This window comes from Arthrobacter sp. ov118 (genome assembly GCF_900116495.1).
In the GTDB taxonomy this organism is placed as follows: domain Bacteria; phylum Actinomycetota; class Actinomycetes; order Actinomycetales; family Micrococcaceae; genus Arthrobacter.
The window spans coordinates 229,220-285,421 of the sequence record NZ_FPAY01000001.1; the positions used below are offsets into that span (position 1 = coordinate 229,220).

A 56,202-nucleotide genomic window follows, 5' to 3' on the forward strand; every position below is an offset into this window, starting at 1 on the left:
CGTTTGCTAGGCATTGATCAGCACCGCTTCCCATCCGTCCGGTTCTTCAAGGACTCTGAAACCAAGGTCTGGAAACGCTTCGAGCCATGGATGACCACCATCGTTGACCTGGACAGGTCCTCGGCGTGGTCGACAGCCGCGACCACAAGGGCGTCGGAGAGTGGCTCTTCAAGCGCCCGTTGGAGTGGCGCCTCGGCGTGCGGGTCGTGGCGATGGACCCGCCGGCCGCGTTCCGGAAAGCGCTTCGGATGTGGCTGCCGCGCACGGCCGTCTCCGTGAACGCCTTCCACCTGGTCTTGCTCGGCAACAGTGCAAGCTCCCGGCTGATCGTTGATGCAGATATCCCAAGGTCACGGGCGACGAATCGCAGACTAGCCGTGCCGACAAACGGTCGGCGATGAACACGCGCCCGTCCTCCGACAGACACCGGTTCGATTCAGTCGGTTTAGGCGCTGGCACCGCGAAGTGGATGTATGCCGTCCGCCCGTAACCCGCCGCCTCTGTTATGTCCGTTCAGCCAGCGGTTGGCGGGTTCCGCTGGATTCCGAGGACACTGCATGCCTCGAAATTTGAATACCCTGGTTCGTCAGCTGAACATGTCCGGACGCTTCTCGACCAGACCCGCAGGCCTCATTTTCCGTAACCGGCGCACCGAACGTCCCATAAACGCGGCACCACTTTCAGCCAGTGTTGCGACGTTCGGTGGAAACCGACCTGCTACCTCCTAAGACACTGCTGTGGCGCGGACTGCAACGACCCATCTGGGCCAAATGCTCTCGCGCTTGGGTTTGCCCCGGTTCGGACGTCGCGGTGCTTTAGTGAGGCTCAGCTCGCTGGCACGGCTGCGCGGTAGCGTTGGAGCACGTCCGGTGTGGGGTCTGCCTTTATCAACCCTGTTGTTCCGGTCTTCCACGCAGGGAATGCACCGAGGAGCGCCCCGGCTGCCTGCCGCGCGGCGCCGTCAGCAACGTACTCCCCGGGTTCCGGCACGCGCACCGGTAGTCCGAAGACCGCTGCGACAATGTGTTGCACGGCCTCCGAGCGTGCGCCGCCGCCCACCAGAATGACGTTTCGAGCAGCGACGCCGACGTCGGTGAGGGCCTTGAGCCCGTCGGCCAGCGAGCAGGCCAGCCCCTCCACGGCGGCGCGGGCGAGGTTCACGGGCGTGAAGTTTGCCAGCGTCATGCCGTGCAGTGATCCGGTAGCATCCGGAAGATTGGGGGTGCGTTCGCCCTCGAAGTAGGGCACGAGCACCAGCCCTGAGGCTCCGGCGGCCGCCGAAAGGGCCAGGCGGGACAGTTCGGAATGGTCTATCCCGAGGACGCTAGCGGTGGCGTCGAGGACGCGGGAGGCGTTCAGTGTGCAGACCAGCGGCAGGAAGTGACCCGTCGCGTCGGCGAAGCCGCTGACCAACCCGGAAGGGTCGGCGACGGGCACATCGGAGGCGGCGAACACGGTGCCGGACGTGCCTATGGAAACGACGACGTCACCCAGACTGGCGTTCACGCCGAGAGCGGCGGCGGCATTGTCGCCGGCGCCTGCCCCAATCAGGACGTCGGAGGGCGTTGTGTGTTTCGAGTCCAGGGGTCCCAGGACCGTGGGCAGCGCCGGGACATGTCCCAGCGTCGCTTCGAGAACGTCGGGCAAGAACTCGCCGGTTGCGGGTGACCAGTATCCTGTGCCTGAGGCGTCGGAACGGTCGGTGCAGAGGGCTTCGATCCCCGGCGCGTCGCTGTCTGGCCCGTATCCGGCCAGCCGCCAGCTGAGCCAGTCGTGTGGAAGGCAGACCGCGGCCGTTCGGCCGGCATTTTCCGGTTCATTTTCGGCCAGCCAGCGCAGCTTGGTCGCTGTGAGCGAGGCGACCGGGACGGTGCCCGTCGTGTCTGCCCAATGGCGTTGACCGTCTGGACCGGCGTCACGGATCATGCCCTGCGCCGCGGCGGCGGACCGGGTGTCGTTCCACAGCAGCGCCGGCCGGACCACTCCCCCGGCCGCGTCCAGGCAGACCATCCCGTGTTGTTGCGCTCCGACGGAAATCGCCGCCACGTCATCGATCCCGCCCGCCTGTTCGATGGCTTCCTGGAGGGCGGACCACCATGCCTCGGGATCCACCTCGGTTCCTTCCGGGTGGGGTGCCGATCCGTGGCGCAGCAGGGCGCCGGTATCGGCGTCGCGGATGACGATCTTGCAGGACTGGGTGGAGCTGTCCACGCCGGCTACCAGGGGCATCGTTGCCTTCTTTCAGGTCAAGGGGTTCGTGCTGCCTATGAACCGGATTTCAGGGATTCCAGGGCGGCCCGGGCTCCGCGGCTATGAAGGTCATTCAGGACCCGGGTATAGGCCGTAACGAAGGATTCGTTGTCGATCAGGTCACCGAAGATTTCCCGGTTGGCGATGAACGCGAGCGGTTCCTCTCGTTGCCGGGCCGCGGCGGCCATCAGAGGCTCTTTCAGCCGGTCAACCACGTCGATGGTGTTTCCCTGTTCGTCAACGCCCTCGTCATAGCGGGCCCAGCTCGCCACAATGGCTGCGGAGCGGTGGATCTCCCCATCCTGTTTCAGGTTGATGCGGATGACCGGCAGCAGCCACTTGGGGATCCGGTCCGAGCTTTCGGCACACAGCCGGGCCAGGGTGTCCCGGATGTGCTCGTTGGAGAACCGTTCGATAAGGGTGCGCTTGTACTCGTGGAGGTCGATGCCGGGGACAGGCTGGAGGGTGGGCGTGGCTTCCTTGTCCATGTAGTCGAGCAGAAACTGGGTGAAGAGAGGGTCCTGGCAGACTTCGTGGGCGTATCGGTAGCCGGCGAGGTAGCCGAAGTAGCACATGCCCTGGTGGCTGGCGTTCAGCAGGCGCAGCTTCATCAGTTCGTAGGGTTCGACGTCGTCCACGAGCTGGACTCCGGCGTCTTCGAAGGGCGGGCGCCCGAGGCTGAAATGGTCTTCAAGGACCCACTGCTCGAACGGTTCGCACACCACCGGCCACCCGTCCTCGAGCCCGAATTCCGCGGCGACGGCCTCACGGTCCGCGTCCGTGGTGACCGGGGTGATCCGGTCCACCATGCTGTTGGGGAACGGAACATGGTCCGCGACCCAGGCGCCCAGCTCCCTGTCCTTGAGCGTTGCAAAGGCGGTGAACATTTTGCGGGCGACGTCTCCGTTGCCTTGGATGTTGTCGCAGGACATCACCGTGAACGGCTGCTGCCCCCGTTCCCGCCGCCGGGAGAGCGCTTCCGTGACGAGTCCGAAGGTGGTCCGCGGAGCCGCTCCCGGCTGCAGGTCATGGAGCACGTCGGGGTTCTCGGCGTTGAAGTCGCCTGTGACGTGGTGGAAGTTGTAGCCGCCCTCGGTGACGGTGAGTGAGACGATCCGAGTGGCCTCGGATGCCATTTTCTCGATGACGGCATCGGGGTCGTCGGGCGCGAAAAGATACTCGATGATCGAACCGACGACCCGTCCCTCGCGGGTTCCGTCGGGGTTTTTCACGACCAGGGTGTAGAGGCAGTCCTGGCGGTCCATCACCTCCTTCATGCGGGCGTCCCCGGGGAGGACCCCGACGCCGCAAATAGCCCAGTCGTGGGCTTGGCCGGTGTTCATCAGCCGGTCCAGGTACATGGCCTGATGGGCGCGGTGAAAGCCGCCGACGCCGAAGTGGACGATGCCGGCGGTCAGCGCAGAGCGGTCGTAGCCCGGTGCGGCCACGGATGCGGGAAAGGTGGCAACGCTGGTGTTGTTGAGGGTTTGCCGCATTTTATCGCTCCTGGGCCGGTGAGGGAACGGGCAGCGGACCGAGTTCTCCCGACCGTGGCGGATTTGCGCCCTTCCGGGAACAGGTGATCGCTGCTGCGCGGTTGGCGTAGGCGCCGAGGGCGTGCAGCTGATCCAGGGTCAGGGCCTTCAGCCGGTGCCTTCCGTTCGCCCCCAGCGCCTCAAGCTGGGCAAGTCCGGAGAGAAGCCCGGCCATGAAGGAGTCCCCGGCGCCCACAGTGTCTGCCACGATGATGGGTTCGGCTGCCATCTCCACGCGCCCCGTGGCGGAAATCATGACCGGGCCGGAGGCGCCGCGTGTCAGGGCCACGACTGCCGGCCCCAGTTCCAGCCAGGCCTGCAGGGTTTCCACCGGTGTCCGGTCTGGGTAGAGCCAGCTCAGGTCTTCGTCGCTGGCTTTGACGATGTCGCTGGCAGCCACGAACACTTCCGCATGCTGCCGCGCTGCGGCGGCATCGGGGCTGATTGCGGGCCGGCAGTTGGGGTCGTAGCTGATGGTGGCGTGCTCACGGGCCGCCTCCACGAGGGCTAGAGTGGCCAGGTTCCCCGGCGGGAGCACGGTCGCGATTGATCCGGTGTGGACATGGGTGGAAACGTCGACGGCGGCCAAGGCAGGCAATGATGCGCCGCTGATTTCCCAGGTGATGGAGAAAGTGTATTCGGCGGCGCCGTCGGGACCAAGCGTGGCGAGGGCAGTCGACGTCGGGGTGGCTCCGCCGTTGATGACGTGGACGCCGTTCGACTGAAGATGTTCGTCGATCACGAGCCCGTACCGGTCGGTAGCGTAGTGGGTCACCAGGCTGGTCTGAAGGCCTAGACGGGCAGCCCCCACGGCCACGTTGAGGGGGCTTCCGCCCGGGTGTGTCTCGGGCACGGTGTTTCCCCGGCGCGGGTCATCGATGAGGTCAACGAGCGACTCGCCGACGACTGTCAGGACGGTGCCCGTGGCTGCGGGGCGGGGTTCGGAGGCGGGGTAGTTTGCTGACATGGCTGCTTCCTTGCAGTAGTCGGTGATCGGTGGCGTGGGTCAGCGACCCGGGTAGACGACGGCTTTGAGCTGTCCGGCCTGCTTGCCCGCTTTGAGGGCCGCTTCGGAGTCGGCCAAGGCGAACTTTCCGGTGACCAGGACGTCCAGGTCCACCTTTCCATCCGCGATGAGCTGGATGGCCAGCGGCCAGGTGTTGGTGTAGCGGAAGACGCCGGAGAGCCAGATCTCCCGGTTCTGGATGTAGGAGACGGGGAGTTCGACGTCGTCGGCCCCGAGCCCCACCAGGATGACCCGGCCAGCCGGTCCCACGGCTTTGATGCCGGAGCGGACGGCCTGCGGGGCGCCGGAGGCGTCGATGAACGCGTCGACGTCGAGGCCTTCGACGCTGTCGGTCCTGGCGTTCAACGCATGGGTTGCGCCGTGTTCCAGGGCGAAGGCCAGGCGGTCTTCGGCGATGTCGCTGATGTAGATTTCGGTGGCGCCGTAGGCGCGGGCGGCCTGGGCGGCGATGACGCCGATGGGGCCGGCCCCGGCGATGAGCACGCGGCTGCCGGGGCGGACTTCTGCCCGTTCGCAGGCCCAGAGGCCGACGGAGAGCGGCTCGATCAGGGCTGCGGCCTCGTCGCTGACGCTGTCCGGAATGTCGTAGGCGAAGTCAGCCTGGATCGTCACGTATTCGGCGAAGGCCCCGTCGATCGGCGGGGTGGCGTAGAACTCGATGTGGGGGCATAGGTTGTACCGGCCGGCTTTGCACTGCTTGCACTTGCGGCACGGCCGCTGCGGCTCGACGGCGACCCGCCGGCCGATGCGGCCCGGGTCCACGGCGCTTCCGACGGCGGCGATCCGGCCGGACAGCTCATGGCCGAGGATCAGCGGGTGGTCCACCACGTAGTCACCGATCCGGCCGTGCTCGTAGTAGTGGACGTCGCTGCCGCAGACGCCGACGGCCGCGACCCGGACCAGGACCTGATCGGAATCGAGTTGCGGGACGGGCAGGGTTTCCATGGCCATGTCGCCCTGGCGTTTGAGGACGGCGGCGCGCATGGTGGCCGGTACTTCTGGCTGGCCGTCGGTCCGGGACTGTGCGGTTGAAGTTGTCATCGAAGTATTCCTTTGAGAATCGAGGGGGCGATGGCCGGCTATTTGACGGCGCTATCTGACGGCGTTATTTGACGGCGCCCAGGGAGAGGCCCTGGACGAGTTTGTCCTGGGCGGCGAAGCCAGCGAAGAGTACCGGCAGGGAGATCACGACGGCGGCTGCGCAGACCTTTGCGAGGAACAGGCCCTGGCCGGAGACGAAGCCGGTGAGGAAGACCGGGGCGGTGCCGGCCACCACCCCGGTGAGGACCCGGGCGAGGAGCAGTTCGTTCCAGCTGAAGATGAAGCAGATCAGGGCGGTGGCGGCGATGCCGGGCATCGCCACGGGGGCGACGACCTTCCGGAGCGTCAGCAACAGGCCCGCGCCGTCGATCTGGGAGGCCTCGAGCATTTCAACGGGCACTTCGTCGAGGAAGGAGCGCATCATCCACACGGCGATGGGCAGGTTCATCGAGGTGTACATCAGGCCCAGGAACCAGATGTTGTCCAGCGCCCCGGCGGTTTTGGCAAACAGGTACAGCGGCAGAACGGCCGCGACCACGGGCATCATCTTCGTGGAAAGGAAGAAGAACATGACGTCGGTCCACTTCTTCACCGGCCGGATCGACAGCGCGTAGGCGGCCGGGATGGCCAGCAGCAGGACCAGGACGGTGGAAAAGACTGAGGCGGTGGCGGAGTTAATCAGGGACGGCCACGGGCTGACACCGGAAGTTGCCCCGAAGAACTCCTTGTAGGCGTCCAGTGTCAGGCCGGCGGCGACGGAGGGCGGGTTCGTCGCTGCGTCGACTTCGGAGTGGAACGAGGTCAGGATCATCCACAGGACCGGTACCGCGAACAGCAGGGCCAGGAGCCAGGCGGCGACGCCGGCGGCCGTGTTGTTGCGCGTGGGGTCCATGCGCGACTTGCCGCGGCGCCGTGAACCGTTGGTGCGGGCATGCGGGGCGGGGACTGATGACCTGGGCTCGGCCGGGGTGAGCGTGCTCATCGTGCTGCCTCCTTCTTAAAGAGCGAGAATACGGTGCGGAGTGCGAAGGTCGCCACGATGATGGTGCCGATGACCACCACGACGCCGGCTGCAGAGGCCAGGCCGTATTCGTTGGCGTAGTAGAACGTCTCGTAGATGGCGTAGGGCAGGTTGGCCGTGCCCAGGCCGCCGGAGGTGATGACGAAGGTGGCGTCGAAATTCTGCACGATGTAGATGGCTCCGAGCAGTCCGCCGAGTTCCAGGTACTGGCGCAGGTGCGGCAGGGTGAGGTGGCGGAAGATTGCCCAGGGGGTGGCGCCGTCCATCTGGGCCGCTTCCACGGTGTCCATCGGGCGGGACTGCAGGCCGGCGAGCAGGATCAGCATCATGAACGGCGTCCACTGCCAGACCAGGGAGATGATGATGGCCATCAGGGGCGCCGATGACAGCAGGTCCGGCTGGGGCGGGGTGTCGGAGCCGAAGAGCGACCAGACCCAGGTGAGGGTGCCGTTGATGAGGCCGTAGACGGGGTTGAGGATTGCATGCTTCCAGATGAGCGCCGCGGCAACCGGCACTATGAGGAACGGTGCGATCAGCAGGGTCCGGGCCAGTCCGCGGCCGATGAACTTCTTGTCCAGGAGCAGGGCCAGGCCGAGGCCGAGGAGCAGGCTGATCAGGACCACTGAGACCGTTTCAACAATCGTGGTGATGATCGCCTGCAGCATGTAAGGGTCGGTGAGGACCTGGATGTAGTTCTCAAAGCCGGCGAATCCGGTCTTGTCCGGGCTCAGGCTGTTCCAGTTCAGAAACGAAATGATCAGGGTCACCACGAATGGAAGCTGGGTGACGATGATGAGGAAGATCAGGGCCGGCAGCAGCGGTGCGCGCCGTGCCCAGGCCACGGCGCGTTCGCGCGCCCTGACGTTCTTGGAAGGTTTGGCTGTGCTGCTCCCGTGCCGGGAGACGCGCGCCGTTGCGGTAGTCATGATGTTCTCCTGCGGTTCGGTGGTGATTACTTGTACTTGTCGCCGACTTTTTGGGCGGCTTCCTGGCCCTTGGCCACGGCATCCGCCACGGAGCCCTGGCCGGCGATGGCTGAGCTCACACCCTGGGAAACCCTGGTGCCGAGGGCCGCGAATTCGGGAATCCCGACAAACTGGATACCGACAGCCGGCCGCATCTGGACTCCGGGGTTTTTCGGATCGGCGTTCTCAATGGCGAAACGTTCGGCCTTGAAGAACGGCGCGGCCTGCTGGAAGTCGGCGTTCTCGTAGGTGGAGATCCGCTTGCCGGACGGGACCTTGGACCAGCCGAACTTGGATGCAACCAGTTCCTCATACTTCTTCGAACTGGCCCAGGCGATGAACTTCCCGGCGGCGTCCTGTTTCTTGGAGGCCGCCTGCATGGCCCAGGACCAGGTCCACAGCCAGCCCGAGGACTTGGTCTCCTTCACCGGAGCCTGGGCATAACCGACCTTTCCCTTCACCGGGGAGTCATTCGCTTCCAAAGCCCCGGCCGCGGAGGTGGCGTCGTACCACATGGCGACCTTGCCCTGGCTAATGTTGTTCAGGCACTCGGTGAACCCGGCCTGGGCGGCCCCCGCTTCACCGTGGTCGCGCACCAGCTTGGTGTAGAAATCAACAGCCGCGGTGAATTCCGGTGCGTTGACCTTCGCGTTCCAGTCCTTGTCGAACCAGGTCCCGCCAAACGTGTTCACCACGGTCGTCAGGGGTGCGAAGACCTGGCCCCAGCCGGGCTGGCCGCGCAGGCAGATGCCCTTCATGCCGGGAGCTGCACCGTCAACCTTGGCAGCAAGATCAGCGACCTGGTCCCAGGTGGGCTTCTCCGGCATGGTCAGGCCCTTGGCCTCGAGAATGTCTTTCCGGTACATCAGGAAGGAGGATTCTCCGTAGAACGGTTCGCCGTAGAGCTTGCCGTCCTTGCCCGTCAGCGATGCTGTGTAGGCAGGAAGGATGTCCGCCTGGTTGAACTCGGGGTCCTTGGCCACGCTGTCCAGCGACGCCAGCCAGCCGTTGGCGGAGTAGAACGGGATCTCGTAGTTGGACAGTGACGCAACATCGTACTGTCCGGCCTGGCTCGAGAACTCCTGGCTGATCTTGGCGCGGACGTCGTTTTCCGGCAGGACTGTGTAGTTGACCCTGATGCCGGTTTCCTTGGTGAAGTTATCCGCGGTGAGCCGCTGCAGGTCCTCCATCTGGGGGTTGTTCACCATCAGGACATTGATGGCGTTCGGGTCGCCTGCGGAATTGCCGCCACCGGCGCCTGCGCAAGCCGTGGCGCTGAGCGCCACGCACAGGGCGCCTGCGGCCAGTGCGGCGACGCGTATTTTTGCGCGCATTAAGGACTCCTTTGTTCTTCGGGGGGTGCGATGCTGGCCCATTCCGACTGCTGCGTCGGAGTGCGGGGCCGAAACGGGGCGAGGGGCTCGATGCCAGTTACCTTGCTGCTGTTCCTCAAGATTAGGCCTGTGGAATGGGACACAACTAGCGCCGTGGTTGCCAATTTCTGATACTAATTTTCCCCAGCCTCCCCCGGCCCAGCGCTACCCTAGGAGAAGGCAACCACCTGGCTGTCCACATTTCATGACCTGAACGCCTGGAGAACCACAATGAGCATGGCGGGCCCCAGCGACAGCGCTGACCTCATTGACAGCCCTGATCCGATTGACAGCGCGGCAGCCAGGCTTGCCGAAAGGCTGCTGGGAATGCGGGCCAACCGGGAGGTCATCCCGGAAGACCCGAACCATTCCGTCCGGTGGCACGAGCACGACTACCCAAGCCCGGTGGCACGCTGGAATTACCATCCCGAATATGAACTTCACCTGATTCGGAAGGGCACGGGAAAATTCATCGTAGGAGACCACATCGGCACGTTCGAGGCCGGGCACCTGGCTCTGGTGGGTTCGGGGCTGCCGCACGACTGGGTCAGCGACCTCGAGCCCGGAGAAATCCTCCAGGGCAGGGACGCCCTCATCCAGTTCGACGGAAAATGGGTTGACCAGGCCGCTTCAATCGTGCCGGAAATGGCCGACGTCAAACCCCTGCTGGAACAGTCCTCGCGCGGAATCGAGTTCCTCGGACGGACAGCCAAAGCCGCCGCCGATTCCCTCGAGGCCATGGGCAAGGCCACCGGATTGCAGAGGCTTCATCATCTCATTGAGGTATTTGCGATCCTGACGCGGGCACCGCAGGAGGAACGGCGCTACCTCGCCGACGAATGGTTCAGGCCACAACTGGACAGCCAGGCCGCTGCGGTAGTGGACATCGTCCTGGAGTACGTCTTCAGCAACCACGCCGGCAGCGTCAGGATGTCCGACGCTGCCGCCCTGGTCGGCATGTCAGAGCCAACATTCTCGAAGTACTTCAAGCGCGCCACCGGCCAGAACTTCAGCGACCTGGTGCGCAAGCTCCGACTGGCCCACGCCCGGCGGCTGCTGGAGCACAGCGACAAAGCCATCTCCGCCATCTGCTACGAAGTGGGATTCACCAACCTGTCCAACTTCAACCGGCACTTCCGCAACGACGTAGGATCCACCCCTCGGGCCTATCGGAGTGCTCGCCATGAACCGTGACGCGGCCGCGCGGCTGTATGCGCGCACGGATTTTTAGCCGACCAGGTCCGGCATCCCGGCACTGGTTTGAGCAATCTTCGCCTCAGCAATCACTTCGTGTTCGTGAATCCGACCATCACCGCGGCGAGTATGAGTACGAAGGTGACCCACGCCAGCGACGTCGTGCCCAGGGCGTCGAGGAGTGCCCCGCCCGGTAATGCCGCCGCCGGCGATGCCGACATTCCAAGCCGTCACCATGACAGACTGTGCGGCATCGACGGCCGGCCCGGTGCTGGGCATCATCGCCGCAGCCTGGCGAAGCTGCAACGAACCCTAGTCGACTCTGGGAAGGATACGGGTGTCCAAGAAAGACAATGCGTCAATCTTTCGGGACGGGCGGCTCGAGCACCTCAGGATTCCATACTCGGGTACCGATACACGCTGACTCGGCTCGCCCCGACGATCTTCCCCAATGTCCGTTTCCAGCAATCGGGGCCATGTTCTGTCACTCGAACATTGGCCAGTCATTCCTTGCGAGTCAAAGTGCGGGCAGCATCATTTTGATTCGGCAACCGGCGGCAAAAAGCGCATGGCCGCCAAGAACACGTGTTCTTAGCGGCCATCGCAAAAGGTCTCAGGAGGTCAGGAACTACACATTGAAGCGGAACTCCACGACGTCGCCGTCGGCCATGATGTATTCCTTGCCTTCGATCCGGACCTTGCCGCGGGCCTTCGCCTCGGCCATGGAGCCGGCCTCGACGAGGTCATCGAAAGAGACGACCTCGGCCTTGATGAAGCCGCGCTGGAAGTCGGAGTGGATCACGCCGGCCGCCTGCGGGGCGGTGTAGCCCTGGCGGATGGTCCACGCGCGGGTTTCCTTGGGGCCGGCCGTGAGGTAGGTCTGGAGTCCGAGGGTGTGGAAGCCGACGCGGGCCAACTGGTCCAGGCCGGATTCATCCTGGCCGTTCATTTCCAGCATTTCGCGCGCTTCTGCCTCATCGAGTTCCACGAGGTCGGACTCGAGCTTTGCGTCCAGGAAGATGGCGTCGGCCGGGGCCACGAGGGCGCGCAGTTCAGCCTGCTTTTCCGGGCTGCCCAGGATCCCCTCGTCGGCGTTGAAGACGTAGATGAAGGGCTTGGCCGTCAGCAGGCCAAGCTCCTTGAGGTGCTCCATCTCGAGCTTGTCGCTCTTGATCGAGGAGAAGATGGTGTCGCCGCGTTCCAGCACAGTCTGGGCAGCGAGGATGGCTGCCAGCTCGGCGGCCTCCCGCTTCTTGATCTTGACTTCTTTTTCGATCCTGGGGACGGCCTTTTCGATGGTCTGCAGATCGGCCAGGATCAGTTCGGTGTTGATCGTCTCCATGTCGGAGCGGGGATCGACCTTGCCGTCGACGTGAATGACGTCCGGGTCGTCGAACACGCGGACAACCTGCGCGATGGCCTCGGCCTCGCGGATGTTGGCGAGGAACTGGTTGCCCAGGCCTTCACCCTCGGACGCGCCTTTGACGATGCCGGCGATGTCCACGAAGGACACGGCGGCGGGCAGGAGGCGCTGGGAGCCGAAGATGCCCGCCAGCTTTTCAAGCCGGGCATCCGGCAGGCTCACGACGCCGACGTTGGGCTCGATCGTCGCGAAGGGGTAGTTCGCTGCGAGCACCTGGTTGCGGGTCAGTGCGTTGAAAAGGGTTGATTTGCCGACGTTGGGCAGTCCGACGATGCCAATAGTTAGAGCCACGAGCATATATTCTACCCGCACAGGCCCGCAGTTCCCCGCGGCGGCCGGTTCGGCCCGTGATGGGGGTTGCTGTGGGGCTGTTCCGTGCCTCTTCCATGCGCCTTCCATGCGCCTTCCGGGCGTCGAAGCCAAAACTGTCACAGGGGCATGCCAAAGTGAAGCCATGGATGCTTTCGCTGTGATTCTTGCCCTGCTCATGCTGCTCATTGGCGCCGTTGCGGGCGCCGCCGTCGTCTATGTCCTGCTCCGCCGGCGGTACGTCGCCGTGGAACAGGACTTCGACGGCGTATCGGCCCGGCTCTCCGAAGTCAGCGCCCAGTTCGCCGCCGCCGACGCCGAAAGACGCCTGCTGGCCGCCCAGAACAGGGAGCTCGGCGAGTCCCGAAACCAGGATGGCAGTGTGCTGCGGGCGTTGGCCCCGGTGGCGGAAAAGCTCGCGGCCGTGCAGCAGCAGGTGTCCCTGCTCGAACGCGACCGGCTGGAGCAGTACGGCCAGCTCGCCCAGCAGCTGCAGGAGGCCCGGCTGTCCGACGAGCAGCTGCTGCGCTCCACGCATGCCCTCGAATCGGCCCTGCGCTCCAACAGCGCCCGCGGCCAGTGGGGTGAGGTCCAGCTCCGCCGGGTGGTCGAGGCAGCAGGCATGCTTCGCCACGTCGATTTCCACGAGCAGGTCCACAGCGGGCAGGGCCACGGGGCAGGCACGGACGGCAGCCTGCGGCCCGACCTCGTGGTGCAGCTGCCCGGCGCCAAGCAGCTCGTCGTTGATGCGAAGGTGCCCCTGGCGTCGTATCTCGCCGCCCAGGAACTCGGCACGTCCCAGGCGGGCCAGCAGCCCGCCCAACTGTCCGGAAACCAGCAGCTGCACCTCGCCGCCCACGCCAAGGCCCTCAAGGCGCACGTGGACGCCCTCGGCAACAAGAAGTACTGGGACATCCCCGGCAACTCACCGGAGCTCGTCATCTGCTTCCTTCCGGCGGAGTCCATCCTGGCCGCGGCCCTCACGGCCGACCCGGCGCTGCTGGACTATGCGCTGTCCAAGAACGTCGTCCTGGCCTCGCCCGGGAGCTTGCTCGCGGTGCTGAAGGCCGTGGCGTTCACGTGGCGGCAGGACGTGCTGACGGACAGCGCCCGGGAACTCTTCGAGCTCGCCCGGCAGCTCTACGACCGGATGGGCACGCTCGGCGAGAACGTCACCAAGCTGGGGTCCTCGCTGAAGACCTCGGTGGAGCGGTACAACTCCATGGTCGGAACCCTCGAGGCCAGGGTCCTGCCCACCGCGCGGAAGCTGAACGCCCTGGAAGCCGCCGGGCTGGCCACTCCCCCCGCCGTCGAGGTCACTCCCCGGGCGGTCGCCGCCCCGGAACTGCAGCCCCGTAGCACTTCAGAAGTGCCCGACGATGCCGAGGAGTCCGCGGCCTAGGACCGTTAGCAGCCCCGTTCGGGGTTAGGACCGTTCGGTGCGGGTCCCCCGGCCGCCGAGGGCGCGGGAGACATCGCCGGCTTGCTTCAGGGTGGCGCGGAGTTCCTTCGGCAGGGAGAAGAGCAGGTCTTCCTCCGCCGTGACGATCTCCTCGACCGATCCGTAGCCGTAGTCGGCCAGGAGCCTTAGAACGTCCTTGACGAGCACTTCCGGGACGGAGGCCCCCGACGTCACGCCCACCGTGGCGACACCCTCGAACCAGGCCTCGTCCACCTCGTTGGCGAAATCGACCCGGTAGGAGGCCTTGGCACCGTATTCCAGCGCCACCTCCACGAGCCGGACGGAGTTCGACGAGTTGGCCGAACCCACCACGATCACGAGGTCCGCCATCGGCGAGATCTTCTTGATGGCCACCTGCCGGTTGGTGGTGGCGTAGCAGATGTCGTCGCTGGGGGGATCCTGCAAGGTGGGAAACCGCTCCTTGAGGAGGCGGACCGTCTCCATGGTTTCGTCCACGCTCAGGGTGGTCTGCGAGAGCCAGATGACCTTCTCGGGGTCACGGACCGTGACCTTGTCGACCTCATGCGGGCCGTTGATGATCTGGATGTGTTCGGGTGCTTCGCCGGCAGTGCCTTCGACTTCCTCATGGCCGTCGTGGCCGATCAGCAGGATGTCGAAGTCATCCTTGGCGAAGCGGACGGCTTCGCGGTGCACCTTGGTGACCAGCGGGCAAGTAGCATCGATGGTGCGCAGGCCGCGGTCCTCGGCGGACTGGACGACCGCCGGCGAGACGCCGTGGGCGGAAAAGATCAACAGGGCGCCCTCGGGGACCTCGTCGGTTTCGTCGACGAAGATGGCGCCCTTCTCCTCCAGGGAGCTGACCACGTGAACGTTGTGCACGATCTGCTTGCGCACGTAGACGGGCGGGCCGTAGTGCTCCAGGGCTTTTTCCACCGCGATGACCGCGCGGTCAACGCCGGCGCAGTAGCCGCGAGGGGCCGCCAGCAGGACCTTTTTGGGGCCGGAGACGGGGGCCGCCGCCAGCACGTCTTCCGGTGAACGCCGCCGGCGCGGAACGGATGGCATGGGAATGGAGACAGCGGTGGTGGTCATGCTCCCATGCTACCGGTGTTCGATTTGCCCCGGCTGCGGCCCTCGGCAACGCCTACAGCGACCCCCACGACCAGCAGGGCCGCCCCCGCCACGGCGGCGGCTACGATCCACTGGCCAAAGCTGGCCGAGCACGCCGCGACAAACTCGTTCTTGAAGAGCTCGGCCACATCGTTGCCGCTCGACGTTCCGGCGACGGCGGCGCCGGCAATATCGCTGCCCAGTTTCCAGAGCCCGGCGAGCACCAGCAGACCGACGCCGATGCCGGCCAGGACGGTCCCCCGGCGTCGGGCTGCAACCAGCGCGAGCACGAAGGCGATGCCGGCGCCAATCCCGACGGCATAGCCCATCGGGGCATAGGCGGTGACCTGCGCGATGAGCTGGCGCTGGTTGGACTGGCCCATGTGGATCAGCACCTGGCCAGGAGCCTGCAGCGGAAGCTTGGTCGCCTCGGAAACCCGCTTCGCCACCAGTCCAACGAGCGGCGCCACGTCCAGGGTCAGCGACGAGGTCCCGTCGGCCTCTGGCGGCAACGTGTTGGGGTCCGCAAACGTGAGCAGGTGGCTCTTACGCAGCGTCTCCGCCCAGGCATCGGAGTAGCCGGGCAGCCCGGTGAGCGACTGCGCCGCGCTGTCCAGGACCGGCTGGGCAAGTTCGGTGAGCGGTTCGGGGATCTGGGCGGCCGACGCCAAGCTGTCGACGGCGGCCGTAGCCAGCCGCTGCTGGAACGCCGGGTCCTTGCCCAGCGGCGCGGTCAGGACGACGAAGCCCTCTTCCTGGACGATGTTCTGGTCCACCCACATGGCTGGAACGGCGACGGCGGCCATCAGGAGCCCGACAAGAACGGCGGCTGCGGAGACGAAGGTGCGCAAAGGATTCCTAGGGGGTCGTTGGGATCCCATCCTATGGCCGCCCGGCGGGGCCATAAAGTCGGCACCCGGTGGTAGAGCTATGGATAGAGTTGAACGAGAGAACTCCGGCTGCCTGCCGGCCCTCCCCGCCGGGGAGCCAGCGCCGGCAGTCCCCGGCAGGACATGCGGGGTAAGGGACACGCGGTAACGGAAAACAGGCAAAGGACACGCACGCATATGCAGAAGGCACACTCCGGCTGGGAGGCCACCCATGCCTGAGAACGCGGCAGCCACCACGCTTCCGGCGACCGCTGCTGAGACCAGCCCGGACAACCCCTGGCCGTTGCAGTTGCTGTCCCAGAAGCTCAAGATGCATATCGACCGCGCCCCCTCGGCGTGGGTCGAGGGACAGGTGATCGAGCTGAACCGGCGCGGCAGCAACGCCTACCTGACGCTGCGCGATATCGACGCCGAGATCTCGCTGCCCGGGTCGGTCTGGACCACGGTCCTGGACCGCCAGGTCGCCCCGCTGGAACGCGGCTCCCGGGTTGTGGCACTGATCAAGGCCGAATTCTGGCTCAAGACGGGCCGGCTGAACATGTCGGTGAAAGACATCCGGCCAGTCGGGCTCGGCGACCTCCTCGCCAGGATTGAGCGGCTGCGCCAGGCCCTCGCCGCCGAAGGGCTCTTTGCCGACTCCCGCAAGAAACGGCTCCCCCTGCTCCCCCACCGGATTGGCCTGATCACCGGACGTGATTCCGATGCCAAGAAAGATGTGCTGCGCAACGCGGCCCTTCGCTGGCCCGCCGTCGAATTCGAGATCCGCGAGGTAGCGGTCCAGGGCAACACCGCCGTCGCCCAGATGATCGCGGCGTTGCGTCAGCTCGACGCCCGCCCCGACGTCGACGTCATCGTCATCGCCCGCGGCGGAGGGTCCCTCGAGGACCTGCTGCCCTTCAGCAACGAGGAGCTCATCCGGGCCGTCGCGGACGCGTCAACGCCCGTGGTGAGCGCCATCGGGCACGAAGCCGACCGGCCGATCCTGGACGACGTCGCAGACCTCAGGGCCTCAACCCCCACGGACGCCGCGAAGCGGATCGTTCCGGACGTGGCCGAGGAACTCGCCCGGGTCCGGCAGGCGCGCGATCACCTCCGGCGCGGCGTCACCCGGCTCGTGGAACGCGAAGGCGACCGGCTGGCGTCCCTGCGCTCCCGCCCCGTCCTACTCTCCCCCGACGTCATGATCACCCAGCGCCACGACGACGTCGAACGGCTCAAGGTCCGCTCGCACTCGGCGGTCAGCACCGCCGTGGTGCGGGCCGCGGACCAGTTGGTCCACCTCAAGGCCCAGGTGCGGGCGCTCTCGCCGCAGAAAACACTCGACCGCGGCTATGCGGTGGTCCAGCTGGCGGGCTCAGCAGCCGGCCCGGGTGCACACCGGGACGTGGTGCGACACCCCGAGCAGGCACCCGCCGGCACCGACCTCACCGTACGGGTGGCCGGTGGCCGCTTCAGCGCACAGTCCACGGGCGGCCAGGAACTGGCCGAAGAATGACCTAGCCCAGCAGCCGGCACCATTACAACCATCAGCACCGTTACATCCATTAGCACCAGGACCTTCAAGGAGCCCCCCGTGGCAGCAGAACCGATTCCGAACGCCGACATCGAAGCACTGAGCTACGAGGACGCCCGCGAGCAGCTGGTGGGCGTGGTCAGCAAGCTGGAGGCCGGCGGCGCCAGCCTGGAGGAATCACTCGCCCTCTGGGAACGCGGCGAGGCGCTGGCCAAGCGCTGCGAACAGTGGCTGGAGGGCGCCCGCAAGAGGCTGGCCGCGGCCCGGGAGCACGCGGCCGAGGAGAGCTAGGCGCCCGGCCGGCTCAGGAGCGCTGCACGAGTTCGCGTTCCAAGTCGACGTCGAACTCCGGAACCGGCCATTGCAGTTCCATGCTTTCGAGGGCTTCCAGGAGCAGTTGCTGCACAGCGATGCGGGCAAACCACTTCCTGTTGGCCGGCACCACGTGCCACGGCGCGTGGTCGGTGTTGGTCTTGTCGATGGCTTTCTGGTAGGCGTCCATGTAGTCCGCCCAAAAGGCCCGTTCCTTCAGGTCGGTGCCGCTGTACTTCCACTGCTTGGCGGTGTCGTCTAGCCGGGCCAGGAGCCGTTCCTTCTGCTCGTCGCGGCTGATGTGCAGCATCACCTTGACGATCTTGGTCCCCGCCCCGGTCTGGCGGGCCTCAAACTCGTTGATGGCTTGGTACCGGCGCTCCAGTTCCTCGGGGCTGGCCCAGCGGTGGACGCGGTGAATCAGAACGTCCTCGTAGTGTGAGCGGTCGAAGACCCCCACCATCCCGGCGGCCGGCACTTCCTTCTCGATCCGCCACAAAAAGTCGTACGATTTCTCCTCTGGAGTGGGCGCCTTAAAGGACTTCATCTGGACACCGTGCGGATTCATGGCGCCCATGACATGCGTGACTATGCCGCCCTTGCCCGCGGTGTCCATGGCCTGCAGGATCAGCAGGAGCCGTTTGGTCCCGCCAAAACGGGACTCCGCGAAGAGCTTTTCCTGCAGCTGGGCGAGCTTGTCGTCCAGCTCCTCCAGCAGCTGTTCGCCGTCGAGCTTGTCTCCGTCGAAGCCGGGCGTCGATCCTGGGTCCAGCTGCTCCAGGCTGAAGCCCTTCCCGACCCTCAGGAGCTTCGAGGGATGGTCATCGAATGTCGCGGAGCTTGCCATCAATGCCTCTTTCCGGTCGTGCAGCCGTGGTCCGCGAGGCGAGGGCCTCGTTGCGCTGCTGACCGAAGCCTAGTTCCCCTTGTACCGGCTCAGGAAGTCCGCCATCCGGTTGATTGCTTCCTCGAGGTCCTTGACGTTGGGCAGCGTCACCATCCGGAAGTGGTCCGGCCGGACCCAGTTGAACGCCCGGCCGTGGGAGAGGAGGATTTTTTGCTCGCGGAGCAAGTCCAGGACGAATTTTTCGTCGTCACGGATGTGGTAAACCTCGGGATCCAGCCGCGGGAACAGGTACATGGCACCGCGGGCCTGCTGGGTGCTGACGCCCGGGATGGCGTTGAGCATGTCGTAGGCCTTGTTCCGTTGCTCGAGCAGGCGTCCGCCGGGAAGGATCAGATCATTGATGCTTTGATAGCCGCCGAGGGCAGTCTGGATGGCGTGCTGGGCCGGAACATTGGCGCACAGGCGCATGTTGGCGAGCAGGTTGATGCCCTCGAGGTAGTCCGCGGCGTCCTTCTTGGGCCCCGAGATGGCCATCCAGCCGGCCCGGAATCCGCAGACCCGGTAGGCCTTGGAAAGCCCGCTGAAGGTCAGGCACAGGACGTCGTCGCCGGTGAGCGAGGCGAGGTTTACGTGCACCGCGTCTTCGTAAAGGATCTTCTCGTAGATTTCATCGGCGAACAGCACGAGGCCGTGCTTCTCGGCGAGGGCGACGATCTTCTTCAGCGTCGCCTCCGGATACACCGCACCGGTCGGGTTGTTCGGATTGATCACCACGATGCCCTTGGTGCGCGGGGTGATCTTCGCTTCCATGTCCTCAAGGTCCGGCTGCCAGCCGGACTCCTCGTCACAGAGGTAGTGCACGGGTTTGCCGCTGGCCAGGGCAACCGAGGCAGTCCACAGCGGGTAGTCCGGGGTGGGGATCAGGACTTCGTCGCCGTCGTCGAGCAGTGCCATAAGCGACATCGTGATCAGCTCACTGACGCCGTTGCCCAGGTAGATGTCATCGACGTGGATGTTCTGGATTCCGCGGGTCTGGTAGTACTGCGAGACGGCCGTGCGGGCAGAGAAGATACCGCGGGAGTCGCTGTAGCCCTGGGCATGCGGCAGATGGCGGATCATGTCCACCAGGATCGCGTCCGGCGCTTCAAACCCGAAAGGGGCCGGGTTTCCGATGTTCAGTTTGAGGATGCGGTGACCCTCCGCCTCCATCTGCTGGGCGGCCTGAAGAATCGGTCCACGGATGTCGTAAAGGACATTATGAAGCTTGGTGGACTGCTTGAATTCTGCCATTCATCAAATATGCCATATGAAGGATGTTCTTCCGTTGAGACATGGCTCACAGCCTGCTCCTCAGCATCCAGGACGCCGGCGGCCGGGCTGCTGGCCCGGCCGCCGGCCCGCGGCTACTGCTTGAGAAGACCCTTCTCCTTCAGCCACGCGTCAGCTGCATCTTTCGGGTTCTGCTTCTGGCTGCCGCTGACGGCACGGTTGAGGTTGATGAGGTCTTCCGTGGTGAGGACCTTGGACACGGCGTTGAGGGCTTCCTTCGCCTTGTCCGTCATCTTGCCCGTGTTGTAGAGCGGCAGGACCTGCTGGGCGATGAAGTTATTCTTCGGGTCCTCCAGCACCACGAGGTCGTTGTCCGGGATGGACGGGGTGGTGGTGTAGATGTCCGCCACCTGGACCTGGTCCGAGAGCAGCGCCTTGAGCGTGACGGCGCCGCCGCCGTCGCTGAACGGTTCAAGTTTCTTCGGCACACAGTTGTAGTTCTTCTCGAGCCCGGGCAGCCCGTAGGCGCGTTCGGCAAAGGTCGCCGGGGCGCCGATTACCATCTCGCCGCAGACCTTCGCCATGTCTTCGATCGACTTCAGCTGGTACTTTTCGGCCGTGGCCTTGGTGACCACCATGGCGTCCTTGTCCTCGGCCTTGGAAGCGTCCAACACGGCAAGGCCCTGCGGGAGCTTGGTCGGGAGCGCCTTGGCGATATCGTCGGCGGAGACCTCGGTAGCGTCCTTGTTCACGTACAGCAGCAGGTTGCCGCTGTAGTCGGGAACGACGTCCACCGATCCGTCCTGGACTGCCTTGAAGTAGACCTCGCGGGAGCCGATGTTCGGCTTGGTGCTGGCCGTGACTCCCGCACCGTTCAGGGCGCCGGCGTAGACCTCGGCCAGGATCTGGCTCTCGGGGAAGTCGGCGGAGCCGATCACCAGAGAGCCTCCGGAAGCTGCGGCGCCGCTGCTGGCGGGGGCCGAGCTGAGCGGGTTGGATGAGCCCCCGCAGGCGGACAGGGCCATGGCCAGGCCGACGCCGGCGGCCAGGCCACCGAATGCGCGCCGGCCCAGGGCTCGTTGGCGGGATTCCTTCATGACGTACCTCCTTGAACGGCAGTCTCCGTGTAGACGGAGTCTGTGAGATCAACCGCAGCCTGCTGGCGGCGGTTCGACTGGGCAGAGGCGCCCCGTGACAGGAACAGCCTCTGGATAAGGGCAAGCACAAGGTCGACGGCGATGGCCAGAGCCGCGATCAGCAGGGAGCCGCCGAGCATCTGCGGGAAGTCGGACAGCACCAGGCCGTCGAACAGGTAGCGGCCCAGGCCGCCCAGGTTGATGTATGCCACCACCGAGACCGTGGCGATCACCTGCAGTACCCCGGTCCGGAAACCCCCGTACATGACCGGTAACGAGTTGGGGAATTCCGCGCGGAACAGCACCTGCCATTCGGTCATGCCCATGGCGCGGGCGGCGTCCACGACGTTCCTGTCGACGCTGGCGATCCCGGCGTAGGTGCCGGCGAGCAGAGGCGGGACCGTCAGGATCACGAGGGCCCAGATCGGCGGCATCAGGCCGATGCCGGCGATCAGCACGAACAGGGTGAGCAGGCCGAGGGTGGGCAGGGCCCGCAGGGCGCCGGCGAGTGCCACGACGGCCACCCGCCCGCGGCCGGTGTGGCCCACGTATAGTCCGACCGGAATGGCGATCGCCATGGCGATCAGCATGACGAGTCCGGTGTACGCCAGGTGCTCGACGATCCGCACCGGGATGCCGCTGCTGCCGCTCCAGTTTTCGGGATCTGCGAGCCAGGCGAAGGTGTCCGTGACAACGTTGCTCATGCGGCGCCCCCTGCCTTGGCCCCGGAGGGGAACCCGGCGGCGCCCTGCGCACCGGACGCTGCGTCACCGGACACCCCGAGACCGGAGACCTCGTCACCGGCACCGGGCTTCGCGGTCCCGGCCGGTCGGGACGCCCGAGTCCACGGCGTCAGCAGCCGTTCCAGCAGCACCAGGACGGCGTCCATGAAGAGCGCGAGGATCAGGATCGCGATGATGCCCACCACTACTTCAGTGACGAAGTCCCGCTGCAGGCCCGAAGTGAACAGCATCCCGAGGTTCCCGATCCCGAGCAGGGCCGCGACGCTGACCAGCGAGATGTTGCTGACGGAGACCACCCGCAGCCCGGCGAACATCACCGGCAGAGACAGCGGCAGGTCAATCTGGACGAACCTCGCCAACGGTTTGAAGCCCATGGCGACGGCTGCCTGGCGGAGGTCCTCGTCCACCGAATCGAATGCGTCCAGGGCTGCGCGGACCAGCAGCGCCACAGCGTAAATGGTCAGGGCGATCACCACGTTGACGGGATCCAGGATGCGTGTTCCGAGGACGGTCGGCAGGATGATGAAGAGCGCCAGCGAGGGGATCGTATACAGCAGCGAGGACCCGGTGAGCACCACGGAGCGCCGGCCACGGCTCTGCCGGGCAAACTGGGCCAGCGGGATTGCGATCAGCAGGCCCAGGATCATCGGCACGACGGCGAGGACAAGATGCTGGCCGGCGAGCGTGAAGACCTGCTCGCGGTTGGCCAGGAACCATTCCATCAGAGCCCCCCGTGCCGGACGCTGCGGTCCGATTCGATCACGGCGAAGACCTCGGCCGCGGCAATAACACCGGCCGCCCGGCCCTCGTCATCGACGGCGACGCCGAGGCCCGACGGGGAGGACAGGGCCGCGTCCAGGGCCCGGCGGAGTGTGTCCCCCTTGCGGAAGAGGGAGCCACCGGGAACGATCTGCGCACCCGCACCCGGCCCGGCCCAGCCCAGCGGGCGCAGCGCCCCGTCGACCACCAGCTGCCACCCGTCGGTGCTGCCCTCCTGCCGGAGCTGTTCGCGCGTGACCGTGGGGACGGGGTGGATGGTGACGCCGTCGGAGGGGCTGAAGGCCAGATGCCGGAACCCGCGGTCGCGGCCCACGAAGGACGCGACGAAATCGCTCGCCGGGGCCCGCAGAATTTCCTGCGGGGCGGCGTACTGCGCCAGCTTCCCGCCGACGGCGAACACGGCCACTTTGTCGCCCAGGACGGTGGCCTCGTCAATGTCATGGGTGACAAAGACAATCGTCTTGGCCAGGTCATGCTGGAGCCGGAGCAGCTCCTTTTGGAGTTCGTCGCGGACCACGGGGTCCACGGCGCTGAAGGGCTCGTCCATCAGCAGCACGGGCGGATCGGCCGCAAGCGCCCGGGCCACGCCGACGCGCTGCTGCTGTCCGCCGGAAAGCTGGGACGGGTAACGCTTGCCGAGGGAGGATGCCAGCCCGACGACGTCGAGCAGTTCCTGCGCGCGCTTGCGGGCATCCGCCTTGGACGCGCCGTTGAGCCGGGGCACGGTGGCGATGTTGTCCAGCACGGAGCGGTGCGGCATCAAACCGGACGACTGCATGACGTAGCCCATGGACCGCCGCAGCTGCGCCGCCGGCACCGAGGTGACGTCGGCTCCGCCCACGGTGATGGTGCCGGACGTGGGCTCGACCATACGGTTGATCATCCGCAGGGAGGTGGTCTTTCCGCAGCCGGAGGGTCCCACGAAGACTGTGATGGCGCCCTTGTCGATGGACATGGTCAGCCCGTCAACGGCGGCCTGACCGCCTTGGTACTGCTTCGTGACGTTTTGGAACTCGATCATGGCTTCGGCCATTTCCGGGCTTACCTAACTGTTGGCGGCAACATCGGTGGGACCGGCCCACTGTTCATCAGTGTGCTGGCCATAAAGCAGTTAGCACATAGACTAACCAGCGCCTTGGACAATGTCAGCGGCGCCGTGGCTCCCGTAAGGCTTCGGAAACACAACGATTTCGGATGGGCGGGCGCCGGAACGGCTTCCGCCGCCCGCCCGGACAGTTGCGAGCCGCGCCAGCTTCAGCGGGGCCTCCCCCGGCCGTTCCCGCCGCCGCGGTCGCCCTTGCCGCGACGGTTCCCCTTGCCGCGTTCTTGTGCGTTTTCGTGGCTGTCCCGCTCGGCTGAGCGCTGGCTCTTTCCCTCCACCGCGATTTTTTGGTGCCACTCGCGCTGGTAGGCCCGCCGCGCGGCAGCGTCATGGCGGCGGGCCAGGGCGGCGAGTTCGCGCTGCAGCTTCAGGTAGCTGGCCCAGCGGCGCTCCTCGAGGGCGCCGTCGGCGAGCGCGGCTTGGACGGCGCAGCCGGGTTCGCGGTTGTGCGCGCAGTCCGAGAAGCGGCACTTCCCGAAGAGCTCCTCGAGGTCGCCGAACACCTCCTCCATGCCGTCCTCGGCGTCGAAGATCCCGAAGCCCCGCACTCCGGGCGTGTCCATCAGGACGGCGCCGCCGGGCAGCGGCACGAGCTCGCGGGAGGTGGTGGTGTGCCGCCCCTTGCCGTCGCCGGCGCGCACGGCCCCGGTCTCCTGGGCGGCAACGCCGGCCAGGGCGTTGATGAGTGTGGATTTGCCGGCGCCTGACGGACCCAGCAGCACCAGGGTGCCGCCGGTCGGCACGTGCCCCAGCAGTTCGTCGAGGCCGTCGCCATGCTCTGCCGAGGTGGTGACGACGGCGACGCCGGCCGCCTGGCGCACGACCGTCCCCACGACGTCATCCGCGATGTCCGCGAGGTCGGCCTTGGTGATGATCACCAGCGGGGTGGCGCCCGAATCCCACGCTGCGACGAGCGTCCGTTCCAGCCGGTTGTGCGTCAGCGGCCGGTCCACCGGAACGACGACGCCGACCACGTCCACGTTGGCGCCGAGCACCTGCGCCTCGGAGGACGCTTCGAAGGCACGTTTGCGGCTCAGCTCGGACTGGCGCGGCAGGATGCCCGCGATGGCGGGCTCCCCCGCTGCGTTCCGGCCCACCCAGACCCAGTCGCCGGTGGCGGGAAGCTCCCCGCCGCGGGGGTAGGGCAGGTGGGCGGAGCCGTCGGCGTCGGCCACCAGGACCAGGGTGCGGTCCACCCGGATGACGCGCCCCGGGCGGTGGCCTTCCGGCACGGGGCGGGCCGCGAACCGCTCCGCGATCTCTGCGGTGTAGCCGTAGCGGACAGGACCCGCGGCGGTGTCGCCGCAGTTGTCGTTGTTGCGCGCGGGACCGGATCCGCGGGACGGGGCGGGACCGGATGAAGGGGTGTTAGGTGAAGTGGTAACAGGTGAAGTGGTATCAAAGGCGCCGTGGGCGCCCGAGGATGCAGCATGAATGGTCAACGGAAACCCTTTGATGGGGCCCCGCGGTGCGGCGCGTGCGTGTGTGCTGGCTTGCGCTGGGAGGCTAGGCCGCGCTGCGGGACGGGGCAGGAGTAATGACATGGCTGGTATCGGTGCGCTGCGCGCTTAGAAATATCGCATTCATTGCTTCCACCTCCCGTCATTTTCCGGCTGAGTTTTCCGGCTCTGCTGGGCCTGCTCTGTTTAGCCCTGCTCTGTTTGGCCACGCTCTGTTTGGCCACGCTCTGTTTGCCCCGGTCAGGGGTTGGACTGCGGGCTGGACCCCGCAGTTTCTACAGGATAGCCAAGGGGCTGGCGTCTGGCTAGGGAATTATCCGGACAGCTTTCCGTTCAGCGGCCTCTCGCGGTACAGGCGCAGTCCGGCGTCCACCAAGGAGACCCGGTTCAGGTCCGCGACCTCCTCCAGCGGGATCCAGGCCGCGTGTGTGGTGCTCCCGTTGATCTCATGGCGCAGGTCCCCGCCGGTGATGGTCGCCTCGTAGACCAGCCGCAGCGACTGGAAGTCCCGCTCGCCGCCGTCGAGCCGGACCTCGGCGGGCCAGTGCCCGACGTCGATCCCCAACATGGGGCCGATCTCGGCGTCGTAGCCGGTTTCCTCGTGGATCTCCCGGCGGCACCCGTCCACCGGGTGTTCGGCCAGGTCCAGGCCGCCGCCGGGCAGCGTCCAGCCTTCACGTCCGTCCTGCTTCCAGTAAGCCAGGAGGATCTCGGCGCCGCGGATGATGACGGCGTAGGCGGCGGGCCGGGTGTCGAATCGCATGTTCATCCCTTCAGCGTAGTAGCCGGATTCCCGGGCTACTCCTGATCGGCCACCAGCTGGAGCACACCGAACACGGGTTCCTGCTGCAGGACCCGGACGTCGGTGATACCGGCCGCGGCCAGTGCCGCGCGGAAAGACTCCTGCAGCCGCACCACGTTCATGCCGAGGCCGCTCCCCAGGATAACCGGGCCCTGGATGCCGAGCTGGCGCACGGCCTGCTCGGCCAGGGCAGCAAGGTCTCGCCCGGCCTGGTCCACGAGGGCCCGGCTCGGTGCGTGGCCGGCGTCCGCGGCCTCCACCACGAGCCGCGCCTGCTGGGCCCAGAAGCGGCGTCCCGTCCCGGGTGAGTGGAACAGCGCGATCAGTTTGTTGGGGTGGTCCACGCCGCAGGATGCCAGGAGGGCGGTGGTGAGGTGGTCCGGCTCGAGTCCCTGGTTCATCCGCCGCAGGCTGTGCCGGACGGCTTCCCGGCCCAGCCAGTAGCCACTGCCTTCGTCGCCTAGCAAGTAGCCCCATCCTCCGGCCCGGGCTTCCTCACCGCGGGCGTTCCTGCCCCACGCAGCCGAGCCGGTGCCAGCGATCACGGCGACGCCGGTGCTGGCCCCGCCGGCAGCGAGCAGGAGCCGGGAGTCGTGGACCACGGTGATGCGGGCGCCGGGCACGTGCGGGGCAATCAGCGCGGCGAGCGCCGCGGCGTCGTCATCGGTATCGATGCCGCCGGCTCCGGCATAGACCTGGGCGACGTCTCCCCCGCCGATCCGGCCGAAGAGCTCGGCCAGGTTGCGGACCGCCTCCTCGGGGCTGACGTTCTGGACGTTGGAGCTGCCCACCGATTCGTCAGCCACAGGGGCGCCGTCCTCGAACCGGACACCCCGGGTCTTGGTGCCGCCGATGTCCAGCCCGATCACAGCACCCGTCGTCGCATGGGCGGATGGCGTGGTGGAAGATGGAACGGAGTCCGCCGCCGGCGGGAAGTCAGTGTTAGTCACTGAAACAGGTTACTGAATGGCTGCGAGGAGCCCGCCATGTCCCACGATCTTTTCGGCACACCCGTCATCGCGGCACCCATGGCCGGAGGCACCTCCACCCCGGCCTTTGTCGAGGCCGTACACCGCGCCGGCGGCCTCGGCTTCCTGGCGGCCGGGTACAAGAGCGTGGCGGCCATGCAGGCGGAAATCCGCACCGTCCGGGAGTCCGGCGCCCGCTTCGGGATGAATGTGTTCATCCCGGATCCGGCCCAGCTGCGGCCGTCCGCGGCGCTGTTGGCCGAGCTCGAGGACTACCGGCTGCAGCTGCTGGCCGATGCCCGGCGGTACGGTGTGGAGCTCCCGCCGTTGCGGGTCGATGACGACGACGAGTGGCAGGGAAAGATCGATGCCCTGTTGGCGGAGCCCGTGGAGCTGGTCAGTTTCGTCTTCGGGCTACCCGGCGCGGACGTCGCCCGCGCTCTGCAGCGGGCGGGCTCGGCGGTGCTTGCCACGGTTACCAGCACTGCCGAGGCCGTACAGGCAGCAGAGCAGGGCGTGGACGCCCTGGTGGTGCAGCACACGAGCGCCGGAGCACACAGTGCGGCGTTCCTTCCGGCGTCCGGGGCACAGCCAGTCGGGACGACGGCGGAGCTGCTCGCGGAGCTGCTCGCGGAGGTGCGGTCCGCCGTCGACCTGCCGCTGGTGGCCGCGGGCGGCATCATGGACGCGGCCGGGCTCGACGCGGTGCTGCGCGCCGGGGCTGCAGCAGCCCAGCTCGGCACCGCCTTCCTCCGCACGGACGAAAGCGGTGCCAGGCAGCTGCACAAGGATGCCCTGGCGGATCCGCATTTCACCCAGACCCGGCTGACACGCGCCTTCACCGGCCGGCGGGCCCGGGCCCTGGAGAACGAATTCGTCCGCGACCACCCCGAGGCGCCGGAGGCCTACCCGGCGATCCACCACCTGACGGCTCCCCTCCGCGCCGCGGCCGCCGCAGCCGGCGACCCGGAGCGCCTGAACCTGTGGGCAGGCTCGGGTTGGCGGCTGGCGCAGGCCGGACCCGTCGCAGGCGTCGTGCACGGGCTGCTCGCCGGCCGTTGACCGGCGCTGCCTGCCGCGGCGAGCAGCCCGCTGCAGGATCCCGAGTTCGCCGGAAACGTGCGAAACCGCCGTCTCCTTCCGGCGATCTCGCACGCTTCGGGCGACTTCGACGACCTTGGCGCACCCTTCCGGCGACTTCGCGGCCCGGCTCAGCCTCCCGAGCGTTCGCGTACGAAGCCCGCCAGCAGGGACGGCCCGTCACGCAGCACGAGTTCGCGGAACAGCCGGACTGGATCCGGTTCTGCATCGGCCGTGCTGCGGCGTTCCCGCCACGCGAGGCCGATCTCGCGGAAGGCCAAGGCCGAATCCAGCGGAATCTCCACCCACCCCGGCCCGCCGTCATCGGATCCGGTGCCGTCCGAGGGCAGGTGGCGTCCCGGGGCGGAGCCGCCGGGCGGCAGGATGCTGACGCCGAGCCCGGCCGAGACGAGGCCGCGGGCGGTGTGTGAGTCCTGGCTCTCGAAGGCAATCCGGGGCCGGAATCCTGCCTCCCGGAACAACGCGTCGGTCAGCGAGCGCATCCCGTACCCGGGACCCATCGCCACGAACGGCTCGTGCCGGATGTCGGCCACCCGGGCCCGGAGCCGGCCAGCCAAGGGATGCCGGTGATGCACCACGAGCCGGAGCGGTTCCCGGTACAGTGCCGCCGAGCCGATGGCCCGGCCCGCAGTGGCGACGGGCGCCGTGAGCGCCAGGTCGGCGGAACCGGCGGCCAGTTCCGCCAGGCAGCCGTCCCGGGCGCCCTGGCTGAGGTCAAAGGCAGTCTGCAGATGCCGGCTCCGGAACGCACTGATGAGCAGCGGCAGCATCGCCTCACCGAACGTGTGCTGGAACGAGATCGCGATCCGGCCACGAACCACTTCCGACTCGTGCCGGACAATGTCCAGCCCGGTCTGGAATTCGCCCAGGGCGGCATCAATATGCGGCAGTAGCGCCTTCGCCGCGGGCGTCAGCCGTACCCCCCGGCCGTCCCGGACCACAAGGTCCGTCCCCACGATGGCGCTGGCCCGGGCAATCGCCCGGCTCACCGTTGACTGCGGCAGGCCCAAGACCTCGGCTGTCTCGGTGATGTGCTCCGTGCGCCCGAGTTCGGCCAACAGCGGCAGAAGGGGCAGCAACTGCACCAGCTGTTTGTGTTCAACGTCCATCTGGCCCTCCCTCGGGCACTGCGGCAGCGGGATCGATCCATATTTGCTATCTATTCTATGGAAAACATGCATTGGAAGCATTCCTCCGCCGGTTCTACCCTGAAAACATGCCACGATTGCCCTCGGCCCCCGCCGCCAGCCCCAGCCAGGCGGCGAACCCGGCCCAGCCCGCCGCCTGGGCCGGCCATCCCAAGGGGTCCAAGGCGTACCGCAGGATTCTCGCCGGGCTCGCCTTCGCAGGCGTCGCAACCTTCGCCCAGCTCTACTCCACGCAGGCAGTACTTCCTCTCCTCGCGGCGGACCTCCAGGTTTCGGCCGCCGAGGCCGCGCTGACGATCTCGCTGGCGACCGTGGGACTGGCCGTGACGGTCCTCCCGTGGTCCTTCCTGGCCGACCGGATCGGCCGGGTCCGGGCGATGATGTGGGGCATTTCCGCGGCCACCATCCTTGGCCTGGCGGTCCCCCTGGCCTCCAGCTTCGCCATGCTGCTGTGCCTGCGCATGCTTGAAGGAATGGCCCTGGGCGGCATCCCGGCCATCGCGATCGCGTACCTCAACGAAGAGGTCAACAAGGCCCACGCCGCCCTCGCCGCCGGAAGCTACGTCGCCGGCACCACTTTGGGCGGCCTAGCAGGCAGGCTGGTCGCCGGACCCGCCGGCGAACTGTGGGGATGGCGGGCCGCTGCCCTGGCTGTCTCCGTCCTGGCCACCGCCGCGGCGGTCCTGTTCCTCGTACTCATACCGCGGGCACAGGGGTTCTCGGCTGAGGCGGCCGGCGGCTTCCGCGGCGCACTGCGGACACTCGCCGGCCATACCCGCAATCCCCGGCTGCTGGCCCTGTACGTCCAGGCATTCCTGCTTATGGGCGGCTTCGTGGCCGTGTACAACTACCTCGGATTCCGGCTCTCCGGGCGGCCTTTCAGCCTGCCGGCCACGGCGATCAGCCTGATCTTTCTGGCCTACCTCTCCGGAACAGTCTCGGCCCGCTGGGCCGCGGGGCTGACTATGCGGTTCGGTCGGCGCAATGTCCTGATCGCCGGCACGGCACTGATGGCGGTCGGCCTGGCCCTGACACTCACCCAGCTGCTGGTCCCGATCCTGCTCGGACTGCTGGTGTTCACCGGCGGCTTCTTCGCGGCCCACAGCATCGGTTCCGGCTGGACCGGCGTCATCGCCTCGACCGGCCGGGCGCAGGCCGCCTCGCTGTACAACCTCGCCTATTACCTCGGCTCCAGCGTGCTCGGCTGGGCCGGCGGCTTGGTCTTCCAGGGGCTCGGCTGGACCGCCCGGGCCCTGTCGGTCATCGGGCTGGCCGGCGCGACGGCGGTGATCACCGCCGTCGCGCATCCGAGGTCGACGCCTGGCACGGGAACCACGGCAGCCGGAACCACCCCGGCCGACGGCGGCAGGTCCGCCGTCTCCGGCTAGACGTCGCCGCGCCGCAGGAACCAGAGTCCGCCAGAACCAGCGCCCCGCCGCGGGCTACCGGGTGGCCTCCAGCGCCTGTAGGAGATCCTCGATGATGTCGGCCGGTTCCTCCAGGCCGACCGAGACCCGCAGCAGGCTCGCATGCGGCTTGGCCCCGGCTTCGACCGGCCGGTGCGTTAGACCGGCCGGGTGCTGGATGAGAGTGTCAATGCCTCCGAGGGAGACGGCGTGGGTGATCATGCCGACGGCGGCCGGGACCCGTTCCGCGTGGCCTGCGCTCGCAAGCTCGAAGGCCAGGAGCGACCCCGGCCCGGACATCTGCGTGCCGATGACGCCCCCGGGGTCGCACTCGGCCAGTCCCGGGTAGTAGACCCGCTGCACAAGTCCGTGCCCGGCCAAGGCCACCGCGACCTTCTCGGCGCTGGCCTGCTGGGCGCGGACCCGGACCGGAAGCGTCGCCAGCCCGCGGTGGAGAAGGTAGGCCGGCCACGGGGTGAGAATGCCACCGGTCACGGCCCGGATCTGGCGCAGCCGCCGCGCCCATTCTGGGCCCGTAGCCACCACGCCGCCCATGGCGTCGCCGTGGCCGCCCAGGAACTTCGTGGCGCTGTGCAGCACCATCGCGGCACCGTGCTTGAAGGGCTGCTGCAGCACCGGGCTGGCGAACGTGTTGTCCACCAGGAGCGGCACGCCGTCTGCAGCGGCGGTGATCTCGGTGATGTCGACGAGTTCCAGGGTCGGGTTGGCCGGCGTCTCCAGGATCAGCAGGCCCGTGTCCGGCCGGAGGGCCGCCCGCACACCCTCCGGCGTCGTAAAGGTGACGTCGTTGCCGAGGACTCCCGAGGCGAGCAGATAGTCGCTGCCGCCGTAGAGGGGCCGCACTGCCACGACGTGCTTCTTGCCCGCCGCCACCACCGCGAGGAGCACCGCGCTGAGGGCTGCCATGCCGGTGGCAAAGGCCACTGACTCGGGGGTCCCTTCCAGGACGGCGAGGCCCGACTCAAAGCGCGCGACCGTGGGGTTCCACAGCCGCTGGTAGACAGTGCTTTGCCCCTCCATATGCGAGCCGCCGGTGGCCATGTGCTCATAGGCCAGGCCGCCGTCGTGCACCGAGGGAAGCGGTGCCGTGGTGGAAAGATCGATCGGCACCGCGTGGACGCCGAGTTGCGTCAGCCCGTCCCTGCCGGCGTGGACCGCCATTGAATCTTGAGAGAGCACCTTTACTCCTTACGAATATTCACCGTTGAATCCCGTAAGCATTGGACAATAATTCGAGTATTTGTAGGGGTTGCGAATGGAAGCGTTGGATTCAGCCGTTTATGATGAACAGACAATACTTTGAGGAGGATCCGTGAACAGCAGCGCGAAGAATGTTCGGCCAGGAGCCAGTGAGCCGCTGGACGCGATCGACGAGCGCCTGCTCGCTGCCCTGGTCGCGGATGCCCGCATCTCGAACAAGCAGCTGGCAGAACTGGTGGGGATCGCGCCGTCGACGGCGTTGATGCGCACCCGGGCACTGTCCGAGCGCGGCATCATCGAGGGCTTCGAGGCCAATCTGAGCCTGTCCGCGATCGGACGATCGGTCCAGGCGCTCATTGCCGTCCGGCTCCGCGCCCACGACCGCGAGCAGATTGACCGCTTCACCGCCCGGGTCCCGAAGCTGCCGGCGGTGCTCTCGACCTTCCACACGTCCGGATCGGTGGACTACCTGCTGCATATCGCAGTCGCCACCACCGAGGACCTAAGGGACTGGGTACTGGACAACCTGGCCACCGACCCCGTGGTGGGCCACACGGAAACGACGCTGGTCTTCGACCACATCCAGGGCAACCACGGCCCGCTGCCCTAGGGCGTGCTGGCCTGCTAAACGCTCCGGCGCAGTGCGCCCCGCAGCGTGATGGCCGCCAAGGTAAGCGCGGCGGCAGCGCACACCATGACGAAGCCGGCGACGGCGGCCTGCAGCCCGACCAGCCCGGCCGCCAGCCCCAGCCCGATCACGGGTATGGCACTGCCGAGGTACGTAATGACGTAGACGGTGCTGATGACCTGGGCGTGCCGGGCAGCCTCCACCTTGCCGGCGACGTCGTTGAAGACCGTCCGGAAGGCCATCCCCTGCCCCACCCCGGCAGCAACGCTGGCGAAAATCAACAGCCACGGGCTGCTCCAGGCGGCAGCAGCGGCGATCAGCAGGACCGAGACGCCCAGCACGGCCAGGCCTGCGGGCACGGCAAAGCGTCCCCGGACGGCCAGCAGTTGGCTCAGGGCCGAGGAGCCCAGCGTCAGCCCGGCCAGCAGCCCGATCAAGGGCCGCGAGTCCGCGTGGACAATCTGGGCAAAATAGCCCGGTGCGAGGGAGAGGCAAAAGCCAAAGACGGTGAAGCTCAGGAAGCCCACGGAAGAAGCCAGCCAGAAGGCGCCACGGGCGTCGCTGGAGACCGAAGGCCGCCGCGGCGCCAGGACGCGCAGCGGCTGCGGGCCGGCATGCAGGCTGATGGCGGGCCGCGCCTTGAGCAGGTAGAGCGGCACCAGCACAGCCGCGAGGACCAGAGAGTGCACGTAGTACGGCGTCGACGTCGGGCCGGGCAGGAGCGAAAGGACGCCGCCGATCACAGGGCCGGCGGCAACTCCCCCGGCGGAGGCGAGCAGGGTGAACCGGGAGGCCCATTCCGGCCGGCTGGGCAGGAGTTCGCGCAGGGCGGCAGAACTCGCGCCGGTGGCGAGCGCCACGGCGACGCCCTGCAGAGCCCTGCCGGCGGCAAGCGCCACGAGGCTGTCCGCCGTGGCGAAGACAAAGCCGCCGGCCAGGCCCACGAGGACGGCCAGCACCAGGGCCGCCCGGCGTCCGATATGGTCCGACCAGTGGCCCGCCAGGACAAGGGTGGCCACGAGCGCCAGAACGTACGCCGAGAACGCCACCGTCACGTCGAGAGGCGTTATTCCCAGCTTTGCCTGCAGCAGGGGATACAGCGGCGTCGCAAGGTTCGCACCGACGAGCAGCGTGAAGATCACGACTCCGGCCATCACGAGCCGCGCGGTGGTGGATGCATCCCAGCCCCAGCGGTCAGCTGTGGCCGGTCGCATGCGGAGTTCACTGAAGACTGTCATGTCCGTGCCCTTGCAAGGTGTCGGGCCGCAGGCCTTCCCTGTGGGGAACACCGCTGCGGACCGGTCGAAAATTGGTACCTACAGAATGCGGTATTTGTGGGCGGGACGGCTAAGTTCTCTGCCAAAATTGAGCAAAACAGTCATTCTCAGGCTGTTGGAGTGAACCGGAGTGATGATTTGAACAACGTGGACCCCACCGACCTGAAAATCCTGCTGGAGCTGATCCGGGATCCGCGGATCCAGATCGGCGAGCTCAGTGACGCGCTGGGCATCGCCCGGAACACGGCACAGACGCGCGTGCGGCGCATGCTGCGCTCGGGCATACTGCACGACGGCGGCCGTGAGATCGATCTGGAAGCGGTGGGCTACGACGTCGTCGCCTTCGTGACGATCGAGGTCAGCCACCGCGAGCTCGACGGCGTGGTGGGCGCCCTGCGGCTGATCGCCCAGGTCCTGGAGGTCCATGAGATCTCGGGCCGCGGGGATGTCTGGTGCCGCCTTGTGGCGACCGACACCCACAACCTCCAGGCGGCCCTCCGGTCGATCCTCCGGATCAAGGGCGTCATCCGCACCGAAACCGTCCTGGCCCTGCACACGCACATCCCGTACCGGGCCGAGCCGCTCATCAGCAGGCTCGCCCAGGGCAGCGCACTGTCCCCCGGCCGGCCCGCGTCGCGCCGTGCCGGTTCCGCCGATCGCCAGGGCGACACTGGATAATGACCCGGTGACTATCATCGACAACGCCGTATACGTTGAAGGCGTCCGGAGCGCCGAGCCCGAAAGCCTGGAGCAGACATTTGAGTCCCTGACCGAGCAAGGCGGCATGGCCTGGATCGGCCTCTACCGCCCCACGGAGGAGGAAATGGCGGCGGTGGCCGCGGAGTTCGGCCTGCACGGCCTCGCCGTGGAGGACGCGATCTCCGCCCATCAGCGCCCCAAGCTCGAACGCTACGACGACAACCTCTTCACCGTGCTCCGGCCCGCCCGGTACCTGGACGAATCAGAGTCGGTGGAGTTCGGTGAGCTGCACATCTTCACCGGCCGGAATTTCGTGGTGACTGTCCGGCACGCCGAGTCGGCCGTCGTCGGCCAGGTCCGACGCCGGCTGGAGCGCCGCCCGGACCTGCTGCGTCACGGCCCGGAGGCGGTCCTCTACGCCCTCATGGACCAGGTGGTGGATGACTACCTCCCCGTAGTCGGCGGGCTGGAGAACGATATCGATGAGATTGAGGACCAGCTCTTCAGCGGCGACCCGAAGGTCTCGCGACGGATTTACGAGCTCGCCCGGGAGGTCATCCAGTTCCAGCGGGCCATCCATCCACTGCCGGAGATGATCGAGCAGCTCCGCCGGGGGTTCGAGAAGTACCGGGTGGATAAGGAACTGCAGCATTACCTGCGCGACGTCGAGGACCACGTGGAGCGTCTGATCTCCCGCGCCGACTCCTTCCGCGACATCCTCCAGAATGCCCTCACCCTCGACGGAACGCTGACAGCCAACCGGCAGAACGAGGCGAGCGCGGAGCAGAATGAGCAGGTCAAGAAGATCTCGTCGTGGGCCGCGATCTTCTTCGCACCGACCTTCGTCGCCGGCCTGTACGGCATGAACTTCGACCAGATGCCGGAACTGCACTGGGCGCTGGGCTATCCGATGGCCATTGGGCTCATGGCCGGCTCCGCGGCGCTCATGTACGCGATTTTCAAGCGCAAGGGCTGGCTCTAGCCTGTTCCCGGGTTGTCAGCGGGGGGTGCGGCGGTTCCGTGCCTGCGCAAGCAGCCACATGAACGCAAGGATGAATACCGACTCCACCACCGCCAGGAATCCGAGCATCAGCCATTGCCCCTCGGCGGCGAACACGACGGCGCCGGTGAGAACCAAGACTGTGCCGAGGACCAGGGCGTAGACGGCAAAGCCGGCGGCCACCCTTGCACTGCGCACGCCCGTGCGGAAGCCGAAGCCCTGCGGCTCCCCTCCGGGGTATCCGGCCACGCGGTCCGGTGCGGCGGGCTTGAGCCTGTCGAATTCGTCCCACGGGTCCCGGTCCTGGTCCTGTGCGGTCATGCTCCCATTATCCCGCGTTTCCGGCCCGGATGCCCGGATTCACGTCAGCCCAGGCCGAGCCGCTGCCTCACGAGTTCGCTAACCGCCTTGCCGTCGAAGCGTCCAGCGACCCTGGCGGTGACGGGCTTCATCACGGACCCCAACTGGCGGGGGCCGAGCTCGACGCCGTCGGCCTTCAGACCGGCGATAACCTCATCGACAATGGCCTCGACCTCGGCCGAGGTGAGGGCCTTGGGCAGGTACTCCTCAATGACCTCGGCCTCGGCAATTTCCGCGGCTGAGCGCTGGTCCTGCCCCGCCTCGGCGTAGATGCGGGCAGTGTCGCGGCGTTTCGCGGCCTCCTTTTGCAGGAGGGCCGTCACCTGGGTGTCGTCCAGGACGACCGGCGTCTTGCCTGATTTTTCGCGGGTTTCAATCTCCCCCAGGACATTGCGCACCGTGGTCAGGGCAACTTTGTTGCCGTCCTTCATATGGCTCACGACGTCGGCGTGGAGCCGCTCCTTCAGGGTGGTCATGATTCTCCTCTGTGGCAGGCGCCCGGGTCAGCCGGACAGCAGCCGGCGCCGGGGCCGCAGGACGGGTGAGGCCGGTACACCGGTGCCGGCAGCAAGGGCATCCAACACTTCACCGATGGCGTCCAGCGATGTCCGCTCCGGCGCCCAGCCGAGGGCCTCCCGGGCTCGCGACGTGTCCATGACGGGCGCGGCCGCCGCCATGTTCACCCACCCGGAATCGGCAGCGAGCAGCCGCAGCCGCCATGCTGCACCCGCCCCCGCGCGGAGCAGGGCGAGAGGCAATGGGAAGAGGCGGCGCGCCCGAAGCACTCCCGCGAGGATCTCCGGAGTGATGACGGGCTCGGCCGCAACGTTGAATGCTCCGCCGGCCCCGAGCCTCAGCACGCGCCAATAGGCGTCGGCGACGTCGTCGGCGTGTACCGCCTGGAAGACGAGTTCGCGCGGGATCGGAACCAGCGGCAGGAACGGCAGGCGTGCGAGCGCTTTCGGGATGCGGGGCCCCAGAAAGTATCGACCGATTTCCGCGCCCGCGTCCGCCTGAAAAATCAGCCCCGGACGCAGCCTGGAGACCGTGACGTCAGGGTTAGCGCCGGCGAAGCGGTCAAGGAGACGCTCTTGCTCGGCCTTGTGGCGGCTGTAGTGCGCATCCTGGATACCTTCTGCCGGCCAGGCCTCTTTTGTCCGGACCCGCTTGTCGGCCGGACTGTACGCACCGACCGAGGACGCGCAAACCACGTGCCCCACTCCCGCGCTTCCTGCCGCGTCCAGGACGTTGGCGGTCCCGGTCACGTTGGTCCTGTACAGAGCGGCAAGGTCATGGTTGGGCTGGATCTGCCATGCCAGATGGACCACGGCATCGACGCCGGCGAATGCGCGCTCGAGATCGGTTCCGCCGGGCTGGCCGACGTCCGCTTCATGCCATCGGACGCCAGCGTAGGGCGCCTGCGAGGGATCGGGGGCCCGCCGGCTTATGCCGACCACGTCCAGGGCCCCACCTTCGGTGTGGGCACGGTGAAGTCGGCGCAGCAACGCTGTGCCGACATTTCCGCTGGCTCCGGTGATCGCTATCCGCACGAGACACCCCTAAACTCGGGCCTGCCCGGCCTTTGCGGTGTTGACCGGACGTCCGGGCCTGTGGCAAAGGCATGCCCTGCGGGTCCAGAACCCGCAGGGCCCCGCCCCGGCAGGCTCAGACCCGGCTACGGCGGCCGGCAATTGCCCCGTAGATCAGCAGCACAACGATGGAGCCGAGAATGGCGAGCAGCCACGTCCTGAGGTCGAAGAAATCGCCCAGGCCGCCGCCGAAGATCAGCGAGCCAATCCATCCGCCGAGTATCGCTCCGACAACACCCAGGACGAGCGTAATGACCCAGCCTCCGCCTTGCCTGCCTGGGAGGATAGCTTTAGCAATGGCCCCTGCAACGAGCCCAAGCACGATCCAACCGAGGATCCCCATGACTTCACTCCTTTCGCCGAGCGATGCCGGGATTGGCCGCCCGTACTGGTGAGTTAATCAGCACGCTTATTTATTTTCAAGCACTTTTTGGTTAAGCCTGTGTAAAGGCCAGAGTATCGGCAGTACCGGTTGGCCCCAACCCGGTCGGTGATATTAGTCAGCACGGTCGTAGGCTATTTTGGAGACCGGACACTAGCGGCCTGGCCTGTGGCCCCGAAAGGAGCATCGAGTGGACAGTGATGCTGCTGCGTGGTTCCTGAGCCGGGCAGAGCAGGGGAATCTGGCCACAGACGTGCATGCGGACAGTGCCGGGTCGCCGTCGTGGTCGGAGGGCAACCTCGTGCGGCCGCTGATTCATGGGTCGACCTACTTCGCCCGACTTCATGAGGAGCTGACCGCTCTGCAGGCGGGAGACCGTGTGTGGTTCACCGACTGGCGCGGCGACGCCGACGAGCGGCTGCTGGCGGACGGACCGTCGATCGGCGATCTGCTCGCGGGGTTGGCCCGCGCGGGAGTGGAGGTGCGGAGCCTTGTCTGGCGATCCCACGGCGAGCGCGTGTCGGCCCCGATCAGCGGCCGCTCCAACGAGCTCCTGGGTCGTGAAATCAACGAAGCCGGCGGAGAGGTGCTGCTGGATCAGCGGGTACGCGTGTTCGGCTCCCATCACCAGAAAATGTTCGTGATCCGCCATCGTGACGACCCGTCGCGGGACGTCGCGTTCGTTGGCGGGCTCGACCTTTCCCACAGCCGCCGAGACGATGCCGATCACGCCGGTGACCCGCAGGCGGTGACCATGGATTCCCGGTACGGGAAACGACCCCCCTGGCACGACGCCGCCCTCGAACTGCGGGGTCCCGTGGTGGCGGATGTGCTGGCAGTGTTCGCGGAACGGTGGAATGACCCCCATCCCTTGGACCGGCGCACCCCCTACCGGATGCTGCTGCAGCGTCTGGCCCGTATGCCCCGGCACCCCGAACCGCTCCCGGCTACAGCTCCGCCACCACCACCGGCGGGACCTCACGCCGTGCAACTGCTGCGCACCTACGGTGTTAAGCGTCCCCCGTTCCCGTTCGCACCCGACGGGGAACGCAGCATTGCCCGCGCCTACGCGAAAGCCTTCGCCCGTGCCCGTTCGCTGATCTACATTGAGGACCAGTACCTGTGGTCGACAGAGGTCGCAGCCGGAATTGCGGCGGCCCTCGAACGGAACCCCGACTTGAACGTGATCGTCGTCGTGCCCCGCTACCCTGACTCCGACGGCCTTCTCGGAGGCCCGCCTAAGCGGATCGCGCAACAGCGTGCCATCAGGACGCTGCGCCAGGTTGCGCCCGACAGGGTAGGCGTCTTCGACCTGGAGAACCGCACCGGAACTCCGATCTACGTCCACGCCAAGATCTGCATCATCGACGACACCTGGTTCACCTGCGGCTCAGACAACTTCAACCGCCGATCCTGGACCACCGACAGCGAGCTCACCTGCGCCGTCGTCGACACCACTGCCGATAACCGGCAACCGCCCGGCGGGGACACCGGCCCCGACGCTTCCCGGCCGCTAGCCTACAGGCTCCGGCTCCAACTCTGGGCCGAACATCTGGGCTTGGACCAGAACGATCCTCAACTCCATGGCCCGGGGGCTGGGCTCGAACTTTGGAACACCGCCGCCGACGCCCTCGACCACTGGCACGAAACTGGCCACCGCTCGCCCCGCCCCATCGGGCACGTGCGACACCACACTCCAGAACCCGTGCCGCCCCTCCAACGTCTCTGGGCGGATCCGATCATCCGCCTTGTCATGGACCCGGACGGCCGCCCCCGCCAGCTGCGCGGCACCACCCAGTTCTAGGCAGGCAACCATGGTGCCGGGAGGGCCGCTGTTTCTCTCCCCTGCGGCGGCACCTCGTACTCGCCGGGCACACTGCCCAGCGCGGTGAGCTGCTGCTCACGGACCCGGGACGCCCGGCCGGCGGAGCCTCAGGTGAGCTGGAACTCGCACCAGCGCGGGTAATGGTTCGAGCTCCGCCAGGACACCTCGCTGCGCGTCAAGCCGGGGAAGACTTCCACGCAAGCAGATGCGCGACGGTACCCGGGCAGCAGGCGCACCGGGCTGTATCCGCCGGCGTGGACATGCCCAACTTGAAATCCTGATCATAAGCATGCTTAGGATGGGGTATGGCCGGATCGAACGGCCGCCAACCAGAGGAGGAAACACCATGGGACTAGGCGACAAGATCAATAACGCTGCCGAGAAGGCAGGCGGAAAAGGCAAGGAAGCTGCCGGGAACGCCACGGGCGATGACAGCCTGAAGGCCGAAGGTCAGGCTGACCAGGCCAAGGGCGATTTGAAGCAGGCCGGTGAGAAGGTCAAGGACGCCTTCAAAAAGGACTGACCCGGACGCAAGCGAAGGGCGCACCACTGACCCAGTGGTGCGCCCTTCGTCGTACCCGGGCGTTTAGGTCCCCGGAGCGGGTGTTTTTCGCCCGGTGACGCTGTGAGGAATAGGACCGACGCCGGGCCCCTGAGCTATGGCCGAGGATTAAAGCTGCCGGCCCCGGCGGTCCCAGTCTGCTCGGCGGGCCTCCTCCTCCTCGGCCACGGGAAGCGCTTCCCTCCTAGACTGGTGCTGTGACCGGCTCGGCGTTGTGGGCCACGCGGCGCACGGACAGAACTGCCTACAGTTCGACAGGTGCTGAACGCCGCGCCTTAGCGGCCTCGTTTGCCGGCTTGCCGCGCCGAAGGCGCGCCGCCATAGCGAAGATTACGACGCATGCGACCGGAATGGCCAGAGCGTCGGGCGCCAAGGGGCTGAAGTTTCTGACGACCCAGGTGATGGCCAAACCCACCGGAATTGCCGCGGCAATTCTCGGCCATAACCTCCAGCCGTTCACGGTCCGTCGGTGCCTTGGGGTGCCCATGCCCAGAGCATAGGTGCGCATGCGCGCCGCGAGGAAGAGGCATTGCTGCGACCCCGGCGCCGATTTGCCCGCCAGCCGGCTGAATTCATGACCCGAAGCGCTCAGAAGGCTTCTTTTTCGAAGAACAGTGCCGTGACGTCGGCCGGCCAGTCCGTCGCGCGACTCGTTTCCTTGTCGACGTGGGCAACGGTCATGAGGCAGCGCGACACGTTCGTTCCGCCGGAATCAACCATGGCGCACTCGATAAGCGCATCGGGACCGCGGAACTCGCGCACGAACGACGTGATGGTGATCTCCTGATCGCCCCGAACAGGCCGCAGAAAGTCGATCTCCATCCTCCGTACCCAGACCATGAACGGCAATGTGCCCAGGGTCTCCAGATCCCAACCGACATAGTCCCGCAGGCCCTCCATCCGGTGATCTGCGTAATAGGTCGCGTATTCCCCCGTGCTCACATGGTTGTAGGGGTCGAGCTCGGAGAACTTGACCCGGTGCGTGCTCTTGTAAACGATCGGTACCTTCGCCATTCAGCGCCTTTTCGCTTGCCCCAATATTGCTCGGCGAACCCGCAAACAGCCGATCCGCGCTCGCGGTTCAGGAGCCCGTATCCTCGTCCGAGGAGCCGCCCCTTCGGCCCCACGAGCCGAAAAGTGTGGGGCGGGCAGGACCGGGCGACCGCACCCGACGGACGGCCACCATGGCACATGCCCCAATCAGCACGCCGATGAACACGAGGGAAAGACCGACGGTGAACCAACCGCCCTGCCCAAAAACCATCATCACAACGCCGGCCAGGGACAGGCCCTTCGCCGCGACGTCCAGATACAGTGGGCCCCTCAGGTTCTCCATGCAACTAGGGTAAACCCGTCACACTCCACCAGCGCCGGCCGGCTATCGAGGCTCTGCGACGCCGCCATTCAGGCCCTCCTCGAACCGAACGGGATTGACCGCCCGTATCGGACGGCGGAGAAAGACCGGTGCTCCACTGGCCTGAGCGGGGAGTGCCTCGAGGATGAGCCTTGCCATGAAGCGCCGGGGGTCCGGGAGCGGTGCCCACCGTGCTGGCCCTGGTGATGTTCAGCCACGAATCAAGCGTTTGCCCAGCAGTCCGGTATGCCAACCTGGCCGACGTTGAGTTGGTCTTTCCGCACGAGCCGTAGTCGGTTGCAGCCTGCTTCACTGGCCAGCATTTTCCTAGAGTCTTGGTCCAGATCGGGTTAGGGTGGCGGCAATAGTCAGCTATCAGATTGGGGACCAATGAAGCTCTGGCGTTCGGTAATGAAACTTCCGCAGCCGTTGAAAAGCTGCCTTGTCGCCTACCTGATCGTCTTCGTGGTGGCATTCGTGTCCATCCCGGCTTCGGCGGTCTTCAGCCAGGGCAAAGCGAGTCCAGTGACGTTTTGGGGCATGGGCACGCTCGGTGTCGTCGTCATCGTTCTGGGTGTGATGCTGGCAACGAACTTTCGCGGATCGGCGGGCGCTTATGTCTCGTTGCTCAAGGACTACAAGCCCATGGGGGTGGACTATTCCAAGTCGTTCTTAGCCAACCCGAAGTTCGTGCGAATCTTCGGCGCCATGTTCGCCATCGTCGGGGTCTGGTTCATCGTGGTTTCGACCTTTATGGCCTCCAGACTGTCATGACGTCGTCCTCTGAGGAGACGCGGTGACCGAGAACTCCAAGCGCACCTGGCAGGGGCTCGTGCGCCGCACGCCTGTGTGGATACTCGTACTCGTCATTGCTACCGCATGGGCTGCACTGCAACTGGGCATACGGTTCCTCCGGGGGAAGGAGATAGCGGCTGAGGATGTCCTCATCTATGGCGCTTTCGGGGTGGCGCTGGGGATCTTCACACTGTGGATGGGTTTCCGCGTCGCAGCGTCATGACACCCCGACAGCTTGGCACGTTTCTCCTGTGCAGCGGTGCTTTGAACGCCCTCATCGGCACCATCATGGCCATTCAGATCCCACCGGCCCGCGTCGGATTCTTTCCATACGTGATCCTGCTCTGCGGCCTCGTCTCGATGTATGCCGGGTACTACACCGGGAAGCGCAAGGACTGGAACTAGCAAAGCATCAGTCGTCAGCCCGCCCCCTCTTCCTGACGGACCGCATCGACGATCTTCCGAAGTGAGTCCGCGCCACCGGCAGATCGATCTGAATGTTGCGGCATGCGCCGGTTTCCCCAATTTGCATCCTAGCTCCAGACCTGGACGCTCAATTTAATGCAATGGGTTTTATCCGATGACTAGAGAAAGTGTTTGCCAATTTCCTGCATTAGCTGAGCGCTGACAGTTCCGTCACGGTTGAGCAGGCGCGAACCGGGGCGAAAGTTCCCTCAAGTTTTCCCTATCCGGCCAACGCATTAGGTAGTAGCCTCGCAATTGCGCCCACGACAGTCCGAAAATTGGGGGAAATAGATGAGCGAGTCGAACGACCTGCACACTGGAACGACGTCACTGGACGGCACCGACGGAAGCGGAGGCGTCCGCCTTCCACTTGCAGCAGGGAAAGCCGGACGAAGGATGACCAATGACAGTTAAGGGCTGGAACCCGCTGGTGCTTTTGCCCGTCGCGTTCGTCGTCGTCTTCGTTGTTTGGGCCGTTATGCGCGTCCGACAAAGGGGCTCCCAGGACTAACGACCCGCCGAGTCGCTGGGCGCGTGCCGGTCGGGGGCGTTGGGCGTTGCGGTCAGCCAACCGTGCTGCCGGGCGATGCCGAGAACAAGCACCAGCGCCGTCGTCGCCGACGAAGTCGAAAAACTCCGTCCGGGATCCGAAGTCCCTCAAGAACTGTGGAGCTAAGGAGATTCGAACTCCTGACCTCTTCGATGCGAACGAAGCGCTCTACCAACTGAGCTATAGCCCCGAAGCAACGCCGGTCCGGAAGGAACGGCGTTGCCGGTGTCCCTAGGCTACAAAGTATCTGCGTCGTTTTCCAGCCAGCCACGGAATGTCTCGTTGCCGTGTCGCGCCGCCGGCACTAGATGTAGGCGTCTGCGCCGCGGTCTGCGAAGTTTTAGCGCCTTCCCGCAGCGGCCCTCCGGACAGCCGGTCACCAACTGGCACCTGGCAAAATAAAAAACCCCGGGCAGCCGTCTGGCTGCCCGGGGCGAGGCTCCGGGAGGGCGGACCGGGTCAGGCGCGCCGCCGCTGGAGAACGTCATCCAGGTTGCTGAGCGCGCTCTGGGCCTTGCTGAGCTGCTTCGTCTCGTCATCGTCGGCCGTTTGGGAATCGGACCCCGCCGGCCGAGCCGAGGCCTGCTTCAACGACGGCTTCCCGACGGCTTTCGGCGCCTGCGGCAGATCGAGCGGCAGGGGGGCCGCACGTTCGGCCTTCGGCGCTTCGACATAGGTGGGCTTGGGAACGTCGACGGGTTCCCAGCTCGAGCCTTCCGCGGGTGCCGGCGTTTCGGCTGCCGCGGCCGCCGCGGTATCCCCCGAGGCTGCCGCTTCGGCCAGGGCGGCCTGTCGGAGGTCCAGTGCGGTCAGCGGCTGCGGCTCAGGCTCCGGCGTGCCCCGGCCTGCTTCGGCGTCGAAGAGCGGGCTCTCGGGCCGGTCGGCGGGACGGCCAGCCGGACGGGAGGGGACCTCTTCGGGCCCTGTCGGGCGCGTGGCGCCCTGTTCCGGGCTGCCCATGGCCGCACGGAAGGCGGCATTCAGTTTCCGCCTCCGGTCCCGGACAGCCAGGCGGCGGAGCAATGCCACCGCAGCGACGGCGCCCAGCAGTGTCGCCACCGGCAGCCAACCGGATCCGACGCCGAACAGCCGAAAGACCGCGGACACCACACCCGTGAGCAGCGAAAGGGCACCGGCGACAGCAATGGCCAGCCGCCCCCAACGGATCCTGAACGCCCGCGTAGCAGCCGGGGTCGCCTTGGAGCTTGCCTCAGTCGCTGTGGCTCCCCGGGCAGCCCCCGGGTGCTGGGTGATGGTCATGGGATTCTCCTGCTGCGCCGCCATTTTCATAACCTTCCCCGCGTGTGGGTCTGCTGGTTCGATGTCGACGACGTCCGCTAGGAATTCGCCTGCAGGCTGCAGCTGGTGACGCCCATTCCGGAGAACGTAAGGCGCCACCCACACGATCCAGAGCGCAACAGCAATGACAAGTATCACAGAGCTGCTAAGAGGGAAGTCCACACACAAAACCGTATGAGGTACATGGGGCACTGAGCCGCATTGTCGGGGGTGTGTCGCGCGCGGCGCGGCAATTAGCCGCCGCGGGGGCAAAGTGGCTGGTCAGGCGGCCGCCGTGGGTCTACGTCGAGCGGCTTCGCAACCACCTTGCGAGAAGTCCTTCTGGCACTTCCTCAGTCGTGAGCGCGAACGTGCGGTGGTCGGCCCATTCGCCGTTGATATGCAGAAACCGGGGCCGGAATCCTTCGTCGCGGAACCCGAGTTTTTCCACCACCCGCAGGCTCGGCCCGTTCTCCGGTCTGATGTTGATCTCCATGCGGTGCAACCCAAGGGTTCCGAAACAATAGTCCGTTGCCATGGCCACGGCGGTCGGGGCGATCCCCCGCCCGGCCCGGTCCTTGTCCACCCAGTAGCCAAGCGTCGCCATCATGGCCGATCCCCACACAATCGAGGACACGGTCAGCTGACCCACCATGACCGGCGCCTGGCGGCCGGGAATCCATTCCGCGATCACGAAGGGCAGTGCCGTGGCCTGGGCGGCCTGGGCCTTCAGCGACCGTACCATCTGGCGGTAGTCCGGCAGTCCGCCGCCCGGAACGGGGTTTGATGCCTCCCAGGGGGCCAGCCACTCGCAGTTGCGTGACCGGAGCTCGGTCCACTCCTTGCGGTCCCGGTACCGGATCGGGCGCAGTACGATGTCACCGCTCTCCAGCGTCACCGGCCAGTTGAAGGTGCCCCCCACGGGAGTTACTTGGCGAGGCTAGGGGCCAGGCTGGACGCGAAGCCGGGCAGCCATTCGCGCAGGCCCGGACCGAGGTCCTCGCTGTCGCAGGCCAGCTGGACGCAGGCCTTGAGGTAGCTGAGCTTGTCGCCGGTATCGTAGCGGCGGCCGCGGAAGACGACACCGTACACGCCGTAGCCCTCCCCCGTCCCGGCCGAGAGTTCCTGCAGGGCGTCCGTCAGCTGGATTTCGCCGCCGCGGCCCGGCGCCGTGCGCTCGAGCACTTCGAAGACGGCGGGGTGCAGCACATAGCGGCCGATGATGGCCAGGTTGGACGGCGCGTCGGCGACGTCGGGCTTCTCCACGAGGTGCTTGATGCGGACGAACTCCTCGCCGCCGATCGCTTCGACGTCGGCGCAGCCATAGGCGCTGATCTGGGAGGGATCCACCTCGATCAGGGCGACCACAGAGCCGCCGGTCTTTGCCTGGACTTCGATCATGGTGCTAAGGAGCTCGTCGCGGGCGTCAATAAGGTCATCGCCCAGCAGGACGGCGAACGGCTCCTGCCCGACGTGCTGCTTGGCACGGAGGACCGCATGGCCAAGGCCCATGGGGTCGCCCTGTCGGACGTAATGAATGTCACCCAGATTGCTGGCGGCCTGGATGGACTCAAGCTTGGCAGTGTCTCCCTTGGCCTCCAGCATGGACTCCAACGCGGGAACGCGGTCGAAGTGGTCCTCCAGCGCCCGCTTATTCCGGCCCGTGATCATCAGAATGTCGTTAAGGCCGACATTCACGGCCTCTTCAACAACATACTGGATTGCCGGCTTGTCAACGACAGGCAGCATTTCTTTGGGCATTGCCTTCGTGGCCGGAAGAAACCTGGTACCAAGGCCCGCGGCGGGGATGACGGCCTTGCGGACGGAAGCGTTCGGTGTGTTCACTCGACTAATCTAGCGGAGGGACCAATCATTGCGTAATTATTTGCACCGTCCCGCATGCCACAGACCGGTGCGGCACGGGCTTTAGAGGCAGAGGACGGGCCAGCATGGCGTCAAAGGACGAAATACGCTCCAGCCACAGGGCAAGGCGGGCCGCCCTGCCGGGCGCCGCGATCGATGCAGCCGCTGCAGGCATCGCCCGGCACGGGCTCGGGTGGGCCTCCGGGCTGGCCGGAGGCGGCCGGGGCACCTTCGCCGCCTACCTCGGGGTGGACGCGGAACCGCCCACACTGCCTCTTTTGTCAGCCCTGGACGCTGCCGGGCACCGCGTGCTGCTTCCGGTTTGCGAACCCGGTCTCGAACTGAGCTGGGTGTACTGGACCCCGGAGTCCGGGTATGCCCGCAGCAGGTTTGCTCCCATCCAGGAACCGGTCGGAGAGCGTCACGGCACTGCCGTGATGCTGGACGCCACTGCAATCTTCCTGCCGGCCACTGCCGTGGATTTTTCGGGCAACCGCATTGGCCAGGGCGGGGGCTATTACGACAAATTCCTAGCCGCCCTGGCCGGCCTGAGCGGCCCGTCCGGCGGGGCTTCCGACGCCGGGGCGCTGCCGACTGCCGCCGTCGTTTATGACACGGAGGTGCTGCCTGCGGGCAGCATCCCCGCCGAGGCGTTCGACCGGAAGGTCGACGCAGCTCTGACACCAGACGGGATTGTCCGGCTCCGCTAAGAGGGGTCCAGTGGGGATGGTAGAATTGGCACTCAGGCCCTGCGACTGCTAAGTGACGGATACCGGCGAGGAATGAATCGGCCGGGATCCCGACCCAACAGCACGGGACCTGCTCGTTTGCCCCAGAGTGAGGATTTCCAATGCCCACGTACGCATACGCCTGCAAGGACTGCAGCCACGCCTTCGAGATCGTGCAGTCATTCAGCGACAACTCCCTTACGTCATGCCCGGAGTGCCAGGGCACGCTGCGCAAGAAGTTCAACAGCGTCGGCGTAGTGTTCAAGGGCTCCGGCTTCTACCGGACCGACTCGCGCGATACCAAGGGCAGCACAGTTTCGCCGGCCCCCGCCGCGCCCGCGACTCCCGCGCCGGCGCCGGCCGCGGCTGCTGCCAGCTGACTCTCCTGCGGTAGGCGCTTCCGTGTAGCCACTGGCGCCGTCCGGAACGATCCCGACGGCGCCTGGCAGCGCCCGCGCCGAGCCAAGGGAAGTTTCCTCCCTGCAGTCATGCAGGCCCACGGTGGCCCAACGCTTGTTCCCAGTGACTGTGTCCTCATGCCGTTATCCACATAGGCGGTACCGCAGCTGCCGGCGGGCGCCGGCGACCCCGTACCGTGGCGGCATGTCACTTCCCCTAGGCCCGGCTTTCCCGTTTTTCTGGCGCTCGTCTTTCTCCCGGACCTCGTCCCCGTCACCGCCTAGGCGCGCAAAGGGCCACCGCCGCTCAGCCCGTGCCGCCCGTCTCCAAGGCCTTCCTCCAGCCAGGATTTCGGCCGCCAGCAGCTCCCCTCAGCGCCGGACCATCCTCGGCGGGCCGCACCCACAACGGCTGCCGCGGGGTCACCTGCCGCGCGGTCGCCTTTCGCGGCGCCGGTTGGGCGGCTGGTTGAACCGGAACCGGCGGCTCATCGCCGCCCTGCTGTTGTGCACCGCCGCCGGCGTTACCGTTCAGCAGTTGACCCCGGCACCCGCTGATTCGATCATCGCTTTCGCGGCAGCGGCCGATCTTCCCGCGGGACGGACCGTAGCCCCCGGCGACCTGAGCAGGATCAGCGTGCCGCCCGGAATGGTGCCGGCGGGCAGCCCGGACAGCGAGAAAGCGTTCGAGGGCAAGCAACTGGCCGCACCGCTGCGGAAGGGTCAGCTCGTCACCGATGCTCAGGTACTTGGCCCGGGCCTGCTCACAGGCAGCCCGCCCGGCTCCGTGGCCGTGCCGCTGAGGATGGCCGACGCCGCGTCCGTCCAGCTGGTCTCCCCGGGACAACTCGTCAACGTCGTGCTCACCAGCGGCAATGACTTTGAAAAACCCGGCGGGAGCCGGATCCTCGCCGAAGCCGTCCCGGTGCTATGGACGTCCGTGCAGGGCGGCAAGGCAGGGCCGTGGCTGGCGGGCGCAGACACCGACGGGCTGATCGTAGTGGCGGCCGCAGCCGATCAGGCACATCGGCTGGCCGGCTCATCCACCCAGGGCAAGCTCTTCTTTGTACTCGTGGCGGCAAGGCCCGGGTAACCAGCCGCCGTGAGGCTGCTGGCGCGAGCATCTTTCAGCGCGTGCCGTCAGTCTCAGCTCCAGTGCGGAGGCTTCTGCTCCTGGAGCCAGGCGTCGTGGTCGTAATTGTCCCGCTGGTCGCCCCAGCGCCGGGGGTCGTCCTCGGCTGCCTTGTTTGGCAGCACGCCTCCGGAGGTGCCGGCCGGTGCCGCTGCACGACGGGGCCTTTCCCTGGGCTCCTGGTCCTCGGGCTCCTGGTCCTTGGGCTCCTGTTCAGTTCCCTCGCCGGTTGGCGCCTCCGTGGGTGCGGAGGTCCCAGCGTCCTGCTCATCGTTGGCGCTGGAGTTGTTCTGGATGTCGCCGTCCGCACTCATGTCGCCGGCCGCCTCCCTGCCTGTCATGCCTGATTCTAATTCCTGCCGCGGCCCAGATGCGGACGGGGCCGTGTCCCCGTGCACCACGGCAGACCGTTCCGCGTCCGCCGAGGGCACCTGTCCCGGCACGCCCTCAGGGGACTCCTGTCCAGGGAGGTCCTGCTCTGGAGACTGCCGCACCGGGGACTCCTGCCCTGGGTGCCGTTGCTGCGTCGGCGCGTGCCCTGAAGAGACGCCCCTCCTGCGGGCCCCTGAGTCGTTGATAACCAAGTGCTCGATGTCGTCATCGAAGAACCCTTGCGATGGCCGGAGCCGGCTGGAACTCGAAGGTTTCTCCAGCCCGAGGTAGCCGCCAATCCGGTCGGCGCAGGCGGACGGGTCGGTGAAGACCTCGATGGTCCACAGCGGCATGTAACGCCAGCCGAGACGTTCCAGGAGCTGCGGCCGGAGCCTGCTCCGTTCCCGGACGCTCATCCGCCGGTAGTGGCTTGTGCCGTCGGACTCGATCGCGACCGGACGGGGTATCTCCGCATCCTCCTGGCCGATGGTGGTCATGGGGTCGGCGGCGGCCACCATGTTGAGGACGCCGTCGTACTGGTGCCAGACCCGTGCCCCGCGGGCCCGGAGGCGGTCGCCCAGATCTGCTACCAGCGGATCGGCACCGAGCGCCTGCTCGCTGGCGGCGGCACGGGAGGCGGGGCTGCCGAGATCCGAGTTGCCCGCGATCTCCCGGTCCAGCAGTTCGTAGAAATCCACGGCGCCATGGCTGAGGCGGCTGACGTCGAGGTCCTCCGGGCGGAAGCAACTCAGCACGTGCAGAGACCGGCGTGCGCGCGTCATGGCCAGCGCGAATTTGGCGCGTCCCCCCTCGGCGGAGAGTGGACCGAGGCTGTGGAGCGTGCGCCCGTGCGGTGTGCGGCCATATCCCGGGGAGAATATGACGTGGTCGCGGACCAGGCCCTGGGCCCGTTCCAGATCCACCACGCGGAAGGACTCCTCCCCCGCGGTGAAGAAGCTGCTGAGCATCGGGTAGTTGGGCAACTGAGCCCGGATGGCCTCGCCAATCCGGGCGGCGTGGCGAAGGCTGCCGGTCACCACGGCCAGCGAGGTCCGTGGCCGAAGCCGGGCGTGCTCAAAGACGAGTTCCACCGCACGGTTCACCTCGGCGACAACCGATTCAACACCGTCGTGGTCGGCGCTGGGCAGTCCGGTGCCGTCGGGGAGATACTCCACCGTCAGCGCACGGTCAAGGCCCGTGGCGGATTGTCCCTCCGGGAGCCGCGCGAGTTCCCCGCGGTAATATCCCTTGCTGAGCTGGCGCACCAGGTCTTCATCGACCGCGCGGTACACGGTCCTGAGGTTCCAGACCGGAAGCACAGCGGACAGTGCCCGGTACGCGCTGTCAACGCTTTGGTACGAGCTCTCCCCCGCGGCGAGCCGTTCGACGCCTACGGTAAAGGTCCGGGGGCTGGCGATCTGTTCATCGCCGAAGGCGATGACCTGACGGGCCCGGGCGATGGCCGGGAGGACTGCCTGCAGCGACGTCGTCTCGGCGTCGAGGATCACGACGGCGTCGAAGGTCTGCTCGATCGGCAGGATCCCGGTCATGAGATACGGGCTGACCGACCACACGGGCACCAGTGTGGGCAGCAGCTCCTGGGCCTGGCCGCTCAGGGCCGCCAGGGTGACCCTGCCGTCCTTCAGGAGGCTGCGCAGCAGCTCGGCCTGGCGCGGGTAGGCCTCGATGGCCGCGCGCCAGCGCTCGGACAGGTTCCACCGCAGCCGGGCAGCGCCGCTGGCGATGTGGGCATTGTCCGCGAGACGGTACTCCGCTTCCAGCTGGCGCAGGGCGTCGCCGTCGGACATGGCGAGGTAGTCATCGCCGCTGATCATGGCTTCCAGGGCAGACTGCCACCAGGCGAGCTCGAGTTCGGCGGCGACAGAGCCCTCGGGAACTTCACGCGCGGCGAGGTCTGCGAGCAGTTCGCCCAGGCCATGCTCGCGCATGCTTTCGACCAGCAGGGTGCGCTCCGGCAGGGTTTCGAGGGTCGCCGTGTCGGCGACGAGCCGCTGCACGCGGGTCAGGAGTTCGGCATAGGGCGCACGGTCCAGTTCGCCGCCGGCTGCGGTGTGTTTGACCGCCTGGCCCAGTTCGGCGAGTTCCGCCTCGAGCTGCCGGTAGAGACCGCTGATCTCAGCCAGACCGGACGGCACGGCGGGGTGCCGCTGCGTGGTGGCGTAGCCGGACCAGGCGGCGCGCTGTTCCTGGACGAGGACCAGGGAGCTGTGCAGATCCGTGATGTGCACTCCGGGCCGGACATATTCCTTGGCCACCCTGCGCAGCCGGGACCGCTGCATGGACGGCATCTCGATTCCGCGTTCCCGGCGCCAGGCGGAGGACGCGGTCGCGGAGATCAGGTCGTGGACGGGCCGGTCGAAGATATCGGGTGTGAATTTGTCCAGGCTTTCCCGGACCGCCACGAGAAGGTCGATCTGCTCGCCCCATTCGGCGAACGTCCCGCCGAGGCGGATCTCGGCGTGTTCGGCCACTTCGTCCATGCGGCCCCGCAGCAGCGGCAGTTTCTCGGCCACCGAGCGGGCAACCGCCTGCGCCTCCTGGGTCTCCTTGCGGGTCTGAAGCCGTGCTCCGTGCCAGGGGCTGGTGGTCGACGCGCGGCTGAAGCTGCCGAGTTCGGCGGCGCGGCGGAGCCGTTCAGCCAGCTCCTCGCGGTCCCGGATGTTGTCCAGCACGCTGCGCTTGAGCCGGATGGTCGTGGCCGGGGCCGGCTGGATGGACGTCAGCTCGGCGAGGGACTGCATGGCCTGGTACGGGGAACAACCCCACCGCTCCCGGACATTGTGGAGCGAAGCGACATGATCCATCAGGGCGTGTCGGTGCCCGGTCAACGTGGTGTACAGGTTGCTCAGTTGCGGCTGGAGCGACTTCTCGTTGCGCACGATCGCCCGGACCAGCTGGCCCTTGAGCTGCACCGGGCTGGCGTTGCCGGTGAGTTGGAACAGCATAGATTCGAGCCCGAGGCTGTCCAGCTGGGTGGAGATCTCGGCGAGGCTGGCCCGCCTGTCGCCGACCACCAGGACGGTCTTGCCCTCGTCCACGAGGGCGCCGATCGTGTTGAGGGCGGTCTGGGTCTGTCCGGTGCCCGGCGGGCTGCTCACCACCAGCGAGTCGCCCGCCCGGACCGCGTCAATGACGTACTGCTGGTCCGTGTCGGCGTCGAGCAGCAAAAGCTCCTCCGCAGGGTCCCGCTCGTCCGTGCTGGGGAACCGGCCGGGCTCGAGCTTGGGCACGTCGACCCGTTCACCGGCGCCGGCCCGCGCCAGCGCGCTGATCACGGGATTGTTCTGGTTGATCCACGGGTCATCCAGGTTGCCGGAGAGGTCCGCGAACGTGGAGACGAGGAGGTTGTGCTCGATCTCGGCGCCGTGAATCGGCTGGACCAGGGTGCCCAGGCGGTCCAGGACGGGCTGGGGGTCGTAACGGGCTGTGCTGTACGCCATCCGGGTCACCGCGTTGACATCAAAGACGATCCCGTGGACCGACTTCAGATGGCGGACCAGGGCGGGGTTGATCTGCGCCTGCTCGGTGAGCTGGAGTTCATAGTCGTCCTCGCCGGGGCGCACCGTGAGGGAGATGGCGGCGAGCATGACCGGAGCGGAGATGCGTTGCGGCTTACCTCCGACGGCGGAGGTCCAGACGACCGTGCCGGCGGAGAAATAGCCCGCGTCGATGCCCCGGTCGTTGGCGAGTTCGAAGATCTTGGAGCGCAGGTTGCGCGAGGCCCTGGCCGCAACGACGTACTGCTGGCGGTCGCGGATCAGGGTGGAGAGCCGGGTGCGTCGTCCCGCCATCAGCTGGGCAAGCCCGGACGGATGCGCAGTGGTCAGGTCGATCGAGCCCTCGGGCGTCTTGGTGAAGCGCAGCATCGTATCTGCACCGGTGACGGGTTTGAGTCCCGACAGCCATTTCCTGAACTCCTCGGAGCCCTCGGGGTGGCCTTGACCAACTGACACTGCTGCCTTCTTTTCTGTGCTCGACTTCTCTGTGCTGTAAATCCCTGCGCTGTCATGCTCTGTGCTGTCATGCCCTGCGCTGTGGTGGTCCGTCCCGTACGGCGGCGCGCTCGACTTTAGCGCGTTCGTTGTGTCAACGCTCATCTGTGTTGCCTCCGCGTTTTCCATGGCCGCGCTGAGGGTGCTCGCTGTTCTCTGGCTCGCGCGGGACGTCTTGGACCATACCGGCATGCTTCCGAGGGTAGCCCGAAACATCCGCCGGTGCGGGGCCGCAACACTGGGGCGGTGCGAAATTCAAGCCGAATTGCCAGAAACAAAACGAAATGGCCGGCCCCTAAAGGCCAGCCATTCACACTGCTATTCCCACTCGATGGTTCCCGGCGGCTTGCTGGTCACGTCCAGCACCACGCGGTTGACGCCGTCCACCTCGTTCGTGATCCGGTTGGAAATCCGGGCCAGGAGGTCGTAGGGAAGCCTCGACCAGTCGGCGGTCATGGCGTCCTCGGAGGAGACGGGACGGAGCACGATCGGGTGTCCATAGGTGCGGCCGTCGCCCTGGACGCCCACGCTGCGGACGTCCGCCAGCAGCACCACGGGCATCTGCCAGACCTCGTTGTCCAGTCCGGCGGCGGTCAGTTCGGCGCGGGCGATCGCGTCGGCTTTCCGGAGCAGGTCCAGGCGTTCCTTGGTGACGTCGCCGACGATCCGGATCCCGAGGCCCGGCCCCGGGAACGGCTGGCGTCCGACGATCTCCTGCGGAAGTCCGAGCTGGGCGCCGACGGCGCGGACCTCGTCCTTGAAGAGGGCGCGCAGCGGTTCAACGAGCTCAAACTGCAGGTCCTCCGGCAGTCCGCCCACGTTGTGGTGGCTCTTGATGTTGGCCGCACCTTCGCCGCCGCCGGATTCGACGACGTCCGGGTACAGGGTGCCTTGGACGAGGAACTTGATCTTTTCGCCGTGTGCCGCAGCCTCGGCGATGATCGCCAGTTCGGCTTCTTCGAAGGCGCGGATGAACTCGCGGCCGATGATCTTGCGCTTGGTCTCCGGGTCGCTGACGCCAGCCAGGGCGCTCAGGAAACGCTCCTGCTCGTTGGCGACATAGAGCTTCACGCCTGTGGCGGCCACAAAATCGCGTTCGACCTGTTCGGCTTCGCCTTCACGCAGCAGGCCGTGATCCACGAAGACGCAGGTCAGCTGGTCGCCGACAGCGCGCTGGACCAAGGCCGCCGCCACTGCCGAGTCGACGCCGCCGGACAGGCCGCAAATGACCCGGGAGTCGCCGATCTGCTCACGAATGCGCTGGACCTGCTCTTCCAGGATGTTGCCGGTGGTCCAGTTCGGTTCCAGCCGGGCGCCCTTGAAGAGGAAGTTCTCCAGGACTTCCTGGCCATAGGCCGAGTGCTTGACCTCGGGGTGCCACTGGACTCCATAGAGGCGCTTGTCCTCGTTGGCGAACGCGGCGACGTCGGCGCCCGCCGTCGTCGCGAGGACCTCGAAGCCTTCGGGGGCCTCATGGACGGAGTCGCCGTGGCTCATCCAGGTGCTCTGGTGCTGCGGCATGCCGGCCAGGATGGACCGGCCCTCGCCCAGGGTGGTGGTCTCGGTGGCACCGTACTCCCGCAGACCGGTGCGCGCCACCTTGCCGCCGAGGGCGTTGGCCATGGCCTGGAAGCCGTAGCAGATGCCGAAGACCGGGACGCCGGCCTCGAAGAGGTCCGCTCCCACATTCGGGGCGCCGTCGGCGTAGACGCTGGCGGGGCCGCCCGAGAGGATAATCGCGGAGGGGTTCTTGGCCAGCAGCTGCTCGGTGCTGAAGGTATGCGGAACCACTTCCGAATACACATTCGCTTCCCGGACGCGGCGGGCAATCAGCTGCGCGTACTGGGCACCGTAGTCAACAACCAGGACCGGCCTGTGGGACGTCTGGGATGCAGTGGGAGTAGTCACCCCACTAGCCTACTTTGCGCCCCTGCCCGCCCGCACATTGAGAAGCCTCCCCGGACCCCGAATTCCGCCCGGGGTAAGCGAACTCACATGCCCGGCGGCTGCCGCGGCGCCCCACGCCGCCCGGCACGCCGTGGTGCTGCCCGGCGTCCGCCGGCGTGCTCCCTAGTAGCGCTGGGGCGCCTGCGGGTTCGCCGCGAGTTCGGCCTCGACCTCTGCGTGGAACTTCTTCTCCACGAAGAAGGACAGGAACGGCACGACGCCGCCCAGGGCCATGACCACCAGCTTGGTGAACGGCCAGCGCATGAGCGACCAGAGCCGGAAGTTGGAAATCAGGTACACGACGTACATCCAGCCGTGCACGATCAGGACCGTGACGGAGAGGTTCACGGCGCCGATCACCCCTGCGGGCTCGGCGTCGGCGAAGCCCAGCCCGAACGGCTGGCCGGTGACGGCGTCGGTGCCGCCGGCGTACAGGTGCTGTCCGAACCCGTACCGGGCGATCAGTTCGGCGCACAGCAGCAGCAGCATCGTGCCCGTCAGGTAGGCGAGGACCTTGTAGAACTTCAGGGCGGACCGGATTTGGGCCTCGGTGCCGCCGAAGCGGCGCTTCTTGCCGGCTTTCCCCGTGCCGTTGGTCGACTTCGGCTGGATGGCGGGCTGGGGCTCGATCATGATTGCACTCTCGGGTCTGTGGGGTGGGGGGCTGGTGGTTGCGTTTCTGCGGGAGGAGCTTCAGCTGTGTGCTGCGTGGAGGCGGGCGCTTCGGTCGTGGAGGCTTCGGTGGCCGGCTGTCCTGCCCGGTGGTGGTCTTCGTGTGTGGCGGGCTCTTGGAGCGCCATTTCCTCGTCGTGGGCGTCTTCGAGGTCGCGACGGTAGTCGTCCTTCACCAGCCGCCACCAGATGAACAATGCGAAGCCGGCAAAAACCACCCATTCCACTGAATAAAACAGATTCAGCCAGTTGACCTGCTGCGCAGGCGGCTGGGGGCCGATCCGGAGCGGTTTGACAGGACCGACGGCGGATTCCGCCCCGACGTCGGTTCCGCCGGCAAGCTCTGTCTTTGCCGCGACAAAGCCCGGGTAGCTGCTGACGTTCCAGTCGTTGATGAGTTCGGCGACCGAGACGGCGCTGGCACGGCCGGGCCCGGGATCTGTGCGCGGCAGCGGGGACTCGGAGGGCAGCAGGCGGCCCGTCAGTTCGATGGTTCCCGACGGCGGCGCCGCGGCGTCCGCGGGATCAGCGACCCAGCCCCGGGCGACCGGAATCCAGGTTTGCGGCGTGGCCCCGCTGCCCGACAGGGCCGGGGCACCCGTGACGGCGAAGGCGGAGACGATCCAGTAGCCCTTCGCCCCGTCATTCAGGCGGTCCGCGACGAGGACCTGCTTTTGAGGGTCGTACCTGCCGGTGGCGGAGACCATCTGGTCCGCCACCGATCCGGGGAAGAAACTCCCGGGTTGCAGGACCGCGGTGAGCGGGCGCACGTCCTCGGTTGCCGTGGACACGGGGGCTTCTGCCTGGGTTGAGCGACCGAACTGCCACTGACTCAGCAGCACAAAGACCCCGGAAATAGCGATCGCGAACACCAGTCCTGCGATCCAGCGGGGTTTGAGGGCAGTTTTCAGCACCTCTTAACCGTACTTCGTCCCCCTGTAGAA

General features: G+C 66.8%; 54 protein-coding genes and 1 tRNA gene. 18 read left to right on the plus strand and 37 right to left on the minus strand.

What is annotated here, in order from left to right; genetic code table 11:
* The first annotated feature begins 125 nt into the window (after positions 1 to 125).
* Positions 126 to 401: a transposase gene (locus tag BM372_RS01015; protein WP_090950664.1), complete on the plus strand. Its 276-nt coding sequence runs from the start codon at positions 126 to 128 to the stop codon at positions 399 to 401.
* A 424-nt stretch (positions 402 to 825) separates the two neighbouring features.
* On the opposite strand, the gene BM372_RS01020 is transcribed toward BM372_RS01015, so the two are convergent.
* The 7 genes from BM372_RS01020 to BM372_RS01050 form a co-directional block, all read right to left on the minus strand.
* On the minus strand, positions 826 to 2,229 hold the full coding sequence (locus BM372_RS01020) for a xylulokinase (RefSeq protein ID WP_090950667.1): 1,404 nt from the start codon (positions 2,227 to 2,229) through the stop codon (positions 826 to 828).
* 35 nt (positions 2,230 to 2,264) lie between these two features.
* Positions 2,265 to 3,746, minus strand: a complete 1,482-nt coding sequence (locus BM372_RS01025; RefSeq protein WP_090950669.1) for a mannitol dehydrogenase family protein — start codon at positions 3,744 to 3,746, stop codon at positions 2,265 to 2,267.
* 1 nt (position 3,747) lies between these two features.
* Positions 3,748 to 4,752 (minus strand): carbohydrate kinase family protein, encoded by a 1,005-nt coding sequence (locus BM372_RS01030; protein WP_090950672.1) that lies wholly within the window; start codon positions 4,750 to 4,752, stop codon positions 3,748 to 3,750.
* A 39-nt stretch (positions 4,753 to 4,791) separates the two neighbouring features.
* Positions 4,792 to 5,853 carry an NAD(P)-dependent alcohol dehydrogenase gene (locus BM372_RS01035; RefSeq protein WP_090950674.1) on the minus strand — a complete coding sequence of 354 codons (1,062 nt, stop codon included), beginning with the start codon at positions 5,851 to 5,853 and terminating at the stop codon, positions 4,792 to 4,794.
* Between the two features lie 64 nt (positions 5,854 to 5,917).
* Positions 5,918 to 6,835: a carbohydrate ABC transporter permease gene (locus tag BM372_RS01040; protein ID WP_090950677.1), complete on the minus strand. Its 918-nt coding sequence runs from the start codon at positions 6,833 to 6,835 to the stop codon at positions 5,918 to 5,920.
* On the minus strand, positions 6,832 to 7,800 hold the full coding sequence (locus BM372_RS01045; RefSeq protein ID WP_090950679.1) for a carbohydrate ABC transporter permease: 969 nt from the start codon (positions 7,798 to 7,800) through the stop codon (positions 6,832 to 6,834). The genes BM372_RS01040 and BM372_RS01045 overlap by 4 nt, the downstream gene beginning before the upstream one ends.
* A 26-nt stretch (positions 7,801 to 7,826) precedes the next feature.
* Positions 7,827 to 9,173, minus strand: a complete 1,347-nt coding sequence (locus BM372_RS01050) for an ABC transporter substrate-binding protein (protein WP_090950681.1) — start codon at positions 9,171 to 9,173, stop codon at positions 7,827 to 7,829.
* Positions 9,174 to 9,443: 270 nt separating this feature from the next.
* Here BM372_RS01050 and BM372_RS01055 point away from each other — a divergent pair, with 270 nt between their 5' ends.
* Complete coding sequence (locus BM372_RS01055; protein WP_090950684.1) at positions 9,444 to 10,406, plus strand: AraC family transcriptional regulator; 963 nt, start codon at positions 9,444 to 9,446, stop codon at positions 10,404 to 10,406.
* 89 nt (positions 10,407 to 10,495) lie between these two features.
* On the opposite strand, the gene BM372_RS20925 is transcribed toward BM372_RS01055, so the two are convergent.
* Together BM372_RS20925 and ychF are read right to left on the minus strand one after the other, a co-directional pair.
* Entirely contained in the window at positions 10,496 to 10,627 is a 132-nt protein-coding gene (locus BM372_RS20925; RefSeq protein ID WP_256213978.1) for a hypothetical protein, read from the minus strand.
* Positions 10,628 to 11,034: 407 nt separating this feature from the next.
* The gene (gene ychF, locus BM372_RS01060) at positions 11,035 to 12,120 is read right to left on the minus strand and encodes a redox-regulated ATPase YchF (RefSeq protein ID WP_090952829.1); all 1,086 of its coding nucleotides are present in this window, start codon (positions 12,118 to 12,120) and stop codon (positions 11,035 to 11,037) included.
* A 163-nt stretch (positions 12,121 to 12,283) separates the two neighbouring features.
* Here ychF and BM372_RS01065 point away from each other — a divergent pair, with 163 nt between their 5' ends.
* Entirely contained in the window at positions 12,284 to 13,540 is a 1,257-nt protein-coding gene (locus BM372_RS01065) for a DNA recombination protein RmuC (protein ID WP_090950686.1), read from the plus strand.
* A gap of 24 nt (positions 13,541 to 13,564) precedes the next feature.
* On the opposite strand, the gene BM372_RS01070 is transcribed toward BM372_RS01065, so the two are convergent.
* Together BM372_RS01070 and BM372_RS01075 are read right to left on the minus strand one after the other, a co-directional pair.
* Positions 13,565 to 14,653: a 4-hydroxy-3-methylbut-2-enyl diphosphate reductase gene (locus tag BM372_RS01070; protein WP_090950690.1), complete on the minus strand. Its 1,089-nt coding sequence runs from the start codon at positions 14,651 to 14,653 to the stop codon at positions 13,565 to 13,567.
* Positions 14,650 to 15,522, minus strand: a complete 873-nt coding sequence (locus BM372_RS01075; RefSeq protein WP_090950693.1) for a hypothetical protein — start codon at positions 15,520 to 15,522, stop codon at positions 14,650 to 14,652. Before BM372_RS01075 ends, BM372_RS01070 begins: the two co-directional genes overlap by 4 nt.
* 250 nt (positions 15,523 to 15,772) lie before the next feature.
* On the opposite strand from BM372_RS01075, the gene xseA reads away from it, so the two are divergent.
* Both xseA and BM372_RS01085 read left to right on the plus strand, forming a co-directional pair.
* Positions 15,773 to 17,056 (plus strand): exodeoxyribonuclease VII large subunit, encoded by a 1,284-nt coding sequence (gene xseA / locus BM372_RS01080; RefSeq protein ID WP_090950695.1) that lies wholly within the window; start codon positions 15,773 to 15,775, stop codon positions 17,054 to 17,056.
* Positions 17,057 to 17,134: 78 nt separating this feature from the next.
* Complete coding sequence (locus BM372_RS01085) at positions 17,135 to 17,365, plus strand: exodeoxyribonuclease VII small subunit (RefSeq protein ID WP_090950698.1); 231 nt, start codon at positions 17,135 to 17,137, stop codon at positions 17,363 to 17,365.
* Positions 17,366 to 17,378: 13 nt separating this feature from the next.
* Here the strand turns inward: BM372_RS01085 and BM372_RS01090 are convergent, their stop codons facing one another.
* From BM372_RS01090 to BM372_RS01130, 9 genes are all read right to left on the minus strand, one after another.
* A complete protein-coding gene (locus BM372_RS01090; protein ID WP_090950700.1) occupies positions 17,379 to 18,233 on the minus strand; it encodes a polyphosphate kinase 2 family protein in 855 nt (284 codons plus the stop codon).
* Positions 18,234 to 18,302: 69 nt separating this feature from the next.
* Entirely contained in the window at positions 18,303 to 19,523 is a 1,221-nt protein-coding gene (locus BM372_RS01095) for a pyridoxal phosphate-dependent aminotransferase (RefSeq protein WP_090950703.1), read from the minus strand.
* Positions 19,524 to 19,636: 113 nt separating this feature from the next.
* A complete protein-coding gene (locus BM372_RS01100) occupies positions 19,637 to 20,599 on the minus strand; it encodes an ABC transporter substrate-binding protein (protein ID WP_090950705.1) in 963 nt (320 codons plus the stop codon).
* Positions 20,596 to 21,342, minus strand: coding sequence for an ABC transporter permease (locus BM372_RS01105; RefSeq protein WP_090950709.1), 747 nt, complete (start codon positions 21,340 to 21,342; stop codon positions 20,596 to 20,598). Before BM372_RS01105 ends, BM372_RS01100 begins: the two co-directional genes overlap by 4 nt.
* Complete coding sequence (locus BM372_RS01110; RefSeq protein ID WP_090950711.1) at positions 21,339 to 22,103, minus strand: ABC transporter permease; 765 nt, start codon at positions 22,101 to 22,103, stop codon at positions 21,339 to 21,341. The genes BM372_RS01105 and BM372_RS01110 overlap by 4 nt, the downstream gene beginning before the upstream one ends.
* Positions 22,103 to 23,194: an ABC transporter ATP-binding protein gene (locus tag BM372_RS01115; protein ID WP_090950714.1), complete on the minus strand. Its 1,092-nt coding sequence runs from the start codon at positions 23,192 to 23,194 to the stop codon at positions 22,103 to 22,105. The genes BM372_RS01110 and BM372_RS01115 overlap by 1 nt, the downstream gene beginning before the upstream one ends.
* Positions 23,195 to 23,415: 221 nt before the next feature.
* A complete protein-coding gene (gene rsgA / locus BM372_RS01120) occupies positions 23,416 to 24,522 on the minus strand; it encodes a ribosome small subunit-dependent GTPase A (RefSeq protein WP_256214049.1) in 1,107 nt (368 codons plus the stop codon).
* Positions 24,523 to 25,036: 514 nt separating this feature from the next.
* Entirely contained in the window at positions 25,037 to 25,492 is a 456-nt protein-coding gene (locus BM372_RS01125; RefSeq protein WP_090950719.1) for an NUDIX hydrolase, read from the minus strand.
* Positions 25,493 to 25,521: 29 nt separating this feature from the next.
* Positions 25,522 to 26,475, minus strand: coding sequence for an N-acetylglucosamine kinase (locus BM372_RS01130; protein WP_090950722.1), 954 nt, complete (start codon positions 26,473 to 26,475; stop codon positions 25,522 to 25,524).
* 36 nt (positions 26,476 to 26,511) lie between these two features.
* Between BM372_RS01130 and BM372_RS01135 the strand changes: the two genes are divergently transcribed.
* Positions 26,512 to 27,555 (plus strand): nitronate monooxygenase, encoded by a 1,044-nt coding sequence (locus BM372_RS01135; RefSeq protein WP_090950725.1) that lies wholly within the window; start codon positions 26,512 to 26,514, stop codon positions 27,553 to 27,555.
* Positions 27,556 to 27,704: 149 nt separating this feature from the next.
* On the opposite strand, the gene BM372_RS01140 is transcribed toward BM372_RS01135, so the two are convergent.
* Entirely contained in the window at positions 27,705 to 28,703 is a 999-nt protein-coding gene (locus tag BM372_RS01140) for a LysR family transcriptional regulator (protein ID WP_090950727.1), read from the minus strand.
* Between the two features lie 107 nt (positions 28,704 to 28,810).
* Between BM372_RS01140 and BM372_RS01145 the strand changes: the two genes are divergently transcribed.
* The gene (locus BM372_RS01145) at positions 28,811 to 30,130 is read left to right on the plus strand and encodes an MFS transporter (RefSeq protein ID WP_090952833.1); all 1,320 of its coding nucleotides are present in this window, start codon (positions 28,811 to 28,813) and stop codon (positions 30,128 to 30,130) included.
* A 54-nt stretch (positions 30,131 to 30,184) separates the two neighbouring features.
* On the opposite strand, the gene BM372_RS01150 is transcribed toward BM372_RS01145, so the two are convergent.
* A complete protein-coding gene (locus BM372_RS01150; RefSeq protein ID WP_090950728.1) occupies positions 30,185 to 31,330 on the minus strand; it encodes a trans-sulfuration enzyme family protein in 1,146 nt (381 codons plus the stop codon).
* Positions 31,331 to 31,481: 151 nt separating this feature from the next.
* Here BM372_RS01150 and BM372_RS01155 point away from each other — a divergent pair, with 151 nt between their 5' ends.
* Positions 31,482 to 31,979 carry an Lrp/AsnC family transcriptional regulator gene (locus BM372_RS01155; RefSeq protein ID WP_090950731.1) on the plus strand — a complete coding sequence of 166 codons (498 nt, stop codon included), beginning with the start codon at positions 31,482 to 31,484 and terminating at the stop codon, positions 31,977 to 31,979.
* A gap of 14 nt (positions 31,980 to 31,993) precedes the next feature.
* Here the strand turns inward: BM372_RS01155 and BM372_RS01160 are convergent, their stop codons facing one another.
* Positions 31,994 to 33,235, minus strand: a complete 1,242-nt coding sequence (locus BM372_RS01160; protein WP_090950732.1) for an MFS transporter — start codon at positions 33,233 to 33,235, stop codon at positions 31,994 to 31,996.
* 177 nt (positions 33,236 to 33,412) lie between these two features.
* Here BM372_RS01160 and BM372_RS01165 point away from each other — a divergent pair, with 177 nt between their 5' ends.
* Positions 33,413 to 33,952, plus strand: coding sequence for an Lrp/AsnC family transcriptional regulator (locus tag BM372_RS01165; RefSeq protein WP_090950736.1), 540 nt, complete (start codon positions 33,413 to 33,415; stop codon positions 33,950 to 33,952).
* Positions 33,953 to 33,959: 7 nt separating this feature from the next.
* On the plus strand, positions 33,960 to 34,955 hold the full coding sequence (gene corA / locus BM372_RS01170) for a magnesium/cobalt transporter CorA (RefSeq protein ID WP_090950738.1): 996 nt from the start codon (positions 33,960 to 33,962) through the stop codon (positions 34,953 to 34,955).
* 15 nt (positions 34,956 to 34,970) lie between these two features.
* On the opposite strand, the gene BM372_RS01175 is transcribed toward corA, so the two are convergent.
* The 4 genes from BM372_RS01175 to BM372_RS01190 form a co-directional block, all read right to left on the minus strand.
* On the minus strand, positions 34,971 to 35,294 hold the full coding sequence (locus BM372_RS01175) for a hypothetical protein (protein WP_090950740.1): 324 nt from the start codon (positions 35,292 to 35,294) through the stop codon (positions 34,971 to 34,973).
* Positions 35,295 to 35,338: 44 nt separating this feature from the next.
* Positions 35,339 to 35,809 carry a GatB/YqeY domain-containing protein gene (locus BM372_RS01180; RefSeq protein WP_090950743.1) on the minus strand — a complete coding sequence of 157 codons (471 nt, stop codon included), beginning with the start codon at positions 35,807 to 35,809 and terminating at the stop codon, positions 35,339 to 35,341.
* A gap of 27 nt (positions 35,810 to 35,836) precedes the next feature.
* Positions 35,837 to 36,883: an NAD-dependent epimerase/dehydratase family protein gene (locus BM372_RS01185; protein ID WP_090950746.1), complete on the minus strand. Its 1,047-nt coding sequence runs from the start codon at positions 36,881 to 36,883 to the stop codon at positions 35,837 to 35,839.
* A 115-nt stretch (positions 36,884 to 36,998) separates the two neighbouring features.
* Complete coding sequence (locus BM372_RS01190) at positions 36,999 to 37,265, minus strand: GlsB/YeaQ/YmgE family stress response membrane protein (protein ID WP_090950749.1); 267 nt, start codon at positions 37,263 to 37,265, stop codon at positions 36,999 to 37,001.
* Between the two features lie 229 nt (positions 37,266 to 37,494).
* Here BM372_RS01190 and BM372_RS01195 point away from each other — a divergent pair, with 229 nt between their 5' ends.
* Positions 37,495 to 39,108, plus strand: coding sequence for a phospholipase D family protein (locus tag BM372_RS01195; RefSeq protein WP_090950751.1), 1,614 nt, complete (start codon positions 37,495 to 37,497; stop codon positions 39,106 to 39,108).
* A gap of 367 nt (positions 39,109 to 39,475) precedes the next feature.
* Complete coding sequence (locus BM372_RS01200) at positions 39,476 to 39,652, plus strand: CsbD family protein (RefSeq protein ID WP_090950753.1); 177 nt, start codon at positions 39,476 to 39,478, stop codon at positions 39,650 to 39,652.
* 627 nt (positions 39,653 to 40,279) lie between these two features.
* Here the strand turns inward: BM372_RS01200 and BM372_RS01205 are convergent.
* Positions 40,280 to 40,705 (minus strand): acyl-CoA thioesterase, encoded by a 426-nt coding sequence (locus BM372_RS01205; RefSeq protein ID WP_090950756.1) that lies wholly within the window; start codon positions 40,703 to 40,705, stop codon positions 40,280 to 40,282.
* A 67-nt stretch (positions 40,706 to 40,772) separates the two neighbouring features.
* Positions 40,773 to 41,027 carry a hypothetical protein gene (locus BM372_RS01210; protein ID WP_090950759.1) on the minus strand — a complete coding sequence of 85 codons (255 nt, stop codon included), beginning with the start codon at positions 41,025 to 41,027 and terminating at the stop codon, positions 40,773 to 40,775.
* A 429-nt stretch (positions 41,028 to 41,456) separates the two neighbouring features.
* Between BM372_RS01210 and BM372_RS01215 the strand changes: the two genes are divergently transcribed.
* The 3 genes from BM372_RS01215 to BM372_RS01225 are packed head-to-tail and all read left to right on the plus strand — an operon-like array spanning position 41,457 to position 42,245.
* On the plus strand, positions 41,457 to 41,819 hold the full coding sequence (locus BM372_RS01215) for a hypothetical protein (RefSeq protein WP_090950761.1): 363 nt from the start codon (positions 41,457 to 41,459) through the stop codon (positions 41,817 to 41,819).
* Between the two features lie 22 nt (positions 41,820 to 41,841).
* Entirely contained in the window at positions 41,842 to 42,063 is a 222-nt protein-coding gene (locus BM372_RS01220; protein WP_090950764.1) for a hypothetical protein, read from the plus strand.
* A complete protein-coding gene (locus tag BM372_RS01225) occupies positions 42,060 to 42,245 on the plus strand; it encodes a hypothetical protein (protein WP_090950766.1) in 186 nt (61 codons plus the stop codon). Before BM372_RS01220 ends, BM372_RS01225 begins: the two co-directional genes overlap by 4 nt.
* A gap of 727 nt (positions 42,246 to 42,972) precedes the next feature.
* On the opposite strand, the gene BM372_RS01230 is transcribed toward BM372_RS01225, so the two are convergent.
* The 4 genes from BM372_RS01230 to galU form a co-directional block, all read right to left on the minus strand.
* Positions 42,973 to 43,045: transfer RNA gene (locus BM372_RS01230), tRNA-Ala, on the minus strand.
* A gap of 269 nt (positions 43,046 to 43,314) precedes the next feature.
* The gene (locus tag BM372_RS01235) at positions 43,315 to 44,292 is read right to left on the minus strand and encodes a hypothetical protein (protein ID WP_090950768.1); all 978 of its coding nucleotides are present in this window, start codon (positions 44,290 to 44,292) and stop codon (positions 43,315 to 43,317) included.
* 142 nt (positions 44,293 to 44,434) lie between these two features.
* Positions 44,435 to 45,055, minus strand: coding sequence for a GNAT family N-acetyltransferase (locus tag BM372_RS01240; protein ID WP_090950771.1), 621 nt, complete (start codon positions 45,053 to 45,055; stop codon positions 44,435 to 44,437).
* Between the two features lie 5 nt (positions 45,056 to 45,060).
* Positions 45,061 to 45,978, minus strand: coding sequence for a UTP--glucose-1-phosphate uridylyltransferase GalU (gene galU / locus BM372_RS01245; RefSeq protein WP_090950773.1), 918 nt, complete (start codon positions 45,976 to 45,978; stop codon positions 45,061 to 45,063).
* A gap of 104 nt (positions 45,979 to 46,082) precedes the next feature.
* Between galU and BM372_RS01250 the strand changes: the two genes are divergently transcribed.
* The 3 genes from BM372_RS01250 to BM372_RS01260 all read left to right on the plus strand — a co-directional run bounded on the left by BM372_RS01250 (position 46,083) and on the right by BM372_RS01260 (position 48,215).
* Positions 46,083 to 46,706: a 5-formyltetrahydrofolate cyclo-ligase gene (locus BM372_RS01250; RefSeq protein WP_090950776.1), complete on the plus strand. Its 624-nt coding sequence runs from the start codon at positions 46,083 to 46,085 to the stop codon at positions 46,704 to 46,706.
* A 140-nt stretch (positions 46,707 to 46,846) separates the two neighbouring features.
* Positions 46,847 to 47,104 carry an FmdB family zinc ribbon protein gene (locus BM372_RS01255; RefSeq protein WP_090950778.1) on the plus strand — a complete coding sequence of 86 codons (258 nt, stop codon included), beginning with the start codon at positions 46,847 to 46,849 and terminating at the stop codon, positions 47,102 to 47,104.
* 487 nt (positions 47,105 to 47,591) lie between these two features.
* Entirely contained in the window at positions 47,592 to 48,215 is a 624-nt protein-coding gene (locus BM372_RS01260; RefSeq protein WP_256213979.1) for an RcpC/CpaB family pilus assembly protein, read from the plus strand.
* Positions 48,216 to 48,268: 53 nt separating this feature from the next.
* Here BM372_RS01260 and BM372_RS01265 read toward each other — a convergent pair whose 3' ends face one another.
* From BM372_RS01265 to BM372_RS01280, 4 genes are all read right to left on the minus strand, one after another.
* Positions 48,269 to 52,600 (minus strand): AAA family ATPase, encoded by a 4,332-nt coding sequence (locus tag BM372_RS01265; protein WP_177235843.1) that lies wholly within the window; start codon positions 52,598 to 52,600, stop codon positions 48,269 to 48,271.
* A 357-nt stretch (positions 52,601 to 52,957) separates the two neighbouring features.
* On the minus strand, positions 52,958 to 54,547 hold the full coding sequence (guaA, locus tag BM372_RS01270; RefSeq protein WP_090950783.1) for a glutamine-hydrolyzing GMP synthase: 1,590 nt from the start codon (positions 54,545 to 54,547) through the stop codon (positions 52,958 to 52,960).
* Positions 54,548 to 54,709: 162 nt separating this feature from the next.
* Positions 54,710 to 55,219, minus strand: a complete 510-nt coding sequence (locus tag BM372_RS01275) for a DUF3817 domain-containing protein (RefSeq protein WP_090950785.1) — start codon at positions 55,217 to 55,219, stop codon at positions 54,710 to 54,712.
* Positions 55,216 to 56,172: an SURF1 family protein gene (locus tag BM372_RS01280; RefSeq protein WP_090950788.1), complete on the minus strand. Its 957-nt coding sequence runs from the start codon at positions 56,170 to 56,172 to the stop codon at positions 55,216 to 55,218. Before BM372_RS01280 ends, BM372_RS01275 begins: the two co-directional genes overlap by 4 nt.
* Positions 56,173 to 56,202 lie beyond the last annotated feature (30 nt).

What these genes read in the sequence shown, in the direction of transcription:
- BM372_RS01160 (WP_090950732.1), bottom strand. Translation starts at nt 33,235, where the DNA reads ATGACAGTCTTCAGTGAACTCCGCATGCGACCGGCCACAGCTGACCGC.
- BM372_RS01250 (WP_090950776.1), top strand. Translation starts at nt 46,083, where the DNA reads ATGGCGTCAAAGGACGAAATACGCTCCAGCCACAGGGCAAGGCGGGCC.
- BM372_RS01255 (WP_090950778.1), top strand. Translation starts at nt 46,847, where the DNA reads ATGCCCACGTACGCATACGCCTGCAAGGACTGCAGCCACGCCTTCGAG.
- BM372_RS20925 (WP_256213978.1), bottom strand. Translation starts at nt 10,627, where the DNA reads ATGTCGGCATCGCCGGCGGCGGCATTACCGGGCGGGGCACTCCTCGAC.
- BM372_RS01055 (WP_090950684.1), top strand. Translation starts at nt 9,444, where the DNA reads ATGAGCATGGCGGGCCCCAGCGACAGCGCTGACCTCATTGACAGCCCT.
- BM372_RS01070 (WP_090950690.1), bottom strand. Translation starts at nt 14,653, where the DNA reads ATGACCACCACCGCTGTCTCCATTCCCATGCCATCCGTTCCGCGCCGG.
- BM372_RS01150 (WP_090950728.1), bottom strand. Translation starts at nt 31,330, where the DNA reads ATGGCGGTCCACGCCGGCAGGGACGGGCTGACGCAACTCGGCGTCCAC.
- BM372_RS01175 (WP_090950740.1), bottom strand. Translation starts at nt 35,294, where the DNA reads ATGACCGCACAGGACCAGGACCGGGACCCGTGGGACGAATTCGACAGG.
- BM372_RS01095 (WP_090950703.1), bottom strand. Translation starts at nt 19,523, where the DNA reads ATGGCAGAATTCAAGCAGTCCACCAAGCTTCATAATGTCCTTTACGAC.
- BM372_RS01200 (WP_090950753.1), top strand. Translation starts at nt 39,476, where the DNA reads ATGGGACTAGGCGACAAGATCAATAACGCTGCCGAGAAGGCAGGCGGA.
- BM372_RS01215 (WP_090950761.1), top strand. Translation starts at nt 41,457, where the DNA reads ATGAAACTTCCGCAGCCGTTGAAAAGCTGCCTTGTCGCCTACCTGATC.
- BM372_RS01100 (WP_090950705.1), bottom strand. Translation starts at nt 20,599, where the DNA reads ATGAAGGAATCCCGCCAACGAGCCCTGGGCCGGCGCGCATTCGGTGGC.
- BM372_RS01145 (WP_090952833.1), top strand. Translation starts at nt 28,811, where the DNA reads ATGCCACGATTGCCCTCGGCCCCCGCCGCCAGCCCCAGCCAGGCGGCG.
- BM372_RS01030 (WP_090950672.1), bottom strand. Translation starts at nt 4,752, where the DNA reads ATGTCAGCAAACTACCCCGCCTCCGAACCCCGCCCCGCAGCCACGGGC.
- BM372_RS01180 (WP_090950743.1), bottom strand. Translation starts at nt 35,809, where the DNA reads ATGACCACCCTGAAGGAGCGGCTCCACGCCGACGTCGTGAGCCATATG.
- BM372_RS01125 (WP_090950719.1), bottom strand. Translation starts at nt 25,492, where the DNA reads ATGAACATGCGATTCGACACCCGGCCCGCCGCCTACGCCGTCATCATC.
- BM372_RS01105 (WP_090950709.1), bottom strand. Translation starts at nt 21,342, where the DNA reads ATGAGCAACGTTGTCACGGACACCTTCGCCTGGCTCGCAGATCCCGAA.
- BM372_RS01050 (WP_090950681.1), bottom strand. Translation starts at nt 9,173, where the DNA reads ATGCGCGCAAAAATACGCGTCGCCGCACTGGCCGCAGGCGCCCTGTGC.
- BM372_RS01140 (WP_090950727.1), bottom strand. Translation starts at nt 28,703, where the DNA reads ATGGACGTTGAACACAAACAGCTGGTGCAGTTGCTGCCCCTTCTGCCG.
- BM372_RS01275 (WP_090950785.1), bottom strand. Translation starts at nt 55,219, where the DNA reads ATGATCGAGCCCCAGCCCGCCATCCAGCCGAAGTCGACCAACGGCACG.
- BM372_RS01065 (WP_090950686.1), top strand. Translation starts at nt 12,284, where the DNA reads ATGGATGCTTTCGCTGTGATTCTTGCCCTGCTCATGCTGCTCATTGGC.
- BM372_RS01190 (WP_090950749.1), bottom strand. Translation starts at nt 37,265, where the DNA reads ATGGGGATCCTCGGTTGGATCGTGCTTGGGCTCGTTGCAGGGGCCATT.
- BM372_RS01110 (WP_090950711.1), bottom strand. Translation starts at nt 22,103, where the DNA reads ATGGAATGGTTCCTGGCCAACCGCGAGCAGGTCTTCACGCTCGCCGGC.
- BM372_RS01090 (WP_090950700.1), bottom strand. Translation starts at nt 18,233, where the DNA reads ATGGCAAGCTCCGCGACATTCGATGACCATCCCTCGAAGCTCCTGAGG.
- xseA (WP_090950695.1), top strand. Translation starts at nt 15,773, where the DNA reads ATGCCTGAGAACGCGGCAGCCACCACGCTTCCGGCGACCGCTGCTGAG.
- BM372_RS01045 (WP_090950679.1), bottom strand. Translation starts at nt 7,800, where the DNA reads ATGACTACCGCAACGGCGCGCGTCTCCCGGCACGGGAGCAGCACAGCC.
- BM372_RS01205 (WP_090950756.1), bottom strand. Translation starts at nt 40,705, where the DNA reads ATGGCGAAGGTACCGATCGTTTACAAGAGCACGCACCGGGTCAAGTTC.
- BM372_RS01225 (WP_090950766.1), top strand. Translation starts at nt 42,060, where the DNA reads ATGACACCCCGACAGCTTGGCACGTTTCTCCTGTGCAGCGGTGCTTTG.
- BM372_RS01040 (WP_090950677.1), bottom strand. Translation starts at nt 6,835, where the DNA reads ATGAGCACGCTCACCCCGGCCGAGCCCAGGTCATCAGTCCCCGCCCCG.
- BM372_RS01020 (WP_090950667.1), bottom strand. Translation starts at nt 2,229, where the DNA reads ATGCCCCTGGTAGCCGGCGTGGACAGCTCCACCCAGTCCTGCAAGATC.
- BM372_RS01025 (WP_090950669.1), bottom strand. Translation starts at nt 3,746, where the DNA reads ATGCGGCAAACCCTCAACAACACCAGCGTTGCCACCTTTCCCGCATCC.
- BM372_RS01115 (WP_090950714.1), bottom strand. Translation starts at nt 23,194, where the DNA reads ATGGCCGAAGCCATGATCGAGTTCCAAAACGTCACGAAGCAGTACCAA.
- BM372_RS01210 (WP_090950759.1), bottom strand. Translation starts at nt 41,027, where the DNA reads ATGGAGAACCTGAGGGGCCCACTGTATCTGGACGTCGCGGCGAAGGGC.
- BM372_RS01035 (WP_090950674.1), bottom strand. Translation starts at nt 5,853, where the DNA reads ATGACAACTTCAACCGCACAGTCCCGGACCGACGGCCAGCCAGAAGTA.
- BM372_RS01135 (WP_090950725.1), top strand. Translation starts at nt 26,512, where the DNA reads ATGTCCCACGATCTTTTCGGCACACCCGTCATCGCGGCACCCATGGCC.